Here is a 57,671-nt window from a genome sequence, read left to right as displayed (position 1 = left end):
GTTATTAGCTGATTACGCTTCTAGTGCTGCTGAACGCGGCATTAAAGTGATTATCGCTGGTGCTGGTGGCGCTGCACATTTGCCAGGTATGGCTGCTGCTTTTACTAGTTTGCCTGTATTAGGTGTACCGGTTCAATCTAAAGCACTAAAAGGCATCGACTCTTTATTATCAATCTGCCAAATGCCTAAAGGTGTTGCAGTAGGTACTCTTGCAATCGGTGAAGCCGGTGCTGCAAATGCCGGTTTATTAGCAACACAAATTCTAGCTTGCCAGCAACCAGAATTACTTGCAAAAGTTGACGCATTCCGTCAAAAACAAACAGATACTGTTTTAGCTAACCCAGATCCAGCGATTTAATATGAATATTCTAGTATTAGGTGCAGGCCAACTTGCACGTATGATGAGCTTAGAAGCTGCGCCCTTAAATTTAAACATACGCGCGTATGATGTAGGCACAAAACAAGTTGTTCACCCACTGACATTACAGTCATTTGAGCAAACACTTGAAGATGCTATCGCTTTTGTTGACGTGATCACTTGTGAATTTGAACACATCCCTGATGATGTACTCACTCTTTGCTGTGATAGTGGCAAGTTCTTCCCGGGTAAAGCTGCAATCAAAGCCGGTGGCGATCGTAGTATTGAAAAAGCACTACTTGATAAAACTGGCGTTCCTTCTGCTCCTTATAAACTGATCACTGAAAAACAACACTTAGTTGATTCAGTATCATTATTAGGTTTACCTTTAGTGATTAAAACTTGCCAAGCGGGATATGACGGTAAAGGGCAATGGCGCTTAAAATCAGTCGAGCAAATAGATACTATTTGGGCTGAAATGGCAGAGTTTATTAAAGCCGGTACAGAAGCTTTCCCTCACAGTATTATTGCAGAAAAGATGATCCCCTTTGATCGTGAAGTATCTGTTATTGGTGCACGTGATAAAGCAGGCAATATCGCAATATATCCTGTTACTGAAAATCAACATACAAACGGGGTATTAACGTTATCATTAGCGGCTGAAATTGATCTTAATGTTCAACAGCAAGCCATTGATGCATTTAATAAATTATCAGAAAAAATGGATTATGTTGGTGTATTAGCGATTGAATTCTTTGATGTAGGTGGTCAATTAATGGTTAATGAAATTGCACCACGTGTGCATAACTCAGGTCACTGGACACAACAAGGTACTGTTTGTAGTCAGTTTGAAAACCATATGCGTGCGGTAGCCGGTTTACCATTAGGTGATACTCAATTGCAGAAAGTGAGCGCAATGATCAATGTATTAGGTCAGGCATCAATCAGCAAGCAAGTACTTAGCATCAGTGATGTTAAAAGCCACTGGTACGGTAAAGCACAACGAATCGGTCGTAAAATGGGACATATTAACGTCTCAGCAGAAAGCAATTCAGCCTTAGCTAATAAATTATTACAGCTTGCTGACATTTTACCTGAAGAAGATTACCCTGGTGTTAAAAGCACTGCACTACGCTTAATAGAAAGTTAAGATAAGCTTATATTTTAATATCATAGCCGAGTTTACTACTCGGCTTTTTTTGTACTAATGAAGAACTAATTCAATGTTAATGCCACTATTTTTAATGGATGGTTATCATCAAATGATGGGAAATCTTGATGGCAATCTAACCATTCAACATGGCTTACTTCTCTCCCCTGTTTTTCAACACAACGCACTAAACTATTAAACCAAACTGCTTTATCAACCTTAGCGACATTGTTACAACAAACAATAGTGCCACCTAATTTTGTCGTTAGTAGTGCAGGTTTGAATAAACTTTGGTAATCGTTCACCAAGTCAACGGTACCAAATGCGCTTTTCGCAAAACGAGGGGGATCTAAAAAAACCAGATCAAATTGTGATGCAGACATTTTGGGATAACTTGGTAATTGCTTATTATTGCGGCTAGTGACTTTTAACCCCGCTAACTGACGCAAAGCAGGAAAAGCATCACTTTGGATAAACTGGCAAACGGACTCAACACCATTTAACTCCGCATTTTTTTGTCCTGCCGCTAATGCAAAAGATGAAAAGTCAATATTAACAACACGTTTAGCACCACCCACAGCAGCAGCCGTTCCGATACCACAAGTATATGAGAATAAATTTAAGACACTTTTTTTGTGACTATTCGCTTTTACAAATTCACGGCCAACACGCATATCTAAAAATAATAGAGGGTCTTGCCCTTCATGACGTAACTTGCTGGTAAACAAAATGCCGTTTTCTGACATAACTTGTTCAGATTGTGCATAATCTGTTTCATCAGCACTAAGCTCGTTATGAATGCGAGAATTTTTATTAGAGCGGTCGTTATATACAATGGGTAAATCAGCAACATCAATTAATATGTCACTGATCACTTTGATGTCTTCAGCAGAAAGTGTTTCATGAAAAGTCTGGATTAACCAAGCATCACCATAACGATCAATATTGAGTCCATTAATACCTTCTACCGTGCCATGAAAAACACGGAAGCAATCTGTTTTTAAGGTATCAGTAGCAACACAGAGAAGCACACTGCGTTTAGCTAACGCAGCATTTAACAAAGCAGTTATTGGCATAATCAAAACTCTTATAAAAGAAGAACAGCTATTCAGCAAAGACTAATGCCAGATAATGAGCAGATATAATAACAAACAGAATGATTTAACAAAACAAATTTGCCAATCACCCCTGCTTTTTATTCACTTTTCCGTAATTAAAAAAATGATTCATCTAGATACCCTGAACATGCTAAATTACCCTCTTAGAAAATCTTATTTCAATTGGAGCTCTCATGGATCAATATGCTGTTTTTGGCAACCCTATCAAACATAGTAAATCGCCATTTATCCACACTTTATTTGCTAATCAAACACAGCAAGAAATGACTTACGGTATTATTGAAGCACCCGTTGATGGTTTCACTGCAGCAGTACAAGCATTTTTTAACGGTGATGCAAAAGGTTGTAATATTACCGCACCTTTTAAAGAAGAAGCTTTCCAATTTGCACAATCTTTAACTGACCGAGCACGTTTAGCAGGGGCAGTTAACACACTAAAGAAAACAAATGACGGTTTGATCATTGGTGATAATACCGATGGCGCTGGATTAGTTTTAGATTTAAAGAATAATCACGTCGATTTAAACAATGCTCGTATATTATTGCTTGGCGCTGGTGGTGCAGCTCGTGGTGTATGTAGTTCTTTATTAGCGGAAAATCCTGCACAGTTAACCATTGCGAATCGTACATTTGAAAAGGCTCAAACTTTAGTTTCTATTTTTCAAGAGTTAGGCAACATCAACGCAGTAGAATTTGAAAATTTAGAAGGCCATTTTGATGTCATTATTAATTCAACATCAGCTGGTTTACATGGCAGTCTTCCTAATATATCAGACACACTCATTACACCTGAAACAGCCATTTATGACATGACTTATAATACACAAACAACAGCATTCAACGCATGGGCTAAAAAGAATGGCGCGAGATTAACTATTGATGGTTTAGGCATGTTAGTAGGACAAGCCGCTGAAAGTTTTGCAATTTGGCGAGGGGTAAAACCGGGCGCTAAACAGGTTTTAAATGAATTACGCCATAACTTAGCTGAATAATTCTCATAAAAAATAGTTTAAAGCGCTAAAGGTAAAAAGATGAATCAAGCCATTATATTTTCAGATAATGAAAAATATAACAATCTCTTACAGCAAGTTGAGTTTCAAGCACAATCCCAAGGTACACTAATTACCTGTGTTATTTCATTCAATAAACTATGTCAATTAACCGCACAAAAAATTGATAATATTGCAAAAAATGAAACTACAATCTTGGAATTATTTGAGTTGGTACGTTTTGATATTGAAGAGCTAGCAGAAACACTAATCAAGCAACAAGACTTTCACCCTGATGGTAAAGTCTATTTACAGAATATTTAATATTTATAATTAGCATTAACAAATAGGAAAAAAATATGGATAACCATCGTATCAATGAAATCTTAGATCTTATTAAACCTTACTGGTTAAAGAATAAAGAACTGAGTTTATTAGAGCTATTACAACTGTTATCAACTGAGTCAGGCTTTAATAAACCAATCTCAGAACTCACTGATGAAGTCATTATTTACCATTTAAAAATGGATCAAACTGAGAAAGGAGACATGATCCCAGGCATTGCTAAAGATTGTGAAGACGATTTCCAAGCAGCTTTATTAAAAGCACGTGGTTTATTATAGTTCTAGTTAAATAATCAATAATAAAACCCGTCATAATTTCTCAATGAAGCGGGTTTTTATTATTAAGTCATATCCACTCTTTTAATATGTGTCTATAAAACAAAGTAGAGCGTTGATTTTGTTTTGCAGGTTGCATTTATTCACTAATAATTGCTTTATAATCCGTGACATTATCCATACAAGGAGTTGAGTAATGACTCAGAAAATCAAAATTAAAGAAATCAAAACCACACACAAAGCGGGGGCAGATCGTTTTAACCCAAGCAATCGAATTTATGTGCGTGCAGCTTATGGTTTTTATCAGAAATTACGAAAATTCACTGGTTGGGGATTAATTTTATTTTTTATTGGATTGCCACTGATCCAATGGAATGGGCATCAAGCTGTATTATTTGATGTGGATAAACAGCAATTTCATCTGTTCAACATGACTCTATTCCCGCAAGATTTAACGCTACTGGCATGGACCTTTATTATTGCCGCCTTTGCATTATTCTTTTTTACCACCTATTTAGGTCGAGTATGGTGTGGTTATACCTGTCCACAAACGGTTTGGACATTTATTTTTATTTGGTTTGAAGAGCGATTTGAAGGCGCAGCAAATAAACGTAAACGTCTTGATCAAATGCCTTGGGATTTTAATAAAATTTGGCGAAAAACAGCCAAACATATCAGTTGGTTAATTGTTTCTCTGCTAACCGCCCTTGCCTTTTGTTCTTATTTTGTTCCCGTTAAAACACTTTATAGTGACTTTTTTACCGGTCAAAGTAGTGCAATAGTACTCATCATGATATTTATTTTTGCTATTTCAACTTATGCCAATGCCGGTTGGATGCGCTCTATTTTCTGTATTCACATGTGCCCTTATTCTCGTTTCCAATCTGCTATGTTTGATAAAAACACATATAGCGTGGGTTATGATGCAACTCGAGGTGAAGCTCGAGGCCCTCGTTCACGTAAAACAGATCGAGCAGAAACAGGCTTAGGCGATTGTGTCGATTGTGATTTATGTGTGCAAGTTTGTCCTTCAGGTATCGATATTCGAGACGGATTACAATACGAGTGTATTAACTGTGGGGCTTGTGTTGATGCATGTGATGAAACCATGGATAAAATGGGCTATCCACGAGGTTTAATTTCTTATACTTCAGAGCAAGTATTAGAAGGCAAAGAAACCAAATTAATGCGACCAAAAATTATTGGTTATGGGTTAATGCTATTAATTATGGGGTCATTATTTGTAGTCAATCTCGCGACATTAAGCAAAGCCGAAATGGAAATCGTACGAGATAGAGGCGCACTGTACCGTGAAAATGTAGATGGTTTAATTGAAAATACATACACATTAAAAGTGCTCAATAAAACGATTCAAACACAGGTTTATCGAATTACTTTTACTGGGTTAAAAGATGCAACGTTAAATGGCCCTAAAGAGATTTCTATTCGTTCAGGAGAAGTCTTCACGCAACCAATTTCAATTGCTGTTGACCCTTACGATATCAAATCTAAAAAAGTTATCCTGACCATCAAACTAACCAATGTTGAAGATGGTGAAGTTATTGAACAAGAGAGTCCTTTCTTTCTTAATTTTTAACAAGTAATAACATTAATTTTATAAAGGCGCTCAGGATCTCCTGAAAGCGCCTTTTTTATTGGAGAATATCAATGAATAGCACAACGTTAAGCTATCAAAACCTCACACCAGAGTGTCAATTAGATGCTTTAGCGAGTATTGGAATTTATCCTGAAACAGGTTTACTAGCTTTAAATTCTTATGAAAACCGTGTGTACTCGTTCAAAGATGAAAATCAGCATCGTTATGTGGTGAAATTCTATCGCCCAGGGCGCTGGAGTGAACAACAATTATTAGAAGACCATGACTTTAGTCTGAATTTATCAACTGCCGGTTTGCACCTTTCTGCACCTATAGAGATTGCAGGTAAAACATTACACCTTTTTGCAGGTTATTATTTTGCACTTTTTGATAACCTATCTGCTCGATCTTTAGCTGTAGATAATATTGATAGTTTATATGACGTTGGCATTGCATTAGGCAAATTACATAAAGCTTCTGAGCAATATCAGTTCAAATACCGCCCTACATTAAATGTATTAAATGAGATAACCCTGTCGCAGCAAAGTTTAAAAAGCTGTGAATATATACCAAACACTATCAAGCCCTTATTATTTAAAACTATTGAGCAAATCCAAGAGAAAATAAGCGTATTAGCCTTACCTAAATTACCTTTAATTGCTATTCACGGTGATGCACATGCCAGTAATATATTATTAAAAGATGAGCAACCTTACTGGGTTGATTTTGATGATTGTAAGATGGAACCTGCAGTACAAGATATTTGGATGTTATTAAATGGCACACGTAATGAGCAACAGGTGCAACTATCTATGTTGTTAGAGGGTTACCAAGAAGAGCGTGATTTTGATACAAAGCAATTAGCTTATATTGAAGTACTACGAACGATGCGCATTATCAATTATGTGAGCTGGATCAACAATAGATGGGAAGATCCTGCATTTTATCTAAATTTTCCATGGTTTATAACTGATCAATATTGGAAAGAGTTGTTACAATCGCTACAACAACAATTAAGCCTGTTAGATGAAGCACCTTTGGCACTTCAACCACAGTATTAATTCATTATTATTAAATCAATACCATTACAACAAAGGAAAAAACAATGAAAAAGGTTTTTGCTCTATTCATCGGGTTATTTTTACTATCGCTAAATGTTAATGCTGCAGACTTCAAAGAAGGAACGCATTACGAAGTTGTTAGCCAAACAGCAACAGAAAAACCTGAAGTACTAGAATTTTTCTCATTCTACTGCCCACATTGTTTTAAATTTGAACCACTAATGAAAACACTTCAACAAGAGTTACCAGCTAACGTAAATATTAAGAAAAACCACGTTAACTTTATTGGTGGCAGCATGGGTCCACAAATCACACAAGCTTACGCAGCAGCAGAAGTGTTAAATGTAAAAGAGAAATTTACTAGTATTGTTTTTGATGAAATTCATACCCAGCGTAAAACAATCAATGGTGAAAAAGATATTTTAGCTATGTTTGTTAAAGCTGGTGTAGAAGAAAAACAAGCAAAAGCAGCATTAGCAAGCTTCCCTGTAAATGGTTTAGCTTCACAAATGAAACGTAACACTGAAAACTTTAAAATCCGTGGTGTACCTACTTTGATTGTTAACGGAAAATATAAAGTAAATACAGGTTCAGTTAAAAGCACTAAAGAGTTTATTGAATTAGTTAGATTTCTAACTCAAAAAACCAACTAAATAGCACTCACTGAAGCGCTTAATGAAAATAAAAAGTCACTTTAGTGGCTTTTTTTATTTTTATGGCATAATAGCGCTGCATCCAGATAGGGAGATGACAGTTGAAAACTATGTTTAATAACGCTGCACAAATGAAAAGTGCCATTAAAGATCTACACAATCACAGAGAGTCTAAGAAAGCACAAGTGATCGCCATTAGTGGTATCGAAGGCAGTGGTAAACGCTCCCTTACGGAAAAGATTGCAGCAGCTTTAAGGCTTGATGGTTTAAATGTAGCCGTTGTCCACACTGATGATTGGGAAGCAAGTAAAGAAATCCGCTTTAATGTCATGAACAGCCCAGAAGAATATTATTTAAATGCGTATCGATTTGACGAGATGTTTGAACAACTAATTTTGCCATTAAAACTATTTGGTAGTATCAAAACGTCAGTTAACTTAGATGATGCTGAGTCTCCTCGTCAGATAGATTATAATTTTGAAGATATAGATATCATTCTTATTGAAGGTGTTTATCTTATACAAGAAGCCTTTTTAGATTTATATGATTATAGCTGTTGGGTAAAAAGTAATTTTGATACCGCCTTCAAACGCTTAGCAGAACAAATGGATATTGAAGAGTCACAGGAAGCATTAGTTAATTTATTTGAAATGCTGATCAAACCTGCAGGCCAATATCATATTTATACTGATGACCCAATTGGTAACAGTAAATCAATTTATCTTGAAGAAGAAAACACACCTCATGAGTGATCATCTGGCATTCATTCAGCAAAACATTCATAACGCTTATATGCATTTTGAACGTAAACAATGGTCACAATTACGTGATAATGTTGAATTAACGCTATCAGAACAGGATATCGCACAATTACGAGGTATTAACGAGTCATTATCAATGCAAGAAGTGGTAGACATTTATTTACCGCTTTCTCGTTTATTAAATTTATATGTTGAAGCTCGACAACATCGTCATACAGTACGTGATAAGTTCCTCGATTCAACACATGAAAAAATACCTTATATCATAGGCATTGCAGGTAGTGTTGCTGTTGGTAAAAGTACTTCTGCACGTATATTACAAGCATTATTATCACGTTGGCCAGAGCACCCTAAGGTTGCCTTAGTAACAACCGATGGCTTCCTACGTCCTAATCAAGATCTTGTTGCTCGTAATTTGATGCATAAAAAAGGTTTTCCAGAAAGCTTTGATACAAAAGCATTAATTGAATTTGTGTCTGCAATAAAGTCTGGTGATAAAAATATCACAGCACCTATTTATTCACATTTAACCTACGACATTATTCCCGATCAGTTAGTGCATATTGAGCAGCCAGATATTGTTATTTTAGAAGGGTTAAACGTATTACAAACCGCACATGATGAACCAGAGCAAGCAAATCGAGTGTTTGTTTCTGACTTTGTAGATTTTTCTATTTTTGTGGATGCCGATACAGACCTATTAAAAACATGGTATATCCAGCGTTTTCTCAAGTTCCGTGAAGGTGCTTTTACTAATCCTAATGCTTATTTTCATAGTTATTCCAAAATGAGTGAAGAAGAAGCCATTGCTATAGCATCAAAAATTTGGGATGAAATAAACGGTATTAATTTAGAAGAGAATATTCGTCCCACACGGGATCGAGCGAATCTAATACTGAAGAAATCAACAAACCACCAAGTAAGCTCTGTTAAATTACGAAAATAATACCAATTACATTAAGTATGTGACCATTTACTGTGATTGCTATAAAGGCTTAATCTGCAAAAAAACATTAAAAAAGGCGCTAATTGCGCCTTTTGTATTTTCACTCACGTATACCAATATTAAAGAATAATATCTTTTAAGTTTGGATCTTTACGATCTAAATAATGTGTTGAATAAATACGACGTACTGTACGTGATTTACCGCGTACTAATAATGTTTCAGTTGTTGCTAAACGACCATTAACAGATACACCTTCAACTAGGTCACCTTTGGTGATACCTGTTGCTGAAAAGATAACATTGTCATTTTTTACTAAGTCTTCAAGTTTAAGTACTTTATTCACTTCAATGCCAGCAGCAGTACAACGAGCGATCTCTTCTTCACCAATGCGAATATTCTCTTCTGTAGGTTCTTTTACCATTGGACGAGGAATTAAGCGTGCTTGCATGTTACCGTCTAATGCACGTACCACAGCAGCTGAAATAACACCTTCTGGTGCACCACCAATACAATATAGAACATCAACCTGATTATCAGGCATACAAGCTAATACAGAGATAGCAACGTCACCATCTGGAATAGCAAATACACGACAACCCATGCCTTGCATCTCTTTAATCACACGGTCATGACGAGGTTTTGCTAAGGTAGCAACTGTTAAGTCAGAAAGTGATTTACCTAAAGCAAATGCAACAGCTTTTAAGTTTTGCTCTAAAGAGCGCTCTAAATCAATTGCATCTTTTGCATTCGGACCAACAATTAATTTTTCCATGTACATATCTGGTGCACGTAAAAAGCTGCCTTTTTCACCAACAGCTAATACAGCTAAAGCATTTGACTGCCCCATTGCCGTCATACGCGTACCTTCAATTGGATCAACAGCGATATCAACTGCATCACCCGTTCCTGTTCCAACATGTTCACCAATATATAACATCGGTGCTTCATCGATTTCACCTTCACCAATGACAATTTCACCATCGATATCAATCTGGTTGAAAATAAGGCGCATAGCTTCTACAGCTGCACCATCGGCAATATTTTTATCACCTCGACCTAACCACTTGTACCCAGCTAATGCAGCTGCTTCTGTTACTCGAGAAAACTCTATTGCTAATTCGCGTCTCATTTTATGAGCTCCTAGTTTTTTAAATCTAATTGAAGCACAGTGTTATTGTTAACTTTCAAAATTAATAATAACACTTTGCTTTTAAATATTTTTATTATCGTTATTGTGGACAATATTCTTTACTGCTTGTTTTAATTTCAACATGCCTTGAATAATTAAGTCATCTGAAATATTTAAAGCAGGTGCAAAACGCAGTACATTTGCCCCAGCCACTAATATCAATAAACCTTGTTGTGCAGATTCTAAGAAAAATGCCTTTGCTTGGCCTTGATATTGCTCATTTAATACCGCACCTATTAACAAACCAGCACCACGAATCTCTTTAAATACGGAAAATTCATCATTAATCGCTTGTAAATGCTGACGTATTAATTGTTCTTTACGTTTAACACCCGCTAGCATTGTTTCAGTATTGATTAAATCAAATGCTTTTCCTGCTACTGCACATGCTAATGGGTTACCACCAAAAGTAGTACCATGTGTACCAACAGACAAATGTTTTGCAAAATCTGTTTTCGTTAACATAGCTGCAATTGGAAAACCTGCTCCTAATGATTTTGCAGATGTGAGGATATCAGGTACAACTTCTAATTCCATGTAAGCAAATAAATTACCCGTTCTCCCCATGCCAGTCTGTACTTCATCAAAAATCATTAAGGCATTGTGTTTATCACATAAGGCTCTTACACCTTGTGCAAAAACTGGGTCAATTGGTAAAACGCCGCCTTCACCTTGTAAAGGTTCTAAAATAACTGCACATGTTTTATCTGAAATAACTTTTTCAAGCGAACTTAAATCATTATATTCAAGATGAGTAATATCAGCTGGCTTAGGACCAAAACCGTCAGAATAAGTTGCTTGACCACCTGCTGTTACAGTAAAAAAAGTTCGTCCATGGAAACCTTGGTAAAAAGCAATAATTTCTGTTTTTTCAATTCCATATTGATCAAATGCAACACGACGCGCTAGTTTCAAAGCGGCTTCATTTGCTTCTGCGCCTGAATTAGCAAAAAACACTTTTTCAGCAAATGTATTATCAACTAATTTTTGAGCCAAACTTAATGCGGGTTCATTAGTATAAATATTACTGACATGCCATAGTTTTTTAGCCTGTTCGGTTAATGCCTCGATTAATTCAGGATGTGCGTGTCCTAAAGCATTAACTGAAATGCCACTTGTTAAATCAATATATTCTTTATCAACTTGATCCCACACTCGCGAACCTTCACCACGCACGGGGATCATGTCTAATGGAGCATAATTTGGCACCATTACTTGATCGAATAACGAACGGGTGATCTGAGTATTTGACATAACAAGCTCCTTTAACAGGTTAAATTACAAATAAAATATAAATTATAAAAAGGCTAATATACGCACTTATTTTGACAATCCAATAGACTGCTTAATAAAATTATTAAGCAGCATTAATCCTTGTTCAGAACGAATGCTTTCAGGATGGAATTGTACACCTTCTAATGCCATTTCTTTATGACGTATTGCCATTATTTCCTGACTTTTTATTACTCTTGCTGAAACATCAAAACATGAAGGTAAACTCTCTTCTTGCACAATAAGGCTATGATAACGTGTTACATCTAAAGGGGCATTTAAACCTTGAAAAACACCTTGATTATCATGCTTTATTAAAGAGTTTTTACCATGCATTACTTTTTCTGCACGTACCACATTAGCACCAAAAACTTGAGCAATGCTTTGATGCCCTAAGCACACACCTAAAATAGGGATTTCACCAGCAAAACGTTCAATGGCAGAAAGTGAAATACCCGCTTCATTAGGGGTGCAAGGGCCAGGAGATATCACGATATGTTCAGGGTTTAAATCAGCAATTTCTTGCAAACTAATTTGATCGTTACGCTTTATAATCACTTGTTGCTGTAACTCGCCAAAATACTGGACTAAGTTATAAGTGAATGAATCATAATTATCGATCATTAAAAGCATAATACGGGTCGTCTCAAGAAATAAAGATCCATTTTACCATTAGTAACGTATGTAATACATATAACATTAAGCGTAATTAAATGAACTACGTTATCAACGAGCAAGTCAATTAAATCACTAACACTTATAAAGGTATAAATATGGGGCAAACTACAGAGAAAAAAACTAATGTACTAATAAGCGGTGCATCAGGTTTAATTGGTAGTGCATTAAAACCTTTTTTAGAGGAGCAAGGTTACTCCGTTTATACTTTATCTCGTAGCGTTAATAACTCATCACCTTATTGGAATATTCAACAACAAAAAATACATCTAAATGGGGCTCCATTTCCAGACATTATCATTCACTTAGCTGGAGAAAACATTGTAAAGTCTCGTTGGACAAAAGAAGTAAAACAAGAAATAATAAAAAGTCGATTACAATCAACACAACTATTAGTTGATTACATTAATCGCTCAACAACTCCTCCAAGTCTTTTTATTTGCGCCTCTGCCATTGGGTTTTATGGTGATTGCAAACAACAGCAAGTCAATGAGAATACTAAAAAAGGCAAGCAGTTTGTAAGTGACTTAGCAGATCACTGGGAACAAATAACTCAACAAATTAAACAAAGCACAACACGAGTTGTTAATTTACGTACAGGTATTGTATTAAGTAAAAACGGCGGCGCTTTGGAAAAAATATTAACTCCTTTTAAGCTAGGATTAGGCGGTAAAATAGGTACCGGTGAGCAGATAATGAGTTGGATAGATCTGCAAGATCAACTCAACGCTATTTTATTTATCATGCAACACGTCGCTTTAAGTGGGCCAATTAACTTAGTTTCACCACATCCTGTCAGTAACAAAGAATTCTCTACAACACTAGCTAACATTTTAAAACGCCCTTGTTTGATACCTTTACCAAGGTTCATTATAAAGCTGTTATTTTCGCAAATGGGGGAAGAGTTATTATTATCAAGTACAAATGTACACCCTACAAAATTACTACAGGCAGGCTTTAAATTTGAAAGGGATTTATTAGAGAAAAGTTTGCAGAAACAGTTAATGTAACAATGCTAAAAGAGGTTTATACCGGTAATAAGTTATCTAAATTTTACGCTTATAAAACAATGTAGCTCAAAGCACAAATTGATGTAGAGGGCTGTTTCCTTTACGGAATTTACAACAAGGAAGAAGAGGGTTATTTATTGTGATTTCTATTATATGATTGAAGATATTAACTAAATCCCAAAAACAGGAAAGGGCAGCCTAAGCTGCCCTAATTTAGTCACTCTATCCAATCCGTGATAGTTGATGCTCCCTGCTATACATCCATTTGACTATGCCCATCTAGGCGTCCACTTCCCATTCCATCGGGTTCATCCGTGTTACATCCATATTAGATAAACATCTTGTCTATCCATCATCTCCCTATCCGTAGGAGGTGTCCTTCTTTTGTCATCCTGACTTAATATCAACAATCCTAGTCGATACTAACAACTTCATCCTGAAGTGTCCTACTCATCCATAAATTATAAAACATCCTGTTTTATAAGCTCTCATCCTGAGAGGTCCTAATTGTCATCCTGACAATACAGTAGGTTATTTGTTTTACATCCTGTAAATCACGTCCCCGTTTGCGAGACCAATATTACGGCTTTTGCAAAATATTTATTGCATATAAATACACCATCCCCTCTTTTCATTTGCTTAAAAAACAAACAAACACTTTTATTACAATGAGATACATTCAATATCATAAAATAAAATAAGGTATTTCACGATAAGATAGTGCTATAACCCCAGTGAGCAATGGTCGATCTCTCACAAAAATAAATTGCTATTTATAAAATATTTAATGAAATTGAAGATAATCTTAAAATAAGACAAAAAAGCAGCACTGTGTAGGGCTATAGACGAAGAAAAAGAATAAAAACTAATAAATAAAAGACATGCAGAAAGAATAATCCATTCCATTAAAAGCAGAATATTTAATATGAGTAATTGGAGTAGTAGATAATAATTTACATGCAGTGCTAGCTAAGGGTAGTTCTTTAATTAACTTAGATTCAAATTATTGGGGCTAACGCCAAAAACAGGAAAGGGCAGCCTAAGCTGCCCTAATTTAGTCACTCTATCTAATCCGTGATAGTTGATGCTCCCTGCTATACATCCATTTGACTATGCCCATCTAGGCGTCCACTTCCCATTCCATCGGGTTCATCCGTGTTACATCCATATTAGATAAACATCTTGTCTATCCATCATCTCCCTATCCGTAGGAGGTGTCCTTCTTTTGTCATCCTGACTTAATATCAACAATCCTAGTCGATACTAACAACTTCATCCTGAAGTGTCCTACTCATCCATAAATTATAAAACATCCTGTTTTATAAGCTCTCATCCTGAGAGATCCTAATTGTCATCCTGACAATACAGTAGGTTATTTGTTTTACATCCTGTAAATCACGTCCCCGTTTGCGAGACCAATATTACGGCTTTTGCAAAGTTTTATGCTGCTTTATTTATGCTGCAACTCACAAAAAGCGAACAAAAATAAAACAATTCATTTTAAAACAATAACTTACAGTAAATATAAAATCCAATAAAATAAGAAAAAAAGAGAGAAAAGAACAATGACGCTATTAGGTAATGGTCGATCTCTTACAAATAAACAATAGAAGATAATGATAAAAATGATGACATTAAATTTATTGAATAGTTTTTATACACACTGAACAAATTTATACCAAAAAATACCATTGGTATTAATACATGGAGAAGTAAATATAAATAAACAATCAGATAAAAAAATCCCAGCATTGCTGGGATTTATAAACACTAACTAAACGACTATTAATCTAATATTTAGAAGTCGTAACGAAGACCAGCTACTAGCGAATCTTCAGTTATGTTAGGATCAATCTCATCTTGATCAAGATATGCATAAGAAACAAAAGTACGAAGTGCAGAGTTGAAACGATATTGTGCTTCAAGTGCATACGCATTAGCCTTTGAACCATCAAGATCTTGGTTTCCTAAAATACCAATTAAACGGAATTTTTCAGTAAATTGATACTGAACAGCCGCTTCTAAAGAAGTAAAGTCTTCAGTCTTAGATGCATCACCCATTGCATATGTAACAGCCACATACAAATCATTTAAAGTGTAAGCAGCACCAAAAGTAGCCTGGTTTTGGTCGTTATCAGCATTAGTGTAAGAACCACCTAAATCTAAACCAAAATCAAATGAATATAGAGCCGATGCACCGTATGAATCACTATCAGCAGCATCTGAAGTAACGTAATCAAGGTTAACTGCTAACGCATCATCAAAAAATCCTTCAGAATAAACGAATGCACCTTTTTGTTTATCAGATGCACCATTAATAATTTGCTGAATACCAGAGTGAACAGATGCAATATCCGTCATGTTAGAGATCTGTACGTTGGCAGTATCTTGTTTACCGTAAGAAAAATCACCAAGTTGAGTACCTAAACCCGCAAATAAATAACGAGTAGAAAAATCACCATCCGGCTTATATTCAACCTCTGTAAAACCAAAACCAGTTAAACCTTCAGAGATTTCTGTTTCACCATCTAGATGAATACGAGCACGACTCATATCTTGCATTGAGCCATCTAATTTTTCCCCGCCATTACCTAAAAAGTCACCGCGTACTTCAACACGACCGCCAACATCTAATGATGTACCATCTGCGTCATATACTGTTGCAGCTTGTGCAGTTGCTGAAACTAGGCCAGCTAGAATTGCAGTTGATAATAATGTTTTTTTCATGGTTCCATCCGTATTTGTTTAATAAATAAATAAATGTATTGTAAATATATAAAATATATCTTTATTGTAGCGTTTTACAGCTTACTGTTGTTTACAAGGCAAGTCTAGACGGGTTTTGTGACATAAACATTACAAAATAGGTATATTGTCAAAAAGTAGATACAGATCACCTTTTTGATGAAGTTATCACTTACAGCATGATCTGTCTCTCTTGCAACTTTAAAATAGGGCGGGAATAGAGCTAAATAGATAAAAACATAGTAATAACAATAAGCTAGCTCTTTATTTACCAATACAAAAACTTGAAAAAATACGTCCCAATAAGTCATCAGAGGTAAATTCACCAGTGATCTCACTCAAATATTGTTGCGTTAAACGCAACTCTTCAGCAAGTAATTCACCAGCTTTATACTCTTCTAATTGTATTTTTCCTTCTAACAGATGCTCTTCAGCGTGATCAATTGCTTCTAAATGACGGCGTCTTGCCATAAAACCACCCTCTGTATTTCCTTGGTAACCCATAATATCTTTTAAGTGTTGTTTCAGTTCCTTAACACCTAAACCTGTTTTAGCCGATATTCTGTAAACAGGATGATTATCATGTTCAGTAATTGCTAATGACTCACCAGTTAAATCAGCTTTATTACGCACAACGGTTAGTCCAACATTAGTTGGTAGATGTTCAATAAAATCAGGCCATATTTCTCGCGGATCTTCTGCATCTGTTGTAGTTGCATCAAGCATAAACAAAATACGGTCTGCATTACGAATTTCATTCCAAGCACGTTCAATACCAATACGTTCAACTTCATCTGTACCTTCACGCAAGCCAGCAGTATCAATAATATGCAAAGGCATACCGTCTATATGCATGTGCTCACGCATTACATCCCTAGTCGTACCTGCAATATCCGTAACAATGGCACTTTCCTTACCAACAAGTGTATTTAATAAACTTGATTTTCCTGCATTTGGGCGACCAGCAATAACAACTTTCATACCATCTCGTAAGATAGCACCTTGCTTTGCTTGCTCTTTTACTGCTGTCAAATTATCAATTATTTGGTATAAATCTTTAGCAATTTTTCCATCACTTAAAAAATCAACTTCTTCTTCTGGAAAGTCAATTGAGGCTTCAACATAAATTCGTAAATAAATTAAGCTTTCAACTAGCTCATTTATTTTATTTGAAAATTCACCCTGTAATGAATTTAAAGCACTTTTAGCCGCTTGTTCAGAACTTGCTTCAATTAAATCAGCAATAGCTTCAGCTTGCGCTAAATCAAGCTTATCATTCATAAAAGCACGCTCAGAGAATTCGCCAGGATTCGCACTGCGTAAGTTTTTAATGGTTAAGATTGCTTTGATCAACATATCCATAACAACAGGGCCACCATGACCTTGTAGTTCTAAAACATCTTCACCTGTAAATGAATTAGGGCCTTTAAACAAGAGTGCAATACCTTGGTCTAGCACATTATTATTTTGATCATGAAATGGCAGATATTCTGCATAACGGACTTTAGGTACTCTCCCTAAAATAATCTCTGCAACTGCTTCTGCATCAGGTCCAGAAACACGCACAATGCCAACGCCACCTCGGCCTGGTGCAGTTGCTTGAGCAACAATAGTATCAGTAGCTTTTATCATGTTCTGTTCCTAAAAATTAAAGCAATAAAAAAGGCGACTATTATAGTCGCCTTTTCTTAATTACTAAATAACTGAGTTATTTATAATCAATCTTTGTTGTATAGCTTAGCTACTTCTTCGTACCTAAACCTTGTTTTTCAAACTGTCGGTAGATAATAGTTTGCTGAGTTAATGTGACGAGGTTACTCATTAACCAGTAAAGTACTAGACCTGCAGGGAACCACAAGAAGAAGAAAGTAAATAAGATCGGCATAAACTTCATTATTTTCTGCTGCATCGGATCTTGAACCGCTGAAGGAGACATTTTTTGAATGAAGAACATACTCACACCCATTAGGATCGGCAGAATGTAGTACGGGTCTTGTACTGATAAATCTTGGATCCAGAACATAAATGGTGCGTGACGTAATTGAACGGCTTCCATTAATGACCAGTATAAAGCGATGAATATAGGCATCTGCAATAGAATTGGGAAACAACCACCTAATGGGTTTACTTTCTCTTCTTTGTATAGTGCCATCATTGCTTTTGATACTTTCTGACGGTCTTCACCGTAGCGATCACGCAACTCTTTAATCTTAGGTTGTAACAGACGCATTTTTGCCATTGACGTATATTGTGCTTTTGTCAGTGGATATAAACAGCCTTTCACAGTAAAGGTGATCAAGATAATTGCAACACCCCAGTTACCAACGATACCTTGGAAGAACAGTAATAACTTAAATAATGGTTGTGCAAGCCACCATAACCAACCGTAATCAACAGTTAAGTCTAAGTGTTTGCCCACTTGAGCCATCTCTTCTTGTAATTTAGGACCAATCCAAAGATTAGTTGCAAATTTTTCAGTACTGTTAGGCGCAATGGTTTTGATAGGAGATTTAAATCCAATCGTTGCATCTTTATTTTGAATAATTCGACTATATAACACGTTGTTATCAGTAGCATCAGGTACCCAAGCAGACACAAAATAATGCTGTAACATTGCAACCCAACCGCCTTCAGTTGTTTTGTTTAGGTCACGGTCAACCATGTCATCAAATTTATATTTGCTGTACTTAGTCTCAGTAGTTGAGAAAGCACCACCACGATAAACAGGCATCATCAAGTTAGTTGAGTGGTCTTGTAACGACTCTTTTAACTGACCGTATAATTGCACGTTCATTTCATTCGCTGATTTATTCTCAATAGTGTAATCAACGTGAACGTTATAATCGTTACGGTTTAATGTGAAGGTTTTGGTGAATACGTTACCTTGTGGATCAACATAGCGTAATGCAGTTGATACAGAATCAGCATCTTCAGCGATAACACTATTTTCTTTATCCACAGTATAGAAAGGGCGACCTTTAGGGTTTGCATCTGGACCTTGCTTACCAATTAATCCACTTTGTGCAATGTAAGTAAAGTCACTACCACTTTCTAATAAACGAAATGGTTTTTCTGAATGTAATTGCTCATCTTGTTCTAACAAGTCAGCAACTACAACGTCACCACCGATTAAGGTAATTTCTAAACGTAGTTTGTCATTCTCTAACACTGCAACCTTGCTAGAAGGTAACTCAGATGGCACTGGAGCTGCTTTTGTTCCATGATCTGATGAAGCAGGAATGTCTGCACTATGATTACTCGTCGTTGGTACCGATGAGTGCGTCGTTGTTTGCTCTGTTGTTTGTGCTGCAGCAACAGGCTGAGGGTTTTGCTCACCAACCCAAGCTTGATATAGCAAAAAGCTAACAAACATGAGAGCGAGTAAAAGTAAATTGCGTTGTGAATCCATAACGTATTATATCTCTAAAGTTTAGGTTTATTTTTATTAGCGCAACAAGGTGGTACAGGATCATATCCACCGTTATGTAAAGGATGACATTTTACAAGGCGGCAAGCCGCTAGCCAACATCCTTTTATCATACCATGACTCTTAATTGCTTCTATCGCATAATGTGAACAAGTTGGCGTAAATCGACAACGAGGCCCAATCATAGGACTAATAACTAATTGATAACCGCGAATGAATTTAATTGCTAACCATTGCAACGCTGCACTAATTTTCGCCATAACTTATCCAATACTTTATTAAGCTCTTGATTTGATAAATCAGCAATACCAGCTTTAGCAACGACAACGATGTCGATGTTTGGAAGCTCATGTTGTTGAAGACGAAATTGTTCTCTTACAATGCGGCGAATACGATTACGTCCTACAGCAAGTTTAATGTGCTTTTTAGGGATAGCCATACCAATACGAGGGTGTTCAAAAGTATTTTTTCTAGCAAGAAGAGTTAAGTGTGGAGATACTGCCGGAATAGCATTTTTAAATACAGGTTGAAAATCTTCGGGAGTTAACAGACGCAACTCCCGAGAAAACGAATAATTCACCACGTCTGGTAAATTATGCGCTTAAGCTAGCGCGGCCTTTAGCACGACGACGAGCTAATACGGCACGACCGTTCTTAGTCGCCATACGAGTTCTAAAACCGTGTGAACGCTTACGCTTTGTGTTGCTTGGTTGAAAAGTACGTTTCATGCTCTTTTCCACTTATTGTTAAGTACTGTACAGTAGCCAATTTTTTTAATGTATTGTTGGTTAATAACTAATAAAGTTACCAAGCAATAATAATCAAAAGCGTTAGCCGATTAAAAAGAGAGCGAATTCTATTGATTGATCGACTAAAAGTCAATCAGAGATGCTTCTTTCTGGCAGATTAAATTTACATTTCCTTAAAATTAATTCTAAGAAGATAAATTATCACTGCGAGCCAAACTTAAAAGTTAGGGTGGCGCGATTATATATAAGCCGCGTGAATTAGCAAGGATCTTCCCTGATCTTATAAAAGAAGATTTCTAAATAGACAAACGATCGTGTTGTGGATAAACCATTCAACACCTTATATTACCTAGTGACAACCTTGTGGATGCTTTAACCATTGAATCAGATCAAATACAAGGATCTTTTTTTTCTTTTTGTTACCTGATCTTGTGGCGTCATTACGATCTTATCGGTAGAATTATGCGCCCTAATGTATCAACTGGAGTTCAACAATGTCCCTCGCTATTTGGCAAGAATGTTTAGCACAATTAAAAGATGAGCTATCAGCAGGAGACTTTAGTACTTGGTTACGCCCTTTACAGGCTGAATTTAACAATAATACTTTGTCATTATACTCACCAAATAAATATACCAGTGAGTGGGTGCGTGAAAAGTACATGGATTTAATTGAAACCAAACTACAAACATTAATTCATGCAGTCGATGCAAAACAAACTATTCAAATACGTTTATTAGTAGGAACAGCAAATGCTGCATCTAATAAACCAACAGCAAAACCTGCTGCAGCAGTTAATACAAACCAGCCATGGGAAGCGGAAGCAAAATCACCAACGATTGCCCATAAAAGTAATTTAATCAAAAAATATACTTTTGATAACTTTGTGGAAGGTAAATCAAATAATTTTGCCATTGCAACAACACAACAAATTGCAGAAAATCCTGGTGATGTTTATAACCCACTATTTTTATATGCGCATCCAGGGTTAGGTAAAACACATTTATTACATGCGGTAGGTAATGCGATTGTTGCAGAAAACCCAGATAGTAAAGTGGTATATATTCGCTCTGAACGTTTTGTTCAAGATATGATCAATTCAATCCGTAATAATACTATTGAACAATTTAAAGAATATTACGCTTCATTAGATGCACTATTAATAGATGATATTCATTTCTTTGCAGGTAAAGATCGCTCTCAAGAAGTTTTATTCCAAACATTTAACTCGATGTTGGATGCACATCAGCAAGTTATTTTAACAAGTGACCGCTTTCCAAAAGAAATTGAAGGTATAGATGAACGTTTACGTACTCGTTTTGGTTGGGGATTATCTATCCCAATCGATCCACCTGAATTAGAAACACGTGTTGCCATCTTAATCACTAAAGCAGAAGAACGTGGTTTAAAATTGCCTGATGATGTTGCTTTCTTTATTGCCAAACGTCTTACCATTACAGATGTTCGTGTACTTGAAGGTGCGATTGCGAATATTTCAGCTAAAGCACAATTTACTGGCCAAGATATTACTATCTCATTAGTACAAGATGCATTACGTGATATGTTAGCAGTACATACGAAACAAACGACGGTTGATAATATTCAAAAAGTGGTTGCAGAGCATTACCGCATCAAAATATCTGATATGTCTTCTAAGCGTCGTACACGCACGGTAGCTCGCCCACGTCAAATTGCCATGGCATTAGCAAAAGAATTAACACAACATAGCTTGCCAGAAATTGGAGAAGCTTTTGGTGGGCGTGACCACACCACAGTTTTACATGCTTGCCGTAAAGTGGAAGAACTACGTCGTGAAAATAACGACATCCAAGAAGATTACAAAATACTTATCCGCACATTGTCGATGTAAGAAAGGGTTATCTAATGAAATTTACTATTTCTCGTGAAGTATTATTACGACCATTACAATTAGTAGTAGGCTCTGTTGCCGGTGGCCGTCCTGCTTTACCTATCATGGGTAATATTCTAATTGAAGTAAAAGATAACTATTTAAACTTAACTGGTACTGACTTAGAAGTAGAACTAATGGCGCAAATCCCATTAGAACTTGCCTCAGAAGAAGGGGCGATCACAGTACCTGCGCGCAAATTATTAGATATTTGCCGTGGTTTATCTGATCCATGTGAAGTCACTTTTGAAGTTAAAAATGAACGCGTGACAGTTAGATCTGGGCGTAGTCGTTATTTACTTTCTACATTACCATCGATTGATTTCCCTAATATCGAGTCATGGCAGAGTTTGGTTGAATTAACTGTGCCACAAAACGAATTTAAAAAGTTGATTGAATTCACTCAATTTGCAATGGCTAGCCAAGATGTTCGTTATTATCTCAATGGTATGTTCTTTGAAGTATCAGGTAATACCTTACGCAGCGTTTCAACAGATGGACATCGCCTAGCTTCATGTGCAATCAATATTGATCAAAACATTGAAGAGCAATCAGTTATCGTACCTCGTAAAGGGGTATTAGAGTTGGTTAAGTTGTTAGATAAAGACCAAGCAAACGTTACCATTCAACTAGGTAAAAATAACTTGCGCGCTATTATTGATGGTTTTGTCTTTACCACAAAATTGGTCGATGGACGCTTCCCTGATTATCGTCGAGTTATCCCACAAAATGGTGATAAAGAATTAATCTCTGGACGAGAAACTCTTAAACAAGCTTTCAGTCGTGCAGCTATTTTATCTAATGAAAAATTTCGTGGTGTACGTTTAACTTTGTCTGAAAACTTATTAAAAATTACAGCAAATAATCCAGAACGAGAAGAAGCAGAAGAATACATTGATGTAGATTATCATTCTGCAGAATTAGAAATTGGCTTTAATGTAAGTTATGTACTCGACGTATTAAACACATTAAAAAGCGAACAAGTAAAAATAACATTCAGCACATCAGATCACAGTGCACTGATTGAGTCCCTTGATAGTGATGACTCACTATATGTACTAATGCCAATGCGTTTATAGCAACAATTATAAGATAAAATTTGTGTTTATCAGACTGTTGTTATCAGCATTTCAATACAAGTCTCCACCAACATTCAAGGAATTGATTAATGTCATTACAGAAATTAGTCATTAATCAATTCCGAAATATTGATTCAGCCTCCATTACCTTTCATCCTAAAATTAATTTAATTTTTGGCGAAAATGGCAGTGGAAAATCATCATTATTAGAAGCTATTTATTTACTCGGTTTAGGGCGTTCTTTTCGCACCCATTTAACTAACCGCGTGATCCAATATGAACAAACTCACTTTACTTTATATAGTGAAGTAAATTATCAACAACGTTTATTACCTATCGGTTTACAAAAATCAAAAAGTGGCGAGACCACACTCAAAATTGATGGCCAAGTCGCGAAAAAATTAGCAGCATTAACACAATACATTCCAATACAATTAATCACACCAGAAAGTACTAGTTTACTATCGGGCAGCCCTAAAAATCGCCGTGCTTACCTAGATTGGGGCGTTTTTTATCACGATCCTACATTTTATAGTAACTGGTCTCGCATAAAGCGAATTTTAAAGCAAAGGAATGCAGCTTTAAAGCAATGTAACGCTTACAAAGAGCTCCAAGTGTGGGATAATGAACTTTGTGTCTTGAGTGAGCAAATCAGCGCACAGAGGGCCGATTACTTTGCGAAATTACAGCCTTTAATAGAACAAACTATTGCAGATTTTTTGCCTGAGTTTACTATCAAAAGCCATTTTTTTTGCGGATGGGATAAAAACAATAAACCATTAGCACAATATTTATCTGATAATTTTCATCGTGATAAACAGTTAGGCTACACAAGCATTGGCCCACAAAAAGCAGATTTAAAGATAAAAATCAATAACTTACCTGTTGATGACGTATTATCAAGAGGGCAGTTAAAACTACTCGTTTATGCGTTACGTTTAGCACAGGGATTATTTTTAAATGCAATTGATCATAAGCAGTGTGTTTTTTTAATTGATGATTTTAGTTCTGAACTCGATAGTACTAAACAAAAAGTATTAGCAAAACATATTATAGAATCAGACGCACAAGTATTTATTAGTGCTATTTCAGCAAATAGCATTGAAGATTTATTTACGCAAGAACGCACTCTGTTTCACGTGAAACAGGGTAAAATTACAGTAGAAAGGTGAAAGTTTTATGGCTGAGAATAGTTATGATTCGTCAAGTATTAAGGTACTAAAAGGGTTAGATGCGGTTCGTAAACGCCCTGGTATGTATATCGGTGATACCGATGATGGTACGGGTCTACACCACATGGTCTTTGAGGTTTTAGATAACTCAATCGATGAAGCTCTAGCAGGCCACTGTAGCGATATTATCTGTACTATCCATACTGATGGTAGTGTTTCAGTACGAGATGATGGCCGTGGTATTCCTGTCGATATGCATGAAGAAGAAGGTGTATCAGCAGCTGAAGTTATTATGACGGTGTTACATGCCGGTGGTAAATTTGATGATAACTCATACAAAGTATCAGGTGGTTTACACGGTGTAGGTGTATCGGTTGTAAATGCATTATCAGATAAATTACGTTTAACTGTTAAGCGAAGTGGACATATACATCAACAAACTTACGCTAAAGGTGAACCAGAAGCACCTATTGGCATTATTGGTGATACCGATCAAACGGGTACTGAAATCCGTTTTTGGCCAAGTCCTTCTACGTTTTCTGACACTAAATTCCATTACGATATTTTAGCAAAACGTTTACGTGAATTATCATTCTTGAATTCAGGCGTCTCAATTAAATTAGTTGATAAACGCGAAGAAGATAAAGCAGACCATTTTCACTATGAAGGCGGTACTCGTGCGTTTGTTGAATACTTAAATCAAAACAAAACACCTGTTCACAGTAAAGTTTTCCATTTTAATACTGAACATGAAGATGGCACAGCCGTTGAAGTTGCAATGCAATGGAACGATGGTTTCCAAGAAAACATTTATTGTTTTACTAACAACATCCCTCAACGTGATGGTGGTTCACATTTAACTGGTTTCCGTGGTGCATTAACACGTACTCTTAATTCTTATATTGAAAAAGAATTAGCTAAAGTTAAAAACAATAAAAATAAAACAACAACTGAAGGTGGAGATTCTCGTGAAGGTTTAACAGCAGTTATCTCTGTTAAAGTACCTGATCCTAAATTCTCTTCACAAACAAAAGATCGCTTAGTTTCATCTGAAGTACGTCCAATTGTTGAAAGTGCAATGAATGAACGTTTACAAGAGTTTTTATTAGAAAATCCTAATGAAGCTAAAGTTATTGTAGGTAAAATTGTTGATGCAGCACGAGCTCGAGAAGCAGCTCGTAAAGCACGTGACATGACTCGTCGTAAAGGTGCATTAGACCTAGCGGGTTTACCTGGTAAATTAGCAGATTGCCAAGAGAAAGACCCAGCTCTTTCTGAACTATACATAGTGGAAGGGGACTCGGCTGGCGGAAGTGCGAAACAAGGCCGATCTCGCAAAAACCAAGCAATTTTGCCGCTTAAAGGTAAAATCCTAAACGTTGAAAAAGCACGTTTTGATAAGATGCTATCTTCTCAAGAAGTAGCCACCCTAATTACTGCATTAGGTTGCGGTATTGGACGTGACGAATATAACCCAGAGAAAACACGTTATCATCGCATTATTATCATGACCGATGCCGATGTCGATGGTTCTCATATTCGTACCTTATTATTAACTTTCTTCTACCGTCAAATGCCAGAATTGATTGAAAATGGATTTATCTATATTGCTCAACCACCACTATATAAAGTGAAAAAAGGTAAGCAAGAAAACTATATTAAAGATGATCCTGCATTACAGTCATACTTAACTGCACTTGCAATGGAAGGCGCTTCATTACATGTGAATAACGAAGCTCCAGGCATTACAGGTGTTGCTTTACAAGGAATGATTGACCGTTACCGTACTGCACAAGAAACAATTGTACGCTTAACTCGTCGTTTCCCAAATGTGGTATTAGATAAACTAATCTACCAACCAGAATTAAAAGCAAGTGATTTAGCTAATGCAGAACATGCTAAACAATGGGCAGAAGAAATTATTAAAGTTTTAAATCGCGAAGATTTAGAAGGAACTTCTTATAAAGCTGAAGTCGTTAAATCAGAAGATGAATTCTCAAATAATATTATCTTTAGTGTTCGTAAGCATGGTATTGATACCGTTTATACATTTGATGAAGAGTTCTTTGGTTCAATAGAATATAAATCACTAGTCTCTTTAGGTTTAGAAATTCAAAACCTATTAGAAGATGGTGCTTACATTCAACGTGGTGAACGTACTAAACCTGTAGATAACTTTATCGAAGCTGTAAACTGGTTAATGCACGAATCAAAACGTGGCTTATATATTCAACGATACAAAGGTCTAGGAGAGATGAATCCTAGTCAGTTGTGGGAAACAACAATGGATCCAAATACACGTCATATGTTACAAGTGACCATTGAAGATGCTGTTGGTGCAGACCAATTATTTACAACATTAATGGGTGACCATGTAGAACCTCGTCGAGCATTTATTGAAAAGAATGCATTACGCGTAGGTAACATTGATATTTAATCTTAACGATTATTTATAACCTTTAAAAAAACCAGCTAACCAGCTGGTTTTTTTATAACAACAGATTTATACCAAAAGAAAGTTCGTTAAATTATTAATAATCGATTTGATAGGCCATTCCACATACTATAAATAAAAGCGCTGAATAATGAGTACCTTCATTAGGTGAAAATTAAACTGCATTCAATTTCAATAAAAAGATTAACCTGTTGTTTGCTTTGGATTTTGGATAGGGATTGATGCTTATTATCTTGAGAGTAAAGCATGATGGTAATTGCATAGATTAACTACCTACTAATGATAGTTAATAAAGACAAGGAACCGTTAAAATAGAAAACAGAATGCTACTGGCTATAATCATTCATCATCACTCAAAAAACGACAACAAGAAGAAACACATACTTAAAAAAAAGACTATGATACAAAAATAGTGTTATTTGAAAATATCTTTCTTAAAAAAATACTGCCTATCACTATTAGTAATGCTTATTTTACAGCCTAAAAATAAACTAATAATTAACCCAACAATAATAAAACCAGAAAAGAAGAGCATTAAAATCAAAAACCACAGTAGCTGTAGTTCAATAATAATTTGATTATAACGGTTTTCTAATAGGATTTTTCGTGATTTCAAAAACTTCAAAATCCCTTTTCCATCAACTTTTATATCATTTTTCATATTGATACTCCTTTACCTAATTTATGTTTCACGTGAAACAAAACTCAAACGGATTACATTAAGCATGTTATCTAAATTCATCGTAGAAAAAACAATTTAATTAAAGGCGTAAATTACTGTTCCCTTAATAAATTCACAACGAGTGAGTGGGCTACTTAATAAGTAAATAGATAAGTTGATTAATATGACATGTTATTATCGTAAAGTTCATTTACTGTTTTCGCTAAAATATCAATACCACGCTCAACAACTGTTGCATCCTGTGCATAGTTCAAACGAATACATTCTTGAGTATGTGGCCAATCTTGCTCTAAACCTGGAAAGAAATAATGGCCAGAAACAACAATCACCCCTTTTTCTTTTAGTTTTTTATAAAGCTCACTAGAACTAATAGGTAGATCTTTAAACCATAACCACAAGAATAAAGCTCCTTCAGCTTTATGGATCCTAAAGTTTTTATTACAGATTTTTTGACGTAATAATTCAATTGCTACTTGAGATTTCTGTTGATAGAAAGGTTTAATCACATTATTACTCAATGTAATTATTTCTTTACTTTTAATTAACGGTAAAGCGATTTCTGGACCAATCCCACCGGGAGAAAGTGCCATAATGCCAGATAAATTCGACATTGCTTTAATAATAGTAGGGTTCGCAATAACTATTCCACAACGAGCTCCCGGTAAACCAAACTTAGATAAGCTCAAACATAAGATAGTATTATCATTAAAATGAGGTTTTACCTCTTCAAAGATAATATTAGGGAAAGGGGTTCCATAAGCATTATCAATTATTAAAGGGATATTATGCTGCTTAGCTAACGCATCTAATTTACTTATTTCAAGATCAGTTAAAACATTACCTGTTGGATTAGTTGGTCTCGAAACGCAAATAGCACCAATGTTTTCTGTTATTTTTAATGCATCAAAATCAATATTGTATTTAAATTGTTGGTTTTCTAATTCAGTTATCTTAGGACGAACAGCTACAAAGACATCTTCAGAAACACTTGCATCGGCATAACCAATATATTCAGGCGCTAATGGGAATAAAATTTTACGTTTTTTACCACTACTAAAATTACCGGCTAACAAGTTAAATAAATAGAAGAATGCATTTTGACTACCATTTGTCAGCATGATGTTATCAGCAGTTAAGTTCCAACCATATAAATCATTAAACAAATGAGCAATAGAAGTGATGAATGTGTCTTTACCTTTTGGTCCATCATAATTTGCTAAGGTATCAACTAACTTACCTTGGTCTAACAACTCTTGCATTAATGCAGTCAAACGATCTTGTATTTCAGGAATAGCAGCGGGATTACCACCACCTAACATTAAAATATCATCTCCGCCTTTCACACCTTTATTTAGATCATCCATTAACTCCGTAATTCCAGAGTGTCTTGTAAATTTATTTCCAAATATCGAATAAGGCATAGATAAAACTTCCTAAATAAAAAAGAGTTAAAACAAAGTAATAAACTGGAATTGTTTCATGTGAAACAATTCACATGCAAATACTATTTAGATAAATTACAAAAATACCTAATAGTAAAAATATGCTGTAAATAATAATGAGTACATCATTCAAACTTACGTAGGTAATATTTAATAAATAACAACTTCATTTAGACTTACAAAATAATTTCCATCTAACATTTACAATTTAAACGTAACCAGTCACAGAAAAATCTAGCAAACTGTTTCACGTGAAACAAAAAAGCCCAGCGTAAACTGAGCTTTTAAAGAGAGCAATAAAGTCGCTCACCATGAGCTAAAAGTAAATTACAACACCGATACATCTGCAACTTGTAAGAACAAGTTACGTAAACGATTCAATAATGCTAAACGGTTCTGTTTAACAGCTAAGTCATCAGCCATTACCATTACATTATCAAAGAAAGCATCTACAGGCGTTTGTAAGCTAGCTAACTCAAACAAGGCAGACTCGTAGTCGCCTGAAGCAAATAGAGGGCTTAATTTACTCTCTAGAGTCGCTAAAACATCAGCAAGTACCTTCTCAGCATCTTCTTCTAACAAACTAGTATTAACATCACTATTAATATCTTCTTTTACTTTTGCAAGAATATTACTAATACGTTTATTAGCAGCAGCAATTGGAGCAGCTTCTGGCAAGGTTTGGAATTTAGCAACAGCTTTAATTCGTTTCTCAAAATCAACTGGTTTAGTAGGACGACGCTCTAATACAGATTGAATCAATTCAACTGAATAACCGTTTGCTTGATAAGTTGCACGGAAACGAGCGAATAAGAACTCAACCACATCATTAACAACATTTTCATTTGTTAATTTATCAGCATATTGTGTTTTAGCTATTTCCACTAACTCGACAATATCTAAGTCTAAGTTTTTATCTGTAATGATACGTAACAGACCAATTGCAGCACGACGTAATGCAAACGGGTCTTTATCACCTTTAGGTGCTTGGCCAATACCAAAGATACCTACTAACGTATCTAACTTATCAGCTAATGAAACTGCACAAGCCACTAAAGAAGTAGGTAGTTTATCGCCAGCAAAACGTGGTAAATATTGTTCGTTTAATGCAACAGCAACATCTTCATGTTCACCATCAAAACGAGCGTAATACATCCCCATAACACCTTGCACGTCAGGGAATTCCATTACCATTTCAGACATTAAATCTGCTTTTGACAATAAACCAGCACGTTGTGCATGTTCAGGATTTGCTTCAATCTTAGTCGCAACTTTTTCCGCAACAGCACTGATACGCTCAGATTTTTCTTTTAACGTACCTAACTGTTTTTGGAATAACACAGTTGATAAAGAATCTAAACGACTCTCTAATGTTTTCTTTTTATCTGTTTCAAAGAAAAACTCAGCATCAGCTAAACGAGGACGAACTACTTTTTCGTTACCAGAAACAACTTGTTTTGGATCGCGACTCACAATGTTTGAAACAAAAATAAAGCGAGGTAATAAATTGCCTTCTTTATCTAATACTGGGAAGTATTTCTGATTATCTTTCATTGTGTAGATAAGTGCTTCAGAAGGAACTTCTAAGAATTTCTCTTCAAATGATCCCACTAATGTAACAGGCCATTCAACTAAAGAAGTAACTTCTTCTAATAACTCGTCATCAATAGCTGCAACACCATTTTCATGTGCAGCAAGTGCTTCTACTTGTTCACGAATAATCGCTTTACGACGTTCGTAATCAACAATAACTTTACCCGAGTCATCTAATAACGTTTGGTAATGATCTGCATGCATTAGCGTTAATTGAGCATCACCCATGAAACGATGTCCACGAATAACACGGTCAGAAGCAACACCTAATAATTCACCTTGAATTAATTTATCGCCAAATAACATAGTAACTGTGTGTACTGGGCGAATAAACTGAGTACTCGCACTTCCCCAGCGCATTGGTTTAGCAATTGGTAACTTCGATAAAGCCGTTGCAGCAATGCTAGGGATCAGCGATTTAACATGCTGTCCTTTAACTTCTGATTTAAATAATAACCACTCGCCTTTATCCGTCACTAAACGTTCAGCTTGTTCAACAGTAATACCGTTTGAACGAGCCCAACCTTGAGCTGCTTTAGTTGCAACACCGTTATCATCAAAAGCAACATTTACAGCAGGACCACGTTTCTCAACCACTTTATCTGCTTGAGCCGCTTCCAAGTTAGTAACCACTACAGCTAAACGTCTTGGAGATGCGAGCCAATCAACTTTTTCAAAAGTTAATTCTGCTTTATTTAATTCTGCTTCAACATTACTAGCAAATGACTCAGCAAGTTTACGAAGTGATTTTGGTGGTAACTCTTCGGTTCCCAATTCAATCAATAAATTTTCTTGTGACATTAAACTTGCCTCTATTTATTTAAATTTTTACAAAGTGGGAAACCAAGCGCTTCACGCTTAGCGTAATAAGCTTCAGCAACTGCTTTTGATAATGAACGTACACGTAAGATATAACGTTGACGTTCAGTTACTGAAATTGCATGACGAGCATCTAACAAGTTAAATACATGAGATGCTTTCATTACTTGCTCATAAGCAGGTAATGGTAAACCAGCTTCAATTAGGCCTTGGCTATCTTTTTCACATTGATCAAACTTTGTAAATAACGCATCAACATCTGCATATTCAAAGTTATAAGTTGATTGTTCAACTTCATTTTGGTGGAAGATATCACCGTAAGTCACTTTACCCATTGGACCATCTGTCCACACTAGGTCATAAATACTGTCAACACCTTGAATATACATTGCAAGACGTTCTAGGCCATAAGTGATTTCACCGGTAACAGGTGAACACTCAAGACCACCAACTTGTTGGAAATAAGTAAACTGCGTTACTTCCATGCCATTTAACCAAATTTCCCAGCCTAAACCCCAAGCCCCTAAGGTTGGTGATTCCCAGTTATCTTCAACGAAACGAATATCATGGATTGATGTATCGATACCAATCTCTTCAAGTGACTTTAAGTACAACTCTTGAATGTTCTTCGGAGAAGGTTTTAATACCACTTGGAATTGGTAATAATGCTGCAAGCGATTAGGGTTTTCACCGTAACGACCATCAGTAGGACGACGACATGGCTGAACATAAGCACTGCTCATTGGCTCAGGACCAATTGAACGTAAGAATGTTTGCGGGTGGAATGTTCCAGCACCCACTTCCATATCAAGAGGTTGTACGATCGCACAACCTTGGCGAGCCCAAAAGTCTTGCAATGCAAGAATCAGCCCTTGGAATGTTTTTGTATCGAATTTTTGCATGATGTTGGCTTCGAGTTGATTAAAAAAAATGAGTCGATATTATACCCATTCAAGGGCATCTATACCACTAACAGTTTTAACTTGTATATATCTACAAAGGTAGCTTAAGAAAACACACTTTAAATCCCCAAATAAACTCTCAGTCAAAAAGTCTCCCTATACAAAAAATATCTATTCTTACATCAGATAAGCACCCGAATGAACATTCAATTATGGAAGAAAACAACTTATACAATTGCACTAAGAATGGGGTATTTATAGCTAAGATTCTCCAGCTAACAAACACATAAAATACATAGCAGACTTTCTAGAACGTTTCTGTAGGCTCGTTATGGTAACTTTTGATGTTGTTTAATCATCCATACAATTCTGTCATCAATCAAACTTAACTTGAATGTAACCTTATTAATATTGCGTTTAAATAACACAGCGCTTTCAACCGGCAATGGAGCAGAGTCAATAATCATTGCAATATCAGTGTTTTCATTAAAAGTGCGAGGAGAAAGATTTTTTTGGTAACTAGCTTGCGAGCATTCTCGGGTAATGAGGAGCATCCAGTTAATAATAAACAAAAAATAACGATAAAACGTGCTAAATGAAATCCTTTTACAACTAGTAGTTAGGGTTAATTTATTGCATTATTTTATATTAACTTAACCAACAAACTTAACGATTGATCTAGATGAAAAAAAAACTGCAAGAAAGCGATCTCTACACTCCAATAAAATCATACCTTGAGCAACTTGATTACCAAGTAAAAGGGGAGATAAAAGATTGCGATATAGTCGCAATAAAGGGATCAAAAGTTGTTATCGTTGAACTTAAATTAAGTTTAAATATCACTTTATTGTTACAAGCAGTTGATCGCTTCAACCTGTCAGATACTGTTTATATTGCCGTTCCCAAACAATGTGGTATTTATAAAAAACAAAGTAAACAAGTTAAAAAGTTAATTAAACGTTTAGGTATTGGTTTAATCATCGTAGATATCCAAGCATCACAACAATACGTAGAAGTTATCTGTGACCCACAAGAATACACACCACGACAAAATAAACGTAAACAAGCAGGGTTATTAAAAGAATTTGATCAACGTATTGGTGATACACAAAAAGGGGGCTCAACACGATCTAAAGCAGGTTTAACAGCATACCGTCAACGCTGTATTCGTGTTGCAGAGTATTTACTCACACATCCGCAAGCTAAAGGATCTGAAATTAATAAAGCCATTACAGAACCACAAGCGACAAGTTTTTTAAGTGGTAATTATTATGCTTGGTTTGAAAAAGTAGAACGAGGAATTTATCAATTGTCGGAAAAAGGAAAAAGTGAACTTCCTGAATGGTTAGAAAAAGCACAAAAAATAAAAGCGACATAAACAAAGCTCACTTCTAAGTGAAAATTTATTTATATCGCCTATATGACTATACAAAAAAGATAGTAAACACTTACATTTTTTTAAATATAAGCGAGGTATTAATTCCACCAAAAGCAAAATTATTGCTCATTACATACTCACAATCAATATCACGACCAGAGCCAGTAATATAATCTAAATCACCACATTCAGGATCAAGGTTTTCTAAATTAAGTGTTGGGTTAAACCAACCATTATTCATCATTTCAATAGCAACCCAAGCTTCAACAGCACCACAGGCACCTAAAGTATGACCAAAATAACTTTTCAAAGAACTGATAGGGACTCCTTTACCTAATGCGCCTTCCGTTGCATTAGTTTCTGCAATGTCACCACGATCCGTTGCTGTTCCATGTGCCGAAACATAACCAATTTTGTTAGCATCTAGATTGGCATCTTTTAACGCCATTTCCATACAAATTTGCATTGTTTCTTTACGAGGTTGTGTCACATGAGTAGCATCACAGTTACTTGCAAAACCAACTATTTCAGCATAAATTTTTGCACCACGTGCAACTGCATGTTCATACTCTTCTAGCACTAAGGTACCCGCACCTTCACCAATGACTAAACCATCACGATCTTTATCATATGGACGAGGCACTGATTTAGGAGCATCATTTTTCAGGCTGGTAGCAAATAAAGTATCAAAAACCGCCGATTCCGTAGGACATAGCTCTTCCGCTCCACCAGCAACCATAACTGTTTGTTTACCAAATTTAATCGCTTCGTAAGCATAACCAATCGCTTGACTGCCAGACGTACAAGCACTGCTTGTTGGGATAATTCGGCCTCTTAAACCAAAAAACAAACCAACATTAACAGCACTAGTATGTGGCATCATTTGCACATAAGTTGTTGCGGTAATTGCACGCGTACTTTTCTCATTAAGCATTACACCAAAGGCACCAACAGCATTAGTACTACCCGTTGATGAACCATAAGCCACGCCAGTTTCACCATTGGTTAATACGTCATTATCTATCAAACCACTTTGTACTAATGCATTTTCTGTAGCCAAAGTTGCTAATTTAGCAACTCTCCCCATGCCACGCGTTTTTTTACGAGTGTAATGTTTAGGCAATTCAAAGTTATCAATAGGTGCAGCTAACTTAGTATTCAAACCATCATACTGTTCATAACTTTCCATATACTGCGTTGCATTCTCACATGCTTTGAGTTTTTTCTGGACACTTGCCCAATCATTACCAAAAGCGGTAACACCTGACATTCCTGTAATAACGACTCTACGTTCAACCATTACACCATCCCTCCATTTACACTGATCACTTGACGGGTTGTATATGCGGCAATATCAGACATTAAATAACTAACAAGACCCGCAACTTCTTCTGGTTGTCCCATACGACGAAGTGGCACAAGCGGCAGAGCATGCTCTTTGACTTCTTCATTCACCATGCCTGTATCAACTAGTCCAGGAGCAACACAGTTTACAGTGATTTTTCGTTTTGCAACTTCCAATGCCAACGCTTTTGTTGCACCAATAATACCGGCTTTAGCAGCGCTATAATTGGTTTGACCTCGATTTCCTACCAATCCGGAAACAGATGCCATAGTGACGATTCGGCCACCTTTACGCAATTGAACCATAGGCATAATACAAGGATGTAAAACGTTATAAAATGCATCTAAATTGGTATGTACAACACCATCCCATTCATCGCCAGTCATTGCAGGAAAAACAGTATCATTAGTGACGCCAGCATTACTCACCACACCGTAATACGCACCATGAGCTTCTATATCTGCTTCTAAAACCGTACGGCATTGTTCTCGATCGCTAATATCAAACTGTAAAATACGACCACTTCCACCTAATTCGCTAATAGCTTCAAGCGTCGCTAATGCACCATTTTTATCACCCATATAATGCACGGCAATAGTAAATCCATCTTTAGCTAATTGTAGAGCGATTGCACGACCAATACCTTTACTTGCTCCAGTCACCAGTACTTGCTTAGTCATTATCTTTTCCTTTTAGCATTGTTTCTAATTGTTGGTTATTTGGCACAAATACGTTTAATTGTGCACTTGCTAATTGTTTGTTTTTACATTTTATCTGACAGGAAAATGCCCCCATGCCTTCACTTTCCATCAATTTTTCCGCATAAATATCAATAATTTCACCTTGATGAAAAAGATCAGATTGCGTATCGTAACGGCGAACACCTAACAAAAATCCAATAGGAGAAACCTGCTGTTTTAAAAAGTGTTGGTAACCAGACCATGCCGCAACCGTTTGTGCCATATATTCAATACCGACCCACGCACCAATGGCATTACTCTGAGAATCAAAAAAAGGGCTGTCTGCTGTTACAAATACTTGGCAATGAATCGTTTTTTCATCTGTATCAACGATATTATCAATTAATATCATTGGTGCATCATGCGGTACTAAGGATGCAATACTAGGGTATTTATTGGTCATTTTTTATTCCAAAAATTAAACTCATATTGTTACCACCGAATGCAAATGAATTGCTTAACAATATTTTTTTCTGTAATTTTTCAGGTTTGTTAACAAATTGAATAGGAGCTAAAGTAGGATCAAACTCACCATCATTGATTTGTACCGGTAGTGTCATATCTTGCGCTAATAACAAACAACAAATACTCGCTTCTAATATCGATGCTGCACCTAATGTATGCCCTGTTAATGGCTTTGTTGAACTTACTGGCACAGTATCTTTAAATAATGTGTATATCGCTTTAGATTCCATCGCATCGTTTAATTTAGTCGCTGTTCCATGTGCATTAATGTAACCAATATCATCAACAGTTAAATGCGCATCATCTAACGCTTTTTGCATCGCTTCTATTGCACCTTTTCCTTCAGGGTGTGGTGCAGATATATGATGTGCATCAGAACTATCACCAACACCTAGCAATGCTAAACCTGTTGTATTTTTCTGTTTAGATAACAACATAAATGCAGCTGCTTCACCGATATTAATGCCTTTACGGTTTTGACTAAAAGGCAAACAAGCTTCGCTCGAAAGGGCTTCTAAACCATGAAAGCCATTTAATGTTAATCGGCACAGAGAATCACTTCCCCCCACAATTACAGCATCAACTAAACCTGCATTTAATAAACGTTTAGCTGAGATAAACACACGAGCAGATGATGAGCAAGCAGTTGAAATTGTATAAGCAGGACCTTCAATTGAAAAATAATCAGCAACAAATTGCCCTAAATTCCCTACTTCCTGTTGGTGATAGTGGTAATCAACAGATAAACCTTCATTTAACGCGCTTTCACCATCACTAATGCCAGATGTACTGGTCCCAACAACAACAGCAATACGCTCTGCACCAAACTGTTCAATCGCTTCTTTAATAGAAGTTTCCATTGATAATAAAGCAGAAAGGGCCAAGCGATTATTATGAGTATTTTTATTAATAAAGTGCGCAGGAATGATCGGCAACTCACTTAATACTTTACCAACCACGGTTGCTTTACCATCATTCAACCAACCAGATTCTGAACACATAGCAGCAGGGGTTTTACCTAAAAGAGTAGATATTTGCTGCTCAGTGTTATCACCCAGCGCACTATTCATTGCCATCGCATGAATATAAATTGCATTATCTTGTGTATTATCCATTTAGCTTTTCATCATTTGTTATGTGTATTAGTTGATAACTCATTGTGTCAGCTTTTATGCCTTTGTTTCAATTATCACAGTGTAATTTAAACCTTGATGTTTAAACGTTATCTTGCCATCTAAATGTGTTTTTTTCTGATAATCAATCGTCACAACCACCTTGCCATTTTGATCAATTAATAATCGCTGTAACGCTGTTTCTTTTAGCTTCCAACCTATTGCTGCCAGTGGTTTATCCCATGAACTTTTAGGCCAAATAGAAAGCATAACATTAAATAAAACTTGCTCGGGTTGTGGTAATTTATCGGCAAATCCTGCAATCACATTTGTTTCAATTTTATTTCCGCCATCTTCACCCAAATAAGTCAAGCTCAACAACTTAACACCCCAAGCAGAGAACCCAGCTAACACAACTTTTTCTTGATCTACTTGTAACTGCGTTAGCATCTGTTGTTGATTAGCTTCTCCCCATTGAGCAGTAATAAGCTGACTAACATTAACATTTTGTTGTAGTTCTTTAGGCTGTGGTAAGTTAACAAACTGTCCAGGTGTTATTTCAACTTGCACTGGATGTGTTGCTTGTTGCATTTTAGGTTGCATAGAACAAGCACTCAACAATATCGATAAAACAACAATCATCCGCTTCATTTTTTAGTTCCTTTGTTCATTGCTAAAGGGGCTAATAACCACGCAATAATAATACCAGTCAAAACAGTTACACCGAATCCATAAATCGCTTGTGTTTCACTTAATGCTAATAACCCAAAAGATAACACAGTCGTAATAGCAGAAAGCGTGATCGCTAAGAATGTATTTTCACTGTTGATAGTGTTTTTCTGCTCAGCAAAAAATAAGGTGTAATCAATACCAATACCTAATACAAGTAATAAAGCGAGCAGATTAAAAATAGTAATAGGGATAGCAAATACCGCAGTAATAGCAAGCGCGGCAACACCAGCAATTAAAGGAGGAGTCATCACTTTACAAGCTTTCTTAACACCGTAATGCCATGCTAATAAAAGTCCAATCAGAAAATACACCGCTAGCAACATTTCACCAATAAACAGTCGATAATGTGAAAAAATAGCAGATATTTCTGCCGCTTTATCCAATACCTGTACATCTGCTTGTTGCTCAATGTAGTGAGCAACCAATTGCGGATCAGTCGCTGGATTAGTCACATCACTCAAAATAATAACGGATGCATAATACCCTGAAATATCACCTAACCATAAAAAACCAAGCGGCTCAGAAACAGGAGACATTAAATAATCACTGACTAATAACGGTTTAAAGCTTTGCTTAAATTCAATTGCCTCAGTTAAATTTAACTTGTTAGATAAACTTTCACCTTGTTGCTGATAAAGCGTTTCCACCAGTTGGTAATTTTCTTGCTGTGTTTTTAAAGAAGGAACAAACTGACTGACCGACTGGACACTTTTTATAAAACCTTGTGTTTTCCATTCATTAAACTGTGCTGATAATTGTTCTAGTCGCTGCAACAATAACTCTTCAGAATTCGCTTTAACTAATAACAAACGTTGATTATTACCCACACCAGTAATGTCTTTAATCGTGTGCTCTTGCGCTTTTAGATCCTCTGGCATCGTTTGTAATTGACGAATATCATCATTAAAAGTGATTTTAGTTAAGCCAATAAATGCAAAAATAATCAATACACTCGGTAGTGCAACTCTTAATGATTTATGTTGCCACAGAGCTAACCACGCCGTTAATAATCGTAAATTAGGTAATTTAGTTTTACTCGGAGAACGAGCCAGAGCGGGGTAACATAAAACAACCGTTAAATAAGCACTTAATAAACCAACAATAGAAAACAGTGAAAGCTGCTGTAAACCAGGGAATGGTGCAATTAACAAACCAAGATAACCAATTAAACTGGTCACTAAACCTAATGAAATCGCATTAAATATCTGTTTTAAAGCAAAGTCAGGATCCCACTTATTCTGTTCAGCCAGTCGCTCCGTAAGATAATGAAAAGCATAATCGATGGAAACACCAATCAAACTCGCACCAAACACTAAGCTAAATAGATGTACTTTCCCAAACACTAAAACCGTTGTAACAAATGCCACCAATAGACCACAGCCAATTGATAACAAAGCTAACATCAGAGGCAAGCTACTACGATAAACAAATAACAGTAATAAAATAATACCGATTAAAGAGCCAACACCAATTGTACTAATTTCACTTTTAGCACTTTCTGCTCCATGCGCTGCATAAAATAGTGAGCCCGTATGCAATAGTTTCACGTGAAACAATTGCTCAACATCAGCTTCTAAGATTTGTAATTGAGGCAATAAACTTTGCAATCGACTATCAAATGCATCACCGGCTAAATCCGCTTGAATGATCAGATATAAATCATCACCAACCTGACTTAGTAAGTAATTTTGATACAGTGAGAAATGACCATCACTGGTATTTCGCGCACTTAAAAAATCTCTAAATAATAAAAATGGATCAGATTTTAATTCACCACCAGAAACACCCGAAAAAGGATTATAAATCTGCTCAATAACATGGGTGACACGTTCATCAGGCGCTTGCGCTAGGTTGCTTTTATCTTGTTCACTTAATAACTGAGCACGATAGGGAAAGTATAACGATCCCCAAGCCTGTTGCTGATTTTCACTAATTTTAGATTCAACATGAGCAAATAAACCGATCGCTGTTAACGCATCATTAAAATAACTTGCCGCTTTAACTAAATTGTCTTTATCTTTACCTTTTATCAGAAAAACAACACGATTATTAATGTTGTCAGCGATTTGCTCAAAAGCTTGTTGAGCAACTTTATCTTGTTGATCTTTAGGTAATAAAGCGAGGATGTTTGTTTCTATGGGTAACTTATCCTGCATTACTGTTTGCTGAATCAGCAAACCAGCACAAAACAAAATAAAGACTCCCCATAGGAGTAAACGTTTAGAATTTGAACGCATCTTTTTCTTGCTGTGTTAAAGGTGCTTGTTGCTCGCTAATATTACTAAAGGTAATCAGCGAAGAGTCTGTATTGAGTTCCGTTAACGTCAATGATTTTATTTGTTCTTTTCCTTGAATTTTAATGCTTTTAAACACTTTATCTAAAGGCGCTTTTTTAGGCGTTAAATTTAATAACCAATTGCCTTTACCATCATCGCTTAATTGCATGCTAAATTGGCTTTCAAGTGAGCTCAAATCACCTTTAAACAAAGATAAAAATAGGTGGCTAAAGTAAAAAACCATCGGATTATCTTTTGCTTCAATAATCTCTGCTTCTTTACCTGAAAATTGCTGACGTAATTTATCTTTTGCTAACACCAACGACACAGGAAACGGGTTATTTTGCTGCCAAATCAACCCCTGCTCATGACTTAATAAAAATGTACCGTCAGAAAGCAAAGGTTGTTTAAACATTTGTAGCGATTTTGATTGTGTAAAATCACCACGTAAAACTTTCTGGGTTGTTAATTGTTGCTGTAATTGCTCAAGTGTTAAAGCTGATAATGAAAATGAACAAAGCAATAATAAACAGCAAAGTCCTTTATTAATTAAACGATAATTAAACAAAATAGGGCTCCAACTTCTCAGCTAATATTTTAGGAGAGGCAAAACACATCTCTTCCGTTTTCATATCAACAGCAACTTGTCGTGTATAACCTTTAGTCATACGTTTACCTGACTGCGCATCATAAATAACATAATCAACACGCAGATAATTTTCCCACTCAGCTAATTTAGCGGTAATACGTATTTCATGATTAAAAGGAATTGCTTGAACATATTTAACGTAACTATCGATCACCGGCCAGGCATAACCAGAAATCACCATATCACGATAGTTATAATTAATTTTTTCCATTAATAAACGGCGCGATTCTTCAAAAAAACGAAAATAGTTTCCATGATAAATAACCCCCATAGGGTCAGCATCTTGAAATGAAGTCACCAAAGTAACCTCTGCCATTAAATTAACTTTTTGCTCAGCCATGTAAAACTCCAGAGAGGTTAATGGAATAAACTAAGCAACTGATTAAGTATTATTAATCAGTTGCTTAGTTATTAGTATAAATCCCACTTCTCAGTTTGAATTAATTCCATAAACTTACGTAAGTCCGCTTCTAATGGGCGATCTTCATCAACAAACGTAAATTCACTTAATACTGAAGCAAGCATGGTTTTTATCCCATCACTCAAGTGTGACTCATTTAATTCATTTTCACGTTTACGAATTTGTAATGCTTGCGTTGCTGCTAATAAACAAGCCGCTGTAACTTGCTCTGTCAGCACTAAAATACGTAAACAATCACGTGAAGAGATTGTACCCATACTAACTTTATCTTGATTATGACATTCAGTTGAACGTGAAAAAACGCTCGCAGGCATAGTATGTTTAAGTGCTTCAGCAGTCCAAGCAGAGACACCAATTTGTACCGCTTTAAAACCATGATTAATTGGTTTACGAGCACCGGTAGCACCCGTCAAATTAAATGGTAAACCATTATTGAATTTGTAATCCATTAACTGCGCCATTTGGCGATCTAATAAATCAGCAATATTAGCAACAGCGACTTTTAATGTGTCCATTGCCATCGCAATATGACCACCGTAGAAATGACCACCGTGTAAAACACGTTCGTTATCTCCGTCAATAATAGGGTTATCATTAGCACTATTTAATTCATTCTCAATCATTGAACGTAACCATGGAAGCGTGTCCTGTAAAACACCAATCACATGCGGAGCACAACGTAATGAATAACGATCTTGTAAGCGGTCACTATTGCGCGGAGGACGTTCAGCTTGTAGGTCACTACGTAACCAAGCTGCAATTTTTTGTTGACCTGCATGTGGTTTAACAGCAAACAAAGCTTCATCAAAATGGAAGTCATTACCGTGCATAGCAACTGAAACCATTGCGGTAATTTTAGTGGCCACTTTTGCTAAATATTCAGCACGTTTAAAGGCTAAACAAGCTAAAGCCGTCATTACAGCAGTACCGTTCATTAATGCTAAACCTTCTTTTGGTTGTAGCACTATCGGTTTAATATTTAGCTCTTGAAAAACATCCATCGTTGGACGAATTTCACCTTTATAGATAACTTCACGCTCACCAATTAATACAGCAGCTAAATAAGAAAGAGGTGTTAAATCACCACTTGCACCCACAGAACCTTCTTCAGGAATACGTGGTGAAATATCATTATTAATTAAAGTAATAATCTGATTTAACAAGTCATGTGTAACACCAGAAACACCTTGAGAAAGCGAACACAGACGCGTTGCAAGCACAGCTTTAGATTGTTTTTCAGTTAAATTAGCACCTAAACCACAACCATGAAAACGTGTTAAATGAAGTGGTAATTCAGCCACCAAATCCGTTGGTATAGCAACCGTACAAGAATCACCGTAACCTGTTGTTACACCGTAAATAACACCATCTTCTTTTAATAATGATTCAAGAAAGGCAACACCCCGATCTATTTTAGCAACATATTCAGGGTTGCTATTCATCTCTGCATTGGCGCCATCTGAGATAGCAACAATGTCTTCTATTGTTAAGCGTCCTGCACCAAATTTAATGTTTTGCTGGTTATTTATCATTGCTTTTTCCAGTTAATTTCCAAAAATCAAAAAAGTTGTACCACTGTAGTGGTGCCTTTAATGTATAAAATTGTAAACGTTTTGCATATTGTGTTACTACATCTTGCAAAGCTTGTTCTCGGTTATGACGAGGTAAAAGTATTTGCTCACTAAAAGGCTCAAAATGCAGATCAAAATGCGCCTCTTTTTTACTATCATCACGTAAACCAAATAGTAAATACACAGGTGCTTTTAAAATTGAGGCCAATAAAAAAGGACCTTGTGGAAAGGGCGCTGGTTTACCAAGAAAATCAGCCCATACCACTTTATTTTCAACACTGGTTGACGTTCTATCGCCCACAATCACTACCCATTCTCCAGCATCTATTTTTTGATCTAACATAATTGCTGTATCAGGGCCGATTTTATTCACTTGGATAACATTAACACTTGAGTCTGGATTAACGGCTTGCATCACCGCATTAAAACGCGGCGCATGCTCAGTAAAAACTAACGCATTAATGGTTAAATCTTGATGACGTAGACTCAATGCTCTAAATAATTCTAAGTTGCCTAAATGAGATCCTAAAATCACACAACCACGTGGTTGATTTTGTGCTTCACTAATATGATCTTGATTATGAATGGTCAGATCTTTTACTGAAAAGTCACCTTTCCATGCAGCTAATTTATCTAAAATAGTTTCGGCAAAAGAGCTAAGGTGCTGATTAACCGTTAATTTTTTAGGTAATGGAATATCATGCTCTGCAGAATAATGTTTTAAATGGTAAAGATATTCTTGAGAAGCCGCTATCGAATTTTTTGCAAATAGACTGTAATAGTACATAACAGGCTTTAAACACCATTTAAAAACGCGACGCCCAAACAGAGAATAAATAAATAATAAACATTTAATACCGTAATAAGTACCTGACTCTGTTTGCTTTGACCAATGTTGTAATGATTTCTGTAAACGTTTTTTACGTGTTAATAAACTCGGTATACGCAACAACATACCTAAAATAAGCAGGGTATGCATTTTACTAATACGCACATTATCGGCAAATGGTTGAAAATGAGAAATACCATTTTCAGGATAAATCACCTTAGTGGTAATAAAGCGGATCTCAACATCATCCCAAAAACATTTCACCATCACTTCGGTATCAAAATCCATACGCTTGCCTAAGTGCTGTTTTGCAATCACTTCATTTAATCGCTCTACAGGGTAAGATCGAAAACCACACATGCTGTCTTTTATCTCAAAAGAGAGCGTTTCTAACCACACACAAGTATGCGTAAGATAACGACCATACAAGCGGCCTTTAGGCACACTCTCATCATAAATAGGTCGACCAGAAACAAGTGCTTCAGGGTATGTTTTTGACTCTTCAATTAATTTACTACAGGAAGCTAAGTCATGTTGCCCATCAGCATCAACTTGCAACGCGTGAGTAAACCCTAACTGCTGAGCTCTTTTAAGCCCAGCAATCACAGCGCCGCCTTTACCTTGGTTTTGCTCAAGGCGAATAATCTCTACTTTTGTGCCTAGTGCATCAATAACAACTTGTGTTTCTGCTTGGCTACCATCATCAATCACAATAACTGGCAGAGAGAAACGCTCTATAAGCTGATCCACTACCGCATGGATTGTATTGCCATGATTGTAACAAGGGATAAGAAAGCAGGGGTTAAACTGACTCATTTTGTCGCGTCCAATTTAATACGTCCTGAAGAACAACTCACCTCGTCATCGGCTGTATAAGAAAAATACAGTTTCTGTTTCTCTTTTTCCCAACGTAAAGTCAGTAAAACTTGATAGTTAGGTAAAATTGGCTGTTGAAATTTAATCACTTCCATTCCTGCAAAAACAGTGTCACAAGAAAGCAGTTTTTTACCGTAATAAATAGCCCAATCAATCTGCACAACACCCGCAAGTAATGGATAATTTTCAAAATGTCCTTGAAAATAAGTGATCTCAGGATCCACCTGTAATAATAGCGTTGCTGTATTTTCTACCACTTTTTGTTCAAGGATAGTGGCCTTGTATTGTGCTGTTTCACTGCTCATTTAAATAACCCTGCAATCTCTTGTTGTAAACGTTTACCCTGTCTATTCATTGGTATTTCAGGCGCAATACGAAAATGTCTTGGAATAGCAACCGGCTCCACCCAATCACGTAATGATTGACGAAGTTTTATCCAAAATTTTCCTTTACCTAAAGTGGCTAATTGCTGCTCACCTTGTGCAGTTAATGCTAATAGCGCACCTAACGTTGTACGATGTGGTTCAGTGACAACGACAACAGCACTTTCAGAAATCCACTCTAAGGCATTAAGGTGTGTTTCTACTTCAATTAATGAAACACGTTTTTCTTCAATTTTAACAATATGATCAACACGACCTTTTAATCTGAATTGATGATTATCTAATAATTCACATTGATCACTGGTTTGATAATAACCATCAACACTTGCCGCATCCGCTAAAGTGACATCGAGTTTCTCACTTAACCAAGGAGAGTTCAAAAGCAAACAGTTATCAGCATTTAATTTAATAATTACTTTAGAGAAAAAAGTCCAAACACTCTCGGCAGTTTGTTGCTGACGATAACCAATACCACCCGTTTCAGTACTACCAAAAACTTCAATCGCAGTTTGATTTAATAATTGTTTACATAAATCAGAAGCCGCACTTGAAAGAGGTCCACCCGATGAAAATACCGCACAATAATGACCTTGCTGACCTTCATCTAATAAACGCTTTAATAACGCAGGGCTACTGATTAACGTGTGTTGCATTGTGCCATTTGCAATAACTTGCTCAGGGTAAATAATATCTTTACGAGCAAACGCGGTACCTGCACATAAAGGCCATAACACACGAAATAACAAACCATAAATATGCTGGTGAGATACCGTACTAACCACTCGAGAATGTGCTAAAAAATGACCAAAGTTATCTTGTAGATTTTGTACTTCTTCTTGCAACGACAATAACGTTTTTTTAATCGCTTTAGGTGTCCCTGTTGATCCTGAAGTAAATAAAGTAATTTCGATAGCCGTTAAATCAAGGGCAAAAAAATCAACATCAGCAACAGATGTAAGCGATTGTTTAGTAAGAGGTAATGTTATAGAAGTTTGTTGAAAGAGTTGTTGTGTTAGATCTTTCTCTGCAGCTTGTGTCACCTGACCATCATCAATTAACAAATCAAACTCAGAAGCAAGAGATAACAACATGGCAGGTTGATGATTGCCGGGTAAAACCACTTTTTTATTCGCATAAATAGTGGCAAAAAAAGCCACAAGAAAAAAATAGCTATCATCGCAACAAATCGCAATAGACTGACAAGGTTTACTGTTAATAGCCTGAATTAAATGACGTACATCCAATACAAACTGTTGCCAACTAATATCCCCATCAGCATCAAAAGCAATAATAGTATCATCACGTTGACTTAATAAAAGATCAGCAAGAGAATTAAAGGACATTTTTATCTACTTGGTTATTTGCTGGTTTACTTGCTTGATTGTTTGTTTGATTGCCACTTTCATTATTCGCTTTCTCATTCTTTCTTTTCACCAATAAACGCACAATAAACTCAACAGCAAATAAAGCACCAGCAAAAAGATAACTAATTAAACCGTTATAAAGTGTCCAAGTGTGTAACGACATAAAAGTAGTAGCTAAAGCAATACTGCCATTCACCACAAAAAACAAACACCAAACCTTGGTCACACTGCGAGTATAACGAACGGCATAATCAGGTAAATTAGGCTCTTGTAAACGAGCAAAGCGCTCAATCATGGTCTCTTTTTGAGTCAAGCTTTGCGCAAAAATCACTAACATCAACGCATTCACAATCACCGGATAATAAGTAAACCATTGACTACTTTTAAACACTAATGCTAATAACGTTAACGCAACACCTGCGCCACCACTTAACCAAGCAATATACTTTAATTCACGTAAGCGAGTTTGATTACCACCAATCATTCTTAATAAAAAGAGTGCGCCTAATACACCAGCAACAGCACCTAAACCCCATTCATTTAATCCGTAATACACGGCAAAGGGGTAGGCGAATAAAACAAGTGCTGCAAGTATAGGAAAAAGTTTCACTACTTTTCTTTCAGCAACGTTTCTACTGAATCAACCACATCTTCAACAGTACGTACTAACTTAAACTCTTCAGGCTGAATTTTTTTACCCGTTAGTTTTTGTAAATGCACCACTAAATCAACGGCATCTAAACTGTCTAAATCTAATTCTTTGTATAAATTAGTTTCTAACTTAATGTCGTCAGCTTCTAATTCAAATAACTCAACTAAGGCTTGTTGAATTTGTACAAATATTTCATCTCTCGTTAAATCTTTCATCTTTATTTCCTATCGGTTTGCACTGATATATTTTGCTAAATTAGCAACTGAAGAAAAATGTTGACGAGTTTCAGTATCATCAGCATCTAACACAACATTATATTGTTTTTTAATCGCTAACCCGAGTTCTAACGCATCGATAGAATCCAAACCTAAACCTTCTCCAAAAAGAGGTGCTTCAGTTTCAATATCATTCACACTCATATCTTCAAGATTAAGCGATTCAATAATCAGTGTTTTTAATTCAGTTTCAAGCTCTTGCATCTATTTTCTTACCTATTTTTATGGAAAGAGAACACTGTTTAAGTGTTTGTTTAATTTTCTAACGGTTAGTGAAGGTGATTCATCACTATCAATAAATTCATCTATTGCCACTTTATCTTTAACTTCAACAATGAAAAGCGGTTTAGTCTCTGGAACTTGATACCACTTGCCTTGTTTTGTTAAAAATGAGGGCTCAACCGTAATATGAACAATACGCAAATCCGATGCTGTTTTCACTGCAATTTGTGCAGCGCCTCGTTGTAACGTTGAAGGAACACCTTTTGTGGTACGCGTCCCCTCAGGGAAAACAAGTAACACATGACCTGCTTTTAATCTTTCTTCACAATTAGTAAGCAATGTTTCGGGATCTTTATTTGGAATATACCCAGCTGAAGTAACAACACCACGCATAAATGGATTTTTCCAAATACCTTCTTTCACCAAACAGTCACATTGCTTTAATTGTGAAGTAATTAATACATAATCAATCAAGCTTGGATGATTAGCAACAATCAAGCAATCGCGATCATCTTTTAATTTTTCAGCACCAATTATTTTATAATCAATTGCGCCAGTAATACGCATCGTTTCGCAGAAAAAGTAAAAAGAAGTCTGAATAATTTTTTGAACTCTAAGCTCTCTTAAACTTTTATTTTTAATCGAAAAGGTCAACAAAGGAAAAACAACAAACGTAAGCATTAAACCGCCAATGCCAAAAAGAGCAAAACACATACCTGTTGCAAAAACGCGCCATTGTTTATTTAATTTTTGAGCAAATGAACTCATGAATGTCTCCAAGTCCACATAAAACGCTGATCGCTAATAATTTGTTGTGATTTATTTTGTAGCAGAAAGTCTATCACAGAGAAACTTTGTGGGAATAAATTGCTGAAACTTGAACGGTTTTTACACCAAGATAATTGATATTGCTCACCCGCACTTAAAATACTCGCAAAAGCATAACCTTGATAAGGTTTTTGATCTGCTTCTTCATATTTTTTGTATTGCACTGGCAACGGCTCATCAAAATCCACCACTAACACTCGTTTTGAAGGCTGTGCTTGTAAATAAATAGCCGCTTCGATTAAAGCGTGATGCAGTGTGCTTTCAACAGCAGCAAGGGAAGTAACAGGCGTTGCACGGTTTGCGCTGATAGTAAATAAACCCGCAGCCGTATTATGAACCGATTGTGAAAACGCCATTGGCGAAGCATCTTCACCTTTAATAATATCTTCTATTAATTTAACAGTACGTGTTAATTCGCCATGACGACTAGAAAAAACAATATAATCAATAGATTGCTCAGCTGAGACCTGTAAGGCAGCTTGCAAAGCAAGTTTGCTTAAACTGCTCATACGACGACGCATCATAGGCTTAATAAGATCAACCGGCACAGCGGACAATTCTTCAGGCCATGCACAATCGTTTTTTGACCAATTAATCCAGTCATCTTGTGTAATTAAACCCGGGGATAATGCAATCCAGTTGTCTATATTAAAATTTATATTATTCATTTAAAACACACGCTTATAATCAATTAATGCCTAGTAATGTTATCATTTATTACTGGCTTAAAGTATTTTTTTACCGCTATGTTCCATACAGCAGACAACTCATTAACTAGTTAAAGTTAAGCACCAATTTAGAGTGCTGTTTTGCGAAGTAGAGAAGCAATTATCCTATATAAATCTCAATATAAATAAAAATAGCAGGGTAGAATAAATTTTTTATTGGTTCAAACAAATAAATCCCCACCCCGTAAAAAGAGTAAACAGCGTTTTGTTACTTGATATATCAGCAGAAGTTATACAATATAAAATCTGAGTTCAACCATAACAGATGATTTATTGATTTCTAACAAGTTATATTGAATAACAAATACGCTTGTAAACAAACCAAGCAGTAGATGACACATCTGTATTTAAATAATGCCAATTAAATAAAGTAGAGCAATATAATGACTAACTTTCAAACAGACCCATTCAGTGCACTTGAAGCCAAAACAGAAGCTCAAAAACTCGCATTCGCGCCAATTACATTTCATACCGCACGTACATTACGTGATTTAGGTATTCTAGCGGTACTTGATAAAGCAGGGCAAACAGGCTTAAACGCACAACAAATCAGCAACCAATCAGGGGTCTCTGAATACGGCGTAAAAGTCTTATTAGACATGGCATTAAGCGCTCACATTGTAACTTGGAACAGTCCAAATTATATTATTGCTAAACTAGGTTACTTCTTATTACACGATGGCATGACACGCGCTAATTTAGATTTTACCGCCGATGTTTGTTATGCAGGCATGATGCATTTAACCGAAGCCATTAAAGAGGGCACTCCAGCAGGATTAAAAGAATTAGGTGATTGGCCAACAATATACGAAGGACTTTCTCGATTACCTGAACAAGCTAAAAAAAGCTGGTTTGAATTTGATCATTTCTATTCTGATCGTTCATTCCCATTATTATTAGAAAAAGTGTTTGCCCATAAACCAAAACGTATTTTTGATGTCGGCGGTAATACAGGTAAATGGTCACTTCAATGTGTAAATTACGATAAAGACGTAGAAATGACCATTATCGATCTACCACAACAAATTGAAGTTGCGATGAAGAATGTTGCTGATGCAGGATTTGCAGGCCGAGTTAAAAATCACCCAACCAACATGTTAGATAAAACATTACAACTGCCTACTGGCGCAGACGCATGGTGGATGAGTCAATTTTTAGACTGTTTCTCACCAATGGAAATTTTAAGCATCTTACAACGTGTACGCAAAGCCATGAAACTAGACGCTAAAGTTTACATTTTAGAGCTATTTTGGGATGCACAAAAATACGATGCTGCCACATTAAGTTTAAATGCAACCTCTCTGTATTTTACCTGTTTAGCGAATGGGAACAGTCGTTTTTACCGCAGTGAAGATTTCCTACAGATAGTAGAACAAGCGGGATTCAAAGTAACACAACGTACTGATAATATTGGGTTAGGGCATACCTTGCTTGAGCTAGAAGCTGTTTAAACTCAATCACATCACTTAAAAAAGTTAAAAATAAAACTTAAAAAGTAAAAGGCCATTATTCTCATAATGGCCTTTTTTATACTTATCCATACAACAAACATAAAGATTAAAAAAAGGGTTGATTACTACATTTTAAAGCAGCAACACCCCCTAATGGTTTAAGTATTATGTTGATCGCCTAAATTGCTATGTTGTAAGGCATCCGCCAACTTATCATCATGATGTGTAATATCCGTTGTATCAAGATCATGTTTAACATCGTGATCAAGAGGGTGCTTACCTAATTTATCATGATCATCATCAGATAATAAATTAACAAAAGCATCATGCCCATCATGTGCCGCTAAACCATGGTTTAAGACGTCACTCACATCATCAGCTAATGGATTATGACTAAACGAATTATCCATGTGTAACTGATCATCCACAACCGTTGTATGCTCTACATTGACCTTATTCACATCCACACCGGCTAACTGTAAATAATCATGCACCGCATCCGATAAATTTGTATTACCTTGTGCGGACACATCACTAGCTTCAGGATAGAACGCTTGGTGATTCGTAGCCGTTTTAGCCACTAAAGTATGATCAACAGCATCATGGTTATTAGCAGAATCATCAACCTGACCTGGTGTATGCGCCATATACAAGCTAGCTGCATCACTCATTTCCACGTGAGTAGCTACCGCAGTATGATCCACAACAGGGGCATCAGCAGGATCTACCGTTGCTGTAAACGTTGATGTGTCCGTAGTGTCTGGGGCATCGTGGCTCGATTTACTTAGCTGAACACTATATTCATGTGAATCTCCTTCAATCTTAAATTTAAGGTCATGTTCAGTAGTATCAAGTTGACGATAAACTAAGCGTCCATGCAACACATCATCATAAGTAACAGACTGCTTACCACCACCATCAATAAAAGTCTCTCCTCCATTATTTAAAAGGACAAGTTGAGCCCCATTTTGATGGCCGTTATGAATCGCAGGCACCTTAGTAAATATAATTTTAGTGGTAAGATCATCATGAGAAGTCAACCCTAATTGTGCAGGCGTCAACGGTGTATCAACGGAGCCCCCATGATTCTTAATCTCTTCAGCAGTCGCTAACTGAAGCGCTTGGCTACCACCAACTCCCTGACCGGCTATATGCGTTGTTACTGGAGGTAATGGCATATGTAGCGTTAAATCGGTAGAAGCATGATTATGTGCACCACCTTGGTTTTCTGTTGTGATAACCTTAATCTCAAGCTTAATATCGCCATGCAAAGTATCTGATACCTGCGCTTTAGCTCCTGCTATTTGTGCTTCTGTTAACTCCCAACCACCATGATTAGCTTTCTCTTGTACCTGCTGACCTTGAGCATCAAATAGTTCAACACCATCATGATGTGCAATGTCCACAACATAATGTTCACTACCATCTTGGTCATCAAGGTTTACCTGTAAATTAAGATCATATTCGTGGCTGCCAGGAACAGTATGTACGTTCTTAGCTGCTGCATGCATAATTTTGGGATGATCATCACTATTCTTTTTGAATCCCAGAACATCACCATTGGCAAAGAGCATGCCTTTTATACCATCGGCACGGTCAATGTCTATATCATGAGTAGTACTGCTGATGTCCTTTACATTATCCATATATTGGCCAGTATACTTGTTATTCATTTTACTTAACCCATTACCAAAATGATAATCGGAAGCCGAACCAGGTAAAAATAGATATGGATGAAAACCTTGGAGGTCTAATGTACCTAAATGTTCACCTTGATTAATCTTATGTAAATCAATACTACCCTGCACACTGAAACTACCATCGGGGTTATTTGTAATATGTAGCGCGTTACCATCAACGTGCACAATCGTTTCTGTATGCCCAGACTGACTACCGGCTGTTAGAGCAGTAGTACCCGTTAACGTAACCCCATCTGCATGTGCATCAATGTGAACAGCAGTTTGATGTACAGTACTCACATCATGGCCATCATCAATTTTATAAGTAAAATTAGCCGAATCTGTTGATGCTGTATGCGCAGCACCTTTAAAGGTTACCTTTCCAGCCTGAATATCAGCCAGAGAAACTTTGCTAACAGCATGAGCATCCAGCTGTATAGTTCCTTCATGAGTATCAGTAATATCAACCGATAAAGTATCTGTCGTGTCAACATCTATTGGATTACCAAAATTATCAGCTGTTAATACAATTGGTGTAGTTCCTTCAGGTGCCGTTATTTTTACACTATCATGCTGAACGGTTGGAGCATCATTAGTTCCAGTCAGATGGAAGGTAATCGCATGCGTTTGTGTACTACTTTCCCCAGAAGAACCTGTACAAGTAATAGGTATAACAATATCCAGTTTCTCACCTGCCGCTAAATAATTATAAGCTGGATCTGAAGGATCAAATGTATATGATCCATCAGTAGGGTTAAGTGTAAAACCAGCGACCGGAGGCTGCGCTGGGTCTAACGAGAAAGTAATGGCATCAATGGTATCACCATCATCAATATCATTAGCAAGTAGATGACTAGAAATCAGATGGCCACCTTCATCTACATTACGAGTGACTGTACCAATCAAGTATGGACTGTCATTCGCTCCCGTAATGTCAATGGTTAATGTACTATGACTCGTGCCACCCTCTCCATCCGTTACCGATACAGGTATAGAAATAGTTTCTGATACGCCTTTTGCTAAATGCTGATAACTAGCATGACTCGGGTCAAAACTCCATGATCCATCGGCATTTAATGTAAAGCCATCTACCTGTTGTGATGCTGTATAAGTTAAATGCTGGTTAGCTCCTGCATCAAAATCATTAGCCTGTAGCTGCCCAGTGACCTTGGCTGCATCTTCAGTAACTGAAACCGACGGTATCGCAGCAAAAATAGGGATATCATTAGTACCGGTAATGGTAATGGTTAAAGTTTGTTGCGCAGTATTACCAGCAGCATCGGTGACTTCATAAGTATACGAGTCAGTCACCGTTTGACCTGCAGGTATTCCTTGTACTGCTGGATGATTATTATTTAAATCAAAGGTATACGAACCATCTGCTTGCAAGTGCAAAGTACCGTAAGTGCCAATTTTATCGCCCGTATTAGTGACCGTTAACCCTTGATCATCATTGGTTAATACATTGCCATGAGTAACTCCTGCCGCTTGGTCCTCAGTGGCGGTATCGGTATCTGAAGCAGTCGTAGCATCAGTATCTACCGCGTAACTCGTACTTACTCTATTAACACTACTAGCATTGCCTGCATTATCATGTGCAGCGAAACTCGCACTGTATGCATGATTTGCCGCTAACTCACTGCCAGGGATATCAATACTAAATGCACCACTCGAGTCCACCGAGCCTTGATAATCTTTACCACCTAAGTGAATTGTCATCAAGTCTCCTGAAACAAAGTCTTGGCCAAGCACACCTCCAACACGACCTGTAACCGCAACAGTACCGGTGGATTCTGCGGCATTAATCACATTATCAGAAGTAATCTGATCAAACATCAACGGAGGCATTGGACGATCTGTGTCTAAGCTAATTGTTAAAGGTGAGGAAGTAACACTATTACCCTGCGTATCGGTTACCACCGCGGTGATGTCATGGTGACCATTTGCAGTCAATTCATGCGCAGCATCCGTAGTTAACGTCCAAGTGCTACCCGATACTTTAGTTGCCATGCCTAATGAGGTAGAGCCATCAAACACTTCAACTTGTGTCACATCAGAATCAACCCCTGTTAAAGTGAAGGTTGGTGTCGTGTCGTTCGTTAAGTTATCACTATGGTTACTACCCGAATCACTAGCATCAACTAAATCAACCGTTGGGGCGGTAATGCCCGTATCCACTGTCACAACCATGCCAGAAGAATCAACCCCAGTTGTCGCTGAAGGTGCTGTCGCCGTTGCCGTCAACGAATGCGCATCACCGCTATTGCTACCACTTAATGCAGATGTAGTGACTGAATAGTCTCCATTTACATCACTGGTTGTGGTCGCAACCACTGTTGTGCCATCTTTAATTTCCACCACCGAGAACGGTATATCAGTATGTCCTGTAATCGTTGGCGTGGTATCACTGGTAATTAAATCAGTTTTATCCCCGCTGTTACTTGCAGGATCGAGTGATATCGTCACCGCATTGGTAGGTGGCGTAATCGTTGGTAATGTTGGCATTGCATAATACGTTACAGTTGGCGAAGTCGGTACTTGTGCAACCACTACGGGGGGATTACCTGATGTAGTCGCCGCTGTCACCGTTGCCGTTGGGTCAAATTGAATGAACTGACTCACCGCCGCGCCACTAGAATCCGTCACGACCACTTCAAAAACTTCATGCCCAGAATAAATACCCGTTGCAGGATCGAATGCCATGCCCACCGCACTACTATGAGGGGCATAAGTGTAAGCCCCCCCCATTGTATCTATGGTTAAATCCCCAAATTGGCCATGTACAACGGTGGTATGTGCGGTACTATCAACAACCCCGTTGGGTGAAGAGTATGTCAATACATCACCCACATCCACATCTGAACCGACAAGTGTGCCCGTAATATGTGTCGTTTGAGTGATAGTTAATGTTGGCGCATCATTGGTATTATCCACTGTTAGCGCAAAGCTGGTGCTAACCCGTGCCCCCTGACTGTCCGTCGCGGTAACGGTAATCGGGAGTTTGCCCACATCGGCATTGCTTGGTGTGCCACTAAAGGTGCCCGTTGCCGCATCAAAATGCAGCCAACTTGGTAACCCTGTCGCTGACAGCGTTAAGTGATCACCATTATCCAAATCGTTAAAAGTATCCGATGGCAGTGCAAAACTAAAGGCCGTATCTTCCGTGGCACTTTGGGCGGTAACCGTATGCGTGATCGTTGGCGCATCATTGGTACCGACAACATGAACCGTGACCACTTGTTGCACCACACCACCGTGACCATCTGAAGCTTGAACAGTAAAAGGTAAATCAACCGTCTCATGCTCTGCTAATGATCTAGCTAGACCTCCGCTACCGCCTCCACGGAAAAACCATCGCCCATCATCACTGATAATAAAAGTACCATAACCAGTAGAGCCTGGGTTGTGGGATCCTGTTGGATTCACTATTTCCCATTTAGGTTGATCATTAGTGTCAATATCTGTCGCCACTAATTGTCCTTGAATCAGAACAGATTGCTGAAACCTAGACACTAATAGCGTGTTTTCAATATCTCCACCCGGAGTGATAACCGGCGCATCATTAGTGCCGGTGATATTAATGACTAGCTGCTGAGTATCGGTTCCACCATGCCCATCACTCACCGTCACTGGAATAGACACGCTTTCGGAAACACCTGCTGCAATATGTTGATAAGCAGCATGGCTAGGGTCAAAATCCCAAGTGCCGTCATTATTTAACGTAAAACCATCAACAGCATTCGCAACCGAATACATTAAATGTTGAGCATCGCCCACATCTGGGTCCGTTGCTTGCAATTGCCCACTCGCATGGGCACCATCCTCTGTAACGGTCACTATAGATATTGGAGATATAATCGGAGCATCATTGATATTGTTAACCGTCAAAGCAAAACTTGCCTCTACGTGCGCACCATAACTATCGGTTGCGGTAACCGTAATCGGAAGTTTACCAGCAACATCTGAATTGGTTGGCGTGCCACTAAAAGTGCCCGTTGCCGCATCAAAATGAAGCCAGCTTGGCATGCCTGTTGCAGAAAGCGTTAAGTGATCGCCATGATCGACATCAATGAATGTGTCTGCCGGCAAAGTGAAAGTGAACGGCGAATCTTGATTCGTCGTTTGCTCAGCAATCGGCAGAACCCCCTGGCTATGGCTAACAACGATTGGAGCATTATTAACCCCCGTAATATGGATCGTTAGTGTTTGTGTTGTGCTTCCACCATGACCATCGCTTACTTTAAAATGGAAGGTTTCCGTTGCCTGCTCACCTTCCGATAATGCTGCCGCATCAGTACTACCAATACGATATACCCATTGCCCTGACGGAGATAAAGCAATATGCCCGTACTCACCTTTATTTGGATCAGAATGTGTTGCTATGATTTCCCATTTAAGAGCATCACCAGTATCCACATCCGTCGCTGTCAACTGCCCTCTCACTAAAGATAGTGAAGTAAGCCTTGTATCTTCATCAAAACCATGACCACCATCAACCATTGTTGAGCTCACCACCGGATTATCATTGGTGCCGGTAATATTAATGACTAACTGTTGAGTATCGGTTCCGCCATGTCCATCACTGACCATAACAGGAATTGATACCGTTTCTGAAATACCGGCGGCAATATGTTGATACGCAGCATGGCTAGGATCAAAATCCCAAGTGCCGTCACTGTTTAACGTAAAACCATCAACAGAATTCGCAACGGAATACGTTAAATGTTGAGCATCGCCCACATCTGGGTCCGTTGATTGCAATTGTCCACTCGCATGAGCACCATCTTCAGTGACCGCCACTGTCGATAGGGGCGTTAACACCGGCGCATCATTAGTATTATTGACCGTCAGAGCAAAACTGGTACTGACTTGTGCACCGTGGCTATCCGTCGCAGTAACCGTAATCGGGAGCTTACCCACATCGGCATTGCTTGGTGTGCCACTAAAGATCCCCGTTGCCGCATCAAAATGCAGCCAACTTGGTAACCCTGTCGCTGATAACGTTAAGTGATCACCATTATCCACATCATTAAAGGTATCCGACGGCAGTGCAAAACTAAAGCCCGTATCTTCCGTCGCGGTTTGGGCAACAACAGGTTGAGTCACTATCGGTGCATCATTAGTACCCGTTAAAGTGATGGTCAAGGTTTGTGTGTCTATCCCGCCTGCACCATCGGTCACTGTCACGGGAATGGTAATGTCTTCGCTATGGCCCGCCTCTAAGTGCTGATACGCTTGATGACTGGCATCTAATGTGTAGCTACCATCAGCATGTAAGGTAAAGCCCGCCGGCAGTGTCCCCGTCGCCGTGTACGTCGCGCTA

At 37.1% G+C, this 57,671-nt stretch carries 49 protein-coding genes (1 of these 49 running past the window's edge); 17 read left to right on the top strand and 32 right to left on the bottom strand.

All coding sequences use genetic code 11. The features are described from left to right. Both purE and E2R68_RS09595 read left to right on the top strand, forming a co-directional pair. Positions 1 to 358, top strand: the 3' portion of a protein-coding gene (gene purE / locus E2R68_RS09600) for a 5-(carboxyamino)imidazole ribonucleotide mutase (protein ID WP_134277485.1). It extends 125 nt beyond the left edge of the window; only the last 358 of its 483 coding nucleotides appear in the window; its start codon lies beyond the left edge, outside the window; its stop codon occupies positions 356 to 358. A gap of 1 nt (position 359) precedes the next feature. Continuing rightward, positions 360 to 1,508, top strand: coding sequence for a 5-(carboxyamino)imidazole ribonucleotide synthase (locus tag E2R68_RS09595; protein WP_134277484.1), 1,149 nt, complete (start codon positions 360 to 362; stop codon positions 1,506 to 1,508). A 65-nt stretch (positions 1,509 to 1,573) separates the two neighbouring features. On the opposite strand, the gene E2R68_RS09590 is transcribed toward E2R68_RS09595, so the two are convergent. Next, complete coding sequence (locus E2R68_RS09590) at positions 1,574 to 2,584, bottom strand: class I SAM-dependent rRNA methyltransferase (RefSeq protein ID WP_134277483.1); 1,011 nt, start codon at positions 2,582 to 2,584, stop codon at positions 1,574 to 1,576. Between the two features lie 215 nt (positions 2,585 to 2,799). On the opposite strand from E2R68_RS09590, the gene aroE reads away from it, so the two are divergent. The 8 genes from aroE (at position 2,800) to coaA (ending at position 9,253) form a co-directional block, all read left to right on the top strand. Next, positions 2,800 to 3,618 carry a shikimate dehydrogenase gene (gene aroE, locus E2R68_RS09585; RefSeq protein WP_134277482.1) on the top strand — a complete coding sequence of 273 codons (819 nt, stop codon included), beginning with the start codon at positions 2,800 to 2,802 and terminating at the stop codon, positions 3,616 to 3,618. 39 nt (positions 3,619 to 3,657) lie between these two features. Beyond that, positions 3,658 to 3,939: a DUF1488 family protein gene (locus tag E2R68_RS09580; RefSeq protein ID WP_134277481.1), complete on the top strand. Its 282-nt coding sequence runs from the start codon at positions 3,658 to 3,660 to the stop codon at positions 3,937 to 3,939. Between the two features lie 35 nt (positions 3,940 to 3,974). After that, entirely contained in the window at positions 3,975 to 4,238 is a 264-nt protein-coding gene (locus E2R68_RS09575; protein WP_134277480.1) for a DUF1040 family protein, read from the top strand. Positions 4,239 to 4,431: 193 nt separating this feature from the next. Beyond that, entirely contained in the window at positions 4,432 to 5,832 is a 1,401-nt protein-coding gene (gene ccoG / locus E2R68_RS09570) for a cytochrome c oxidase accessory protein CcoG (RefSeq protein WP_134277479.1), read from the top strand. A gap of 71 nt (positions 5,833 to 5,903) precedes the next feature. Next, on the top strand, positions 5,904 to 6,893 hold the full coding sequence (locus E2R68_RS09565) for a serine/threonine protein kinase (protein WP_134277478.1): 990 nt from the start codon (positions 5,904 to 5,906) through the stop codon (positions 6,891 to 6,893). Positions 6,894 to 6,937: 44 nt separating this feature from the next. Then, entirely contained in the window at positions 6,938 to 7,546 is a 609-nt protein-coding gene (locus E2R68_RS09560) for a thiol:disulfide interchange protein DsbA/DsbL (RefSeq protein WP_134277477.1), read from the top strand. Positions 7,547 to 7,656: 110 nt separating this feature from the next. Then, the gene (locus E2R68_RS09555; protein WP_243834647.1) at positions 7,657 to 8,298 is read left to right on the top strand and encodes a uridine kinase family protein; all 642 of its coding nucleotides are present in this window, start codon (positions 7,657 to 7,659) and stop codon (positions 8,296 to 8,298) included. After that, the gene (gene coaA, locus E2R68_RS09550; protein WP_134277475.1) at positions 8,291 to 9,253 is read left to right on the top strand and encodes a type I pantothenate kinase; all 963 of its coding nucleotides are present in this window, start codon (positions 8,291 to 8,293) and stop codon (positions 9,251 to 9,253) included. The genes E2R68_RS09555 and coaA overlap by 8 nt, the downstream gene beginning before the upstream one ends. 119 nt (positions 9,254 to 9,372) lie before the next feature. Here coaA and glpX read toward each other — a convergent pair whose 3' ends face one another. From glpX to E2R68_RS09535, 3 genes are all read right to left on the bottom strand, one after another. Further along, complete coding sequence (glpX, locus tag E2R68_RS09545) at positions 9,373 to 10,383, bottom strand: class II fructose-bisphosphatase (RefSeq protein WP_134277474.1); 1,011 nt, start codon at positions 10,381 to 10,383, stop codon at positions 9,373 to 9,375. An 81-nt stretch (positions 10,384 to 10,464) separates the two neighbouring features. After that, positions 10,465 to 11,697 carry an aspartate aminotransferase family protein gene (locus E2R68_RS09540; RefSeq protein ID WP_134277473.1) on the bottom strand — a complete coding sequence of 411 codons (1,233 nt, stop codon included), beginning with the start codon at positions 11,695 to 11,697 and terminating at the stop codon, positions 10,465 to 10,467. 66 nt (positions 11,698 to 11,763) lie between these two features. After that, positions 11,764 to 12,348: an anthranilate synthase component II gene (locus E2R68_RS09535; protein WP_134277472.1), complete on the bottom strand. Its 585-nt coding sequence runs from the start codon at positions 12,346 to 12,348 to the stop codon at positions 11,764 to 11,766. Positions 12,349 to 12,488: 140 nt separating this feature from the next. Here E2R68_RS09535 and E2R68_RS09530 point away from each other — a divergent pair, with 140 nt between their 5' ends. Then, entirely contained in the window at positions 12,489 to 13,400 is a 912-nt protein-coding gene (locus tag E2R68_RS09530; protein WP_134277471.1) for a TIGR01777 family oxidoreductase, read from the top strand. Positions 13,401 to 15,197: 1,797 nt separating this feature from the next. On the opposite strand, the gene E2R68_RS09525 is transcribed toward E2R68_RS09530, so the two are convergent. The 6 genes from E2R68_RS09525 to rpmH all read right to left on the bottom strand — a co-directional run bounded on the left by E2R68_RS09525 (position 15,198) and on the right by rpmH (position 20,300). Then, complete coding sequence (locus tag E2R68_RS09525) at positions 15,198 to 16,127, bottom strand: porin (RefSeq protein ID WP_134277470.1); 930 nt, start codon at positions 16,125 to 16,127, stop codon at positions 15,198 to 15,200. A gap of 282 nt (positions 16,128 to 16,409) precedes the next feature. Further along, positions 16,410 to 17,777 (bottom strand): tRNA uridine-5-carboxymethylaminomethyl(34) synthesis GTPase MnmE, encoded by a 1,368-nt coding sequence (gene mnmE, locus E2R68_RS09520; RefSeq protein ID WP_134277469.1) that lies wholly within the window; start codon positions 17,775 to 17,777, stop codon positions 16,410 to 16,412. Positions 17,778 to 17,886: 109 nt separating this feature from the next. Further along, on the bottom strand, positions 17,887 to 19,554 hold the full coding sequence (gene yidC, locus E2R68_RS09515; protein ID WP_134277468.1) for a membrane protein insertase YidC: 1,668 nt from the start codon (positions 19,552 to 19,554) through the stop codon (positions 17,887 to 17,889). 14 nt (positions 19,555 to 19,568) lie between these two features. After that, positions 19,569 to 19,832, bottom strand: coding sequence for a membrane protein insertion efficiency factor YidD (yidD, locus tag E2R68_RS09510; RefSeq protein WP_134277467.1), 264 nt, complete (start codon positions 19,830 to 19,832; stop codon positions 19,569 to 19,571). Beyond that, positions 19,799 to 20,155: a ribonuclease P protein component gene (gene rnpA, locus E2R68_RS09505; protein ID WP_134277466.1), complete on the bottom strand. Its 357-nt coding sequence runs from the start codon at positions 20,153 to 20,155 to the stop codon at positions 19,799 to 19,801. The genes yidD and rnpA overlap by 34 nt, the downstream gene beginning before the upstream one ends. A 10-nt stretch (positions 20,156 to 20,165) precedes the next feature. Next, on the bottom strand, positions 20,166 to 20,300 hold the full coding sequence (gene rpmH / locus E2R68_RS09500; protein WP_084605455.1) for a 50S ribosomal protein L34: 135 nt from the start codon (positions 20,298 to 20,300) through the stop codon (positions 20,166 to 20,168). 515 nt (positions 20,301 to 20,815) lie between these two features. On the opposite strand from rpmH, the gene dnaA reads away from it, so the two are divergent. The 4 genes from dnaA (at position 20,816) to gyrB (ending at position 26,916) form a co-directional block, all read left to right on the top strand. Beyond that, the gene (dnaA, locus tag E2R68_RS09495) at positions 20,816 to 22,189 is read left to right on the top strand and encodes a chromosomal replication initiator protein DnaA (protein WP_134277465.1); all 1,374 of its coding nucleotides are present in this window, start codon (positions 20,816 to 20,818) and stop codon (positions 22,187 to 22,189) included. 14 nt (positions 22,190 to 22,203) lie between these two features. After that, on the top strand, positions 22,204 to 23,307 hold the full coding sequence (gene dnaN, locus E2R68_RS09490) for a DNA polymerase III subunit beta (RefSeq protein WP_134277464.1): 1,104 nt from the start codon (positions 22,204 to 22,206) through the stop codon (positions 23,305 to 23,307). 89 nt (positions 23,308 to 23,396) lie between these two features. Further along, complete coding sequence (gene recF, locus E2R68_RS09485; RefSeq protein WP_134277463.1) at positions 23,397 to 24,479, top strand: DNA replication/repair protein RecF; 1,083 nt, start codon at positions 23,397 to 23,399, stop codon at positions 24,477 to 24,479. A gap of 7 nt (positions 24,480 to 24,486) precedes the next feature. Beyond that, entirely contained in the window at positions 24,487 to 26,916 is a 2,430-nt protein-coding gene (gene gyrB / locus E2R68_RS09480) for a DNA topoisomerase (ATP-hydrolyzing) subunit B (RefSeq protein ID WP_134277462.1), read from the top strand. A 433-nt stretch (positions 26,917 to 27,349) separates the two neighbouring features. On the opposite strand, the gene E2R68_RS09475 is transcribed toward gyrB, so the two are convergent. From E2R68_RS09475 to glyQ, 4 genes are all read right to left on the bottom strand, one after another. Further along, positions 27,350 to 27,595 (bottom strand): hypothetical protein, encoded by a 246-nt coding sequence (locus E2R68_RS09475; protein WP_134277461.1) that lies wholly within the window; start codon positions 27,593 to 27,595, stop codon positions 27,350 to 27,352. Positions 27,596 to 27,774: 179 nt separating this feature from the next. Beyond that, positions 27,775 to 29,037 carry a valine--pyruvate transaminase gene (locus tag E2R68_RS09470; RefSeq protein ID WP_134277460.1) on the bottom strand — a complete coding sequence of 421 codons (1,263 nt, stop codon included), beginning with the start codon at positions 29,035 to 29,037 and terminating at the stop codon, positions 27,775 to 27,777. A gap of 348 nt (positions 29,038 to 29,385) precedes the next feature. Then, positions 29,386 to 31,452 carry a glycine--tRNA ligase subunit beta gene (gene glyS / locus E2R68_RS09465; protein WP_134277459.1) on the bottom strand — a complete coding sequence of 689 codons (2,067 nt, stop codon included), beginning with the start codon at positions 31,450 to 31,452 and terminating at the stop codon, positions 29,386 to 29,388. Positions 31,453 to 31,463: 11 nt separating this feature from the next. Beyond that, entirely contained in the window at positions 31,464 to 32,372 is a 909-nt protein-coding gene (gene glyQ, locus E2R68_RS09460; protein ID WP_134277458.1) for a glycine--tRNA ligase subunit alpha, read from the bottom strand. A 682-nt stretch (positions 32,373 to 33,054) separates the two neighbouring features. On the opposite strand from glyQ, the gene E2R68_RS09455 reads away from it, so the two are divergent. Next, entirely contained in the window at positions 33,055 to 33,750 is a 696-nt protein-coding gene (locus tag E2R68_RS09455) for a DUF2161 domain-containing phosphodiesterase (protein WP_134277457.1), read from the top strand. Between the two features lie 70 nt (positions 33,751 to 33,820). Here E2R68_RS09455 and E2R68_RS09450 read toward each other — a convergent pair whose 3' ends face one another. The 17 genes from E2R68_RS09450 to E2R68_RS09370 all read right to left on the bottom strand — a co-directional run bounded on the left by E2R68_RS09450 (position 33,821) and on the right by E2R68_RS09370 (position 49,158). Beyond that, the gene (locus E2R68_RS09450) at positions 33,821 to 35,050 is read right to left on the bottom strand and encodes a beta-ketoacyl-ACP synthase (RefSeq protein WP_134277456.1); all 1,230 of its coding nucleotides are present in this window, start codon (positions 35,048 to 35,050) and stop codon (positions 33,821 to 33,823) included. After that, on the bottom strand, positions 35,050 to 35,775 hold the full coding sequence (locus E2R68_RS09445) for a 3-ketoacyl-ACP reductase FabG2 (RefSeq protein ID WP_134277455.1): 726 nt from the start codon (positions 35,773 to 35,775) through the stop codon (positions 35,050 to 35,052). The genes E2R68_RS09450 and E2R68_RS09445 overlap by 1 nt, the downstream gene beginning before the upstream one ends. Continuing rightward, positions 35,768 to 36,238, bottom strand: coding sequence for a hotdog family protein (locus E2R68_RS09440; RefSeq protein ID WP_134277454.1), 471 nt, complete (start codon positions 36,236 to 36,238; stop codon positions 35,768 to 35,770). Before E2R68_RS09440 ends, E2R68_RS09445 begins: the two co-directional genes overlap by 8 nt. Next, the gene (locus E2R68_RS09435) at positions 36,228 to 37,415 is read right to left on the bottom strand and encodes a beta-ketoacyl-[acyl-carrier-protein] synthase family protein (RefSeq protein ID WP_134277453.1); all 1,188 of its coding nucleotides are present in this window, start codon (positions 37,413 to 37,415) and stop codon (positions 36,228 to 36,230) included. The genes E2R68_RS09440 and E2R68_RS09435 overlap by 11 nt, the downstream gene beginning before the upstream one ends. A gap of 54 nt (positions 37,416 to 37,469) precedes the next feature. Beyond that, positions 37,470 to 38,063, bottom strand: coding sequence for a DUF3261 domain-containing protein (locus E2R68_RS09430; protein ID WP_134277452.1), 594 nt, complete (start codon positions 38,061 to 38,063; stop codon positions 37,470 to 37,472). Next, complete coding sequence (locus E2R68_RS09425) at positions 38,060 to 40,381, bottom strand: MMPL family transporter (RefSeq protein ID WP_134277451.1); 2,322 nt, start codon at positions 40,379 to 40,381, stop codon at positions 38,060 to 38,062. The genes E2R68_RS09430 and E2R68_RS09425 overlap by 4 nt, the downstream gene beginning before the upstream one ends. Next, complete coding sequence (locus E2R68_RS09420; protein WP_243834639.1) at positions 40,365 to 40,988, bottom strand: outer membrane lipoprotein carrier protein LolA; 624 nt, start codon at positions 40,986 to 40,988, stop codon at positions 40,365 to 40,367. Before E2R68_RS09420 ends, E2R68_RS09425 begins: the two co-directional genes overlap by 17 nt. Further along, positions 40,981 to 41,409, bottom strand: coding sequence for an acyl-CoA thioesterase (locus E2R68_RS09415; protein ID WP_134277450.1), 429 nt, complete (start codon positions 41,407 to 41,409; stop codon positions 40,981 to 40,983). Before E2R68_RS09415 ends, E2R68_RS09420 begins: the two co-directional genes overlap by 8 nt. 71 nt (positions 41,410 to 41,480) lie before the next feature. Then, the gene (locus tag E2R68_RS09410; protein ID WP_134277449.1) at positions 41,481 to 43,022 is read right to left on the bottom strand and encodes an HAL/PAL/TAL family ammonia-lyase; all 1,542 of its coding nucleotides are present in this window, start codon (positions 43,020 to 43,022) and stop codon (positions 41,481 to 41,483) included. Next, positions 43,012 to 44,706, bottom strand: a complete 1,695-nt coding sequence (locus tag E2R68_RS09405) for a glycosyltransferase family 2 protein (protein WP_134277448.1) — start codon at positions 44,704 to 44,706, stop codon at positions 43,012 to 43,014. The genes E2R68_RS09410 and E2R68_RS09405 overlap by 11 nt, the downstream gene beginning before the upstream one ends. Further along, entirely contained in the window at positions 44,703 to 45,071 is a 369-nt protein-coding gene (locus E2R68_RS09400; protein WP_134277447.1) for an ApeI family dehydratase, read from the bottom strand. The genes E2R68_RS09405 and E2R68_RS09400 overlap by 4 nt, the downstream gene beginning before the upstream one ends. Next, positions 45,068 to 46,492, bottom strand: a complete 1,425-nt coding sequence (locus E2R68_RS09395) for an AMP-binding protein (RefSeq protein WP_134277446.1) — start codon at positions 46,490 to 46,492, stop codon at positions 45,068 to 45,070. The genes E2R68_RS09400 and E2R68_RS09395 overlap by 4 nt, the downstream gene beginning before the upstream one ends. Continuing rightward, on the bottom strand, positions 46,482 to 47,123 hold the full coding sequence (locus E2R68_RS09390; protein ID WP_208380193.1) for a COG4648 family protein: 642 nt from the start codon (positions 47,121 to 47,123) through the stop codon (positions 46,482 to 46,484). Before E2R68_RS09390 ends, E2R68_RS09395 begins: the two co-directional genes overlap by 11 nt. Then, complete coding sequence (locus E2R68_RS09385; protein WP_134277445.1) at positions 47,123 to 47,380, bottom strand: acyl carrier protein; 258 nt, start codon at positions 47,378 to 47,380, stop codon at positions 47,123 to 47,125. The genes E2R68_RS09390 and E2R68_RS09385 overlap by 1 nt, the downstream gene beginning before the upstream one ends. 9 nt (positions 47,381 to 47,389) lie before the next feature. Then, complete coding sequence (locus tag E2R68_RS09380) at positions 47,390 to 47,644, bottom strand: phosphopantetheine-binding protein (RefSeq protein WP_134277444.1); 255 nt, start codon at positions 47,642 to 47,644, stop codon at positions 47,390 to 47,392. Positions 47,645 to 47,662: 18 nt separating this feature from the next. Then, the gene (locus E2R68_RS09375; RefSeq protein WP_134277443.1) at positions 47,663 to 48,430 is read right to left on the bottom strand and encodes a lysophospholipid acyltransferase family protein; all 768 of its coding nucleotides are present in this window, start codon (positions 48,428 to 48,430) and stop codon (positions 47,663 to 47,665) included. Beyond that, positions 48,427 to 49,158: a beta-ketoacyl synthase chain length factor gene (locus E2R68_RS09370; RefSeq protein WP_134277442.1), complete on the bottom strand. Its 732-nt coding sequence runs from the start codon at positions 49,156 to 49,158 to the stop codon at positions 48,427 to 48,429. Before E2R68_RS09370 ends, E2R68_RS09375 begins: the two co-directional genes overlap by 4 nt. Before the next feature lie 443 nt (positions 49,159 to 49,601). Between E2R68_RS09370 and E2R68_RS09365 the strand changes: the two genes are divergently transcribed. After that, positions 49,602 to 50,669, top strand: a complete 1,068-nt coding sequence (locus E2R68_RS09365) for a methyltransferase (protein WP_134277441.1) — start codon at positions 49,602 to 49,604, stop codon at positions 50,667 to 50,669. Positions 50,670 to 50,827: 158 nt separating this feature from the next. Here E2R68_RS09365 and E2R68_RS09360 read toward each other — a convergent pair. Then, the coding region (locus tag E2R68_RS09360) for a VCBS domain-containing protein (RefSeq protein ID WP_134277440.1) at positions 50,828 to 57,671 on the bottom strand (6,844 nt) is incomplete at its 5' end.

This window comes from Psychromonas algarum, from assembly GCF_004376845.1.
Classification (GTDB): domain Bacteria; phylum Pseudomonadota; class Gammaproteobacteria; order Enterobacterales; family Psychromonadaceae; genus Psychromonas.
Note: the sequence above shows the minus strand (reverse complement) of the source record. Positions and strands in the feature narration are given on the sequence as shown.

Excerpts from the sequence above, each read along its gene's own strand:
- E2R68_RS09595 (WP_134277484.1), top strand. The coding sequence starts at position 360 with ATGAATATTCTAGTATTAGGTGCAGGCCAACTTGCACGTATGATGAGC.
- E2R68_RS09590 (WP_134277483.1), bottom strand. The coding sequence starts at position 2,584 with ATGCCAATAACTGCTTTGTTAAATGCTGCGTTAGCTAAACGCAGTGTG.
- aroE (WP_134277482.1), top strand. The coding sequence starts at position 2,800 with ATGGATCAATATGCTGTTTTTGGCAACCCTATCAAACATAGTAAATCG.
- E2R68_RS09580 (WP_134277481.1), top strand. The coding sequence starts at position 3,658 with ATGAATCAAGCCATTATATTTTCAGATAATGAAAAATATAACAATCTC.
- E2R68_RS09575 (WP_134277480.1), top strand. The coding sequence starts at position 3,975 with ATGGATAACCATCGTATCAATGAAATCTTAGATCTTATTAAACCTTAC.
- ccoG (WP_134277479.1), top strand. The coding sequence starts at position 4,432 with ATGACTCAGAAAATCAAAATTAAAGAAATCAAAACCACACACAAAGCG.
- E2R68_RS09565 (WP_134277478.1), top strand. The coding sequence starts at position 5,904 with ATGAATAGCACAACGTTAAGCTATCAAAACCTCACACCAGAGTGTCAA.
- E2R68_RS09560 (WP_134277477.1), top strand. The coding sequence starts at position 6,938 with ATGAAAAAGGTTTTTGCTCTATTCATCGGGTTATTTTTACTATCGCTA.
- E2R68_RS09555 (WP_243834647.1), top strand. The coding sequence starts at position 7,657 with ATGTTTAATAACGCTGCACAAATGAAAAGTGCCATTAAAGATCTACAC.
- coaA (WP_134277475.1), top strand. The coding sequence starts at position 8,291 with ATGAGTGATCATCTGGCATTCATTCAGCAAAACATTCATAACGCTTAT.
- glpX (WP_134277474.1), bottom strand. The coding sequence starts at position 10,383 with ATGAGACGCGAATTAGCAATAGAGTTTTCTCGAGTAACAGAAGCAGCT.
- E2R68_RS09540 (WP_134277473.1), bottom strand. The coding sequence starts at position 11,697 with ATGTCAAATACTCAGATCACCCGTTCGTTATTCGATCAAGTAATGGTG.
- E2R68_RS09535 (WP_134277472.1), bottom strand. The coding sequence starts at position 12,348 with ATGCTTTTAATGATCGATAATTATGATTCATTCACTTATAACTTAGTC.
- E2R68_RS09530 (WP_134277471.1), top strand. The coding sequence starts at position 12,489 with ATGGGGCAAACTACAGAGAAAAAAACTAATGTACTAATAAGCGGTGCA.
- E2R68_RS09525 (WP_134277470.1), bottom strand. The coding sequence starts at position 16,127 with ATGAAAAAAACATTATTATCAACTGCAATTCTAGCTGGCCTAGTTTCA.
- mnmE (WP_134277469.1), bottom strand. The coding sequence starts at position 17,777 with ATGATAAAAGCTACTGATACTATTGTTGCTCAAGCAACTGCACCAGGC.
- yidC (WP_134277468.1), bottom strand. The coding sequence starts at position 19,554 with ATGGATTCACAACGCAATTTACTTTTACTCGCTCTCATGTTTGTTAGC.
- yidD (WP_134277467.1), bottom strand. The coding sequence starts at position 19,832 with ATGGCGAAAATTAGTGCAGCGTTGCAATGGTTAGCAATTAAATTCATT.
- rpmH (WP_084605455.1), bottom strand. The coding sequence starts at position 20,300 with ATGAAACGTACTTTTCAACCAAGCAACACAAAGCGTAAGCGTTCACAC.
- dnaA (WP_134277465.1), top strand. The coding sequence starts at position 20,816 with ATGTCCCTCGCTATTTGGCAAGAATGTTTAGCACAATTAAAAGATGAG.
- dnaN (WP_134277464.1), top strand. The coding sequence starts at position 22,204 with ATGAAATTTACTATTTCTCGTGAAGTATTATTACGACCATTACAATTA.
- recF (WP_134277463.1), top strand. The coding sequence starts at position 23,397 with ATGTCATTACAGAAATTAGTCATTAATCAATTCCGAAATATTGATTCA.
- gyrB (WP_134277462.1), top strand. The coding sequence starts at position 24,487 with ATGGCTGAGAATAGTTATGATTCGTCAAGTATTAAGGTACTAAAAGGG.
- E2R68_RS09475 (WP_134277461.1), bottom strand. The coding sequence starts at position 27,595 with ATGAAAAATGATATAAAAGTTGATGGAAAAGGGATTTTGAAGTTTTTG.
- E2R68_RS09470 (WP_134277460.1), bottom strand. The coding sequence starts at position 29,037 with ATGCCTTATTCGATATTTGGAAATAAATTTACAAGACACTCTGGAATT.
- glyS (WP_134277459.1), bottom strand. The coding sequence starts at position 31,452 with ATGTCACAAGAAAATTTATTGATTGAATTGGGAACCGAAGAGTTACCA.
- glyQ (WP_134277458.1), bottom strand. The coding sequence starts at position 32,372 with ATGCAAAAATTCGATACAAAAACATTCCAAGGGCTGATTCTTGCATTG.
- E2R68_RS09455 (WP_134277457.1), top strand. The coding sequence starts at position 33,055 with ATGAAAAAAAAACTGCAAGAAAGCGATCTCTACACTCCAATAAAATCA.
- E2R68_RS09450 (WP_134277456.1), bottom strand. The coding sequence starts at position 35,050 with ATGGTTGAACGTAGAGTCGTTATTACAGGAATGTCAGGTGTTACCGCT.
- E2R68_RS09445 (WP_134277455.1), bottom strand. The coding sequence starts at position 35,775 with ATGACTAAGCAAGTACTGGTGACTGGAGCAAGTAAAGGTATTGGTCGT.
- E2R68_RS09440 (WP_134277454.1), bottom strand. The coding sequence starts at position 36,238 with ATGACCAATAAATACCCTAGTATTGCATCCTTAGTACCGCATGATGCA.
- E2R68_RS09435 (WP_134277453.1), bottom strand. The coding sequence starts at position 37,415 with ATGGATAATACACAAGATAATGCAATTTATATTCATGCGATGGCAATG.
- E2R68_RS09430 (WP_134277452.1), bottom strand. The coding sequence starts at position 38,063 with ATGAAGCGGATGATTGTTGTTTTATCGATATTGTTGAGTGCTTGTTCT.
- E2R68_RS09425 (WP_134277451.1), bottom strand. The coding sequence starts at position 40,381 with ATGCGTTCAAATTCTAAACGTTTACTCCTATGGGGAGTCTTTATTTTG.
- E2R68_RS09415 (WP_134277450.1), bottom strand. The coding sequence starts at position 41,409 with ATGGCTGAGCAAAAAGTTAATTTAATGGCAGAGGTTACTTTGGTGACT.
- E2R68_RS09410 (WP_134277449.1), bottom strand. The coding sequence starts at position 43,022 with ATGATAAATAACCAGCAAAACATTAAATTTGGTGCAGGACGCTTAACA.
- E2R68_RS09405 (WP_134277448.1), bottom strand. The coding sequence starts at position 44,706 with ATGAGTCAGTTTAACCCCTGCTTTCTTATCCCTTGTTACAATCATGGC.
- E2R68_RS09400 (WP_134277447.1), bottom strand. The coding sequence starts at position 45,071 with ATGAGCAGTGAAACAGCACAATACAAGGCCACTATCCTTGAACAAAAA.
- E2R68_RS09395 (WP_134277446.1), bottom strand. The coding sequence starts at position 46,492 with ATGTCCTTTAATTCTCTTGCTGATCTTTTATTAAGTCAACGTGATGAT.
- E2R68_RS09385 (WP_134277445.1), bottom strand. The coding sequence starts at position 47,380 with ATGAAAGATTTAACGAGAGATGAAATATTTGTACAAATTCAACAAGCC.
- E2R68_RS09380 (WP_134277444.1), bottom strand. The coding sequence starts at position 47,644 with ATGCAAGAGCTTGAAACTGAATTAAAAACACTGATTATTGAATCGCTT.
- E2R68_RS09375 (WP_134277443.1), bottom strand. The coding sequence starts at position 48,430 with ATGAGTTCATTTGCTCAAAAATTAAATAAACAATGGCGCGTTTTTGCA.
- E2R68_RS09370 (WP_134277442.1), bottom strand. The coding sequence starts at position 49,158 with ATGAATAATATAAATTTTAATATAGACAACTGGATTGCATTATCCCCG.
- E2R68_RS09365 (WP_134277441.1), top strand. The coding sequence starts at position 49,602 with ATGACTAACTTTCAAACAGACCCATTCAGTGCACTTGAAGCCAAAACA.